Raw genomic sequence first — 43,837 nt, 5'->3', positions numbered from 1 at the left:
GCTTGTCGGCTGTGCGTCGGCAGCCCCGCGAACGGTCACTGCCCCAGATGCGCCACGTGCGCTCACCGGTGAGAGCCCGGTGCAGGTGACCTGGACCGATCCGGCCCAGTTCACCGAAATCCGCAACAGCCCCAACCGATTTGAGGCTCAAAGCGGCAACTGGGTCTACCAGCTGGCGTCGTATCTGCGCAGCAGCGCGGCCAAACGGCTGGCGCCGGGCCAGACCCTGGAGGTGAAGATCACCGACATCAAGCGCGCGGGCGACTTCGAGCCGCAGCATGGCCCGCGCACCAGTGACATCCGGATCATGCGTAACATCTACCCGCCGCGGATCACCCTCAGCTTCGTGCTGCGCGACGCCAGTGGCGGCGTGATCAGGGAGAGCAGCGAGGAGAAGCTGATCGACATGGGCTACCTGAGCAACACCGGCCTGTTGAGCAACAACGATCCGCTCCGGTATGAGAAGCGGATGCTGGACGACTGGCTGCGCCGCCTGCTGCCGTCTACTGCCCGCTGACCTCACGCGCCACCCGCTTCACCGCGCAGGGCAGCTGGTAGGCACTCACGTTGCACAGCGGGGCCAGCACGTCCAGGCGGGGCGCATCGCCCCACAGCGTCACGGTGCTGCCCACGCCTGCCTGCGGCAGGTCGGTGAGGTCCACGGTGAGCATGTCCATCGACACCCGGCCGATCAGATGGCCGGGTTGGCCATCAATCTGCACCGGGGTGCCGTTGGGGGCGAACTGCGGGTAGCCATCGGCATACCCCAGCGCCACCACGCCCACCCGGGTAGGCCGCTCCGCCACGAAGCGGGCGCCGTAGCCGACCGGTTCGCCGGCGGCGATCTCGCGGGTGGCGAAGATCTTCGACTGCATCGTCATCACCGGGCGCAGGCGCTCGGTGAAGGCGTTGTGCGCCTGCAACGGGTTCGCCCCGTACAGCATCAGGCCCGGGCGTACCCAGTCGCTGCGCACGTCCGGCCAGCCCAGCAGGGCGGGCGAATTGCACAGGCTGGTTTCGCCGGCCAGCCCCTCGATGGCGCTGGCAAACGTGGCGGCCTGCTCGCGGGTACGCGGGCTGTCCAGCTCGTCGGCACGGGCCATGTGGCTCATCAACACCATCGGCGCCACCTGCGGCAGCGCGGACAGGCGCGCATGCGCGGCGCGGAAATCGGCCGGGGCCAGGCCCAGCCGGTGCATGCCGCTGTCCAGCTTCAGCCAGATCTGCAGCGTGGCCTCGGTCTGGAAGGCCTCCACGGCGTCCACCTGCCACGGGGCGGCCACCGCGAACCACAGATCGTGCTGCACGATCAGCGGCAGTTCGGCGGCGTCGAAGAAGCCTTCCAGCAGCAGGATCGGCGTGCTGATGCCGGCCTGGCGCAGTTCCAGCGCTTCTTCAATGCAGGCCACGCCGAACGCGTCGGCCTCGCCCTCCAGCGCGCGCGCGCAGACCACTGCGCCGTGGCCGTAGGCATCGGCTTTTACGGCGGCCAGGGTCTTGCGGCCGCCACCGAGTTCACGGGCCAGGCGGAAGTTGGAGCGCAACGCATCCAGGTCGATCAACGCGCGGGCTGGACGCATGGGGCAGGTTCACTGTGTTGGACGGAGGCGGCGTGGTGGCCGCCGTAACGGAAGATATCCAGGCCTTCGGTGCTGATCTGCGGCTGGCGCGCGTTCATCAGGTCGGCGAGGTAGCGGCCCGAGCCGCAGGCCATGGTCCAGCCCAGCGTGCCGTGGCCGGTGTTGAGGAACAGGTTGCGGTACGGGGTGGCACCCACCACCGGCGTGCCGTCCGGGGTGGCCGGGCGCAGCCCGGTCCAGAACTCGGCGCGCGAGAGGTCGCCGCCCTCGGGGTACAGGTCGCGCACCACCTTCTCCAGCGTGGCACGGCGGCGCGGCGACAGCGACAGGTCGAACCCGCCCACTTCGGCCATGCCGCCCACGCGGATGCGGTCGTCGAAGCGGGTCACGGCCACCTTGTAGCTTTCGTCCAGGATGGTCGAGGTCGGTGCCATCGCCGGGTTGGTGATCGGCAGCGTCAGCGAATAGCCCTTCAGCGGGTACACCGGCAGCTGCATGCCCAGTGGCGCCACCAGCGACGGCGAGTAGCTGCCCAGCGCGACCACGTAGCGGTCGGCGGTTTCCAGCTTGCCGTCGATGCGCACGCCGGTGATGCGGTCGCCGTCGGTTTCCAGGCCCGCGATGTCCTGGTCGAAGCGGAACTCGACCCCGGCATCGATCGCCATCTGCGCCAGGCGGCGGGTGAACAGCTGGCAGTCGCCGGTCTGGTCGCGCGGCAGGCGCAGCGCGCCCACCAGGGTGTCGGCCACGCCGGCCAGCGCCGGCTCGTGGGCGATGATGCCGGCGCGGTCCAGCACCTCATACGGCACGCCGTATTGGGCCAGCACCTCGATGTCCTGCGCGGAGGCGTCGAGCTGCTGCTGGGTGCGGAACAGCTGGGTGGTGCCCAGATCGCGGCCTTCGAATTCGATCCCGGTCTCCGCGCGCAGCTCGTTCAGGCAGTCGCGGCTGTATTCGGACATGCGCACCATGCGCGCCTTGTTGATCGCATAGCGCTCATGGGTGCAGTTGCGCAGCATCTGCGCCAGCCAGCGGTACTGGTGCCAATCCAGGCCCGGGCGGATCGCCAGCGGGGCGTGCTCGGAGAACAACCACTTCACCGCTTTCAGCGGGACCCCGGGGGCGGCCCACGGCGAGGTGTAGCCGAACGAGAGCTGGCCCGCGTTGGCGAAGCTGGTTTCCAGCGCCGGACCGGGCTGGCGGTCCACCACCGTGACTTCAAACCCGGCCTGCCGCAGGTACCAGGCACTGGTCGTGCCGATCACCCCACTGCCAAGGACTAGAACGCGCATCTCACCTCTCCGACCGGATCATTCCCTGCACTGGAGCGTGCCGGGACCATAATTGAGGAAGTATATGCGGCCCAAACCAATCGTTTTTCCTGTTTTTTGAAGCACAGGCAGGGTATTGTCCCGGCAACATCCCCGACAGGTTGACGCGAATGGCCGTGAAAGCCCGCGAGCTGGACAAGATCGACCGCAAGATCCTGCGCATCCTGCAGGACGAAGGGCGCATCTCCTTCACCGAACTGGGCGAGCGCGTGGGCCTGTCCACCACCCCGTGCACCGAACGCGTGCGGCGGCTGGAACGCGATGGCGCGATCACCGGCTACTACGCCCGGCTGGACCCGCACTACCTCAAGGCCAGCCTGCTGGTGTTCGTCGAAATCAGCCTGGCCTACAAGTCCGGCGACATCTTCGAGGAGTTCCGCCGCGCCGCACTGAAGCTGCCCAACGTATTGGAATGCCATCTGGTCTCGGGCGATTTCGACTACCTGCTGAAGGCGCGCATCAGTGAGATGGCTTCGTACCGCAAGCTGCTCGGCAGCACACTGCTGACGTTGCCGCATGTGCGCGAATCCAAGAGCTACATCGTGATGGAAGAGGTCAAGGAAACCTTGACGCTGCCCATTCCGGATTAAGGCGCCCAAATGCAAAAGGCGGCGCGCTTGCGCGCACCGCCCGTGTAGCTGCCGACCAGCCGCATCAACGCTGCTGTTTCTGGTCCTGGTGGCGCTGGTCCTGCTGTTTGCCACCCTTCTGGTTCTGCTGATCCCATTGCTGCTGGTTCTGCTGGCCCGGCTTCTGGTTCTGCTGGCCCTGCTGTTCCTGCGGCATCTTGCCGGGATTGCCCTTTTGCTGATTAGACATGACTACACCTTCTTAGCTTGGGGATGCGCGGTGTTGCGGCGCACGTACAGCGTCTCGCGAATCCGGTTAATCGCAGGCGAAATAGAAGTGAGCTGTGGCGTTGACACTCATGACTGCGGGCGTTGGTTGTGAAACGTTCATGCATCAGGGTTTGATGCGTTGCCCATCGCCACTTGGCACCGCGTCGTAGTAGCGGCCCGTGCGCGTGTCGAGCACGCGGTTCGGACCGGCCTGCTGCATACCCGGCACGATCCGGCCGTTGCGGTCGTAGACCTTCGGCGGCGCGGTGGTGGCGGGCGGCGTGGGCGGCACCACCTGCGCCGGCCCCTGGCTCTGGATCGGGTGGGTGCGCAGTTGCTGCGTGGTCTGCGCCGGCGTGGGTACCGGCGTCGGGGTCGCGGTCGGCACGGGGCTGGTCACCGGGCTGGGCACCGGCCTGGTATCAGTGGGATTGCGTGGCGCTGCAATCTGCGCGGCCGCGCCCAGCGGCAGCAGCACCAGCAGCGACAGGCCAAGCCAGGGAAGGCGGTTCATGGCGGCAGGCTCACGACGGGACAGGCATTCACCCTGCGCCAGCGCGCGTGTCAGCACCATGAACGCCCCTGCCGCTTGCCCCCATCGCCGGCCGCCCCCATTTCTCCGCTACCCCTACGAGGACTGCCCATGACCGCCTTCGACCTCTCCCCGCCCAGCGACGCCCAGCGCCAGGCGCTGATCGCCGGGCTCAGCGCCGACGAACAGCGGGTGCTGCTGCACCACGGCACCGAGGCCCCGTTCTGCGGGGTGTTCCTGGACAACAAGCAGGACGGCGTCTACGGCTGCCGGCTGTGCGGCCTGCCGCTGTTCCGCTCCAGCACCAAATTCGACTCCGGCACCGGCTGGCCGAGCTTCTTCGCGCCCTTCGACGCGGCCCATGTCCACGAAATCCGTGATGTCAGTCATGGCATGGTGAGAACTGAAATCGTTTGCGCCCGCTGTGATAGCCATCTCGGCCATGTGTTCCCGGATGGCCCGCCGCCCACCTTCGAGCGCCACTGCCTCAATTCGGTCTCGCTGTCGTTCACTCCGAACGGCCAGCCGTATCCGGATCCGCTGCAGCGCGGCGGGGCCGAGGCCCAGCCGGCGGGCTGATCAAAAGTGTGACGTCCGACTAACGCCCCCTTCAGAATGTACGCGCCAGGCCGACATGGAGATATCCCCCTCTACCGTGTCGGCCCCATGCTCATCCTTGTTGGCTTCGTCATCGTCATCGTCAGCGTGCTCGGCGGCTATCTCGGCGCGCACGGCAAGCTGGGCGCCCTGTGGCAGCCTTACGAGCTGGTCATCATCGGTGGTGCGGCGCTGGGCGCGTTCCTGGTCGGCACCCCGATCAAGACCGTCAAGCAGACCCTGCAGGCCTCGGTGGGCGTGTTCAAGGGCCCGCGCTACAAGCAGCAGGACTACATCGATGTCCTGAGCCTGCTCTACGAACTGCTCAACAAGGCCCGCCGCGAGGGCTTCATGGCGCTGGAAGACCACGTCGAACGCCCCGGCGACAGCGCCATCTTCGCCAACTACCCCAAGGTCCAGGCCGACCACCACCTGGTGGACTTCATGACCGACTGCCTGCGCCTGATGATCGGCAGCAACATCGAACCGCACGAGCTGGAACCGCTGCTGGAAATGGAGCTGGAAAAGCACCACGCCGAGGCGATGCAGCCCTCGGCCGCCCTCAACAAGGTCTCCGACGGCCTGCCCGGCTTCGGCATCGTGGCCGCGGTGCTGGGCATCGTGATCACCATGGGCTCGATCGGCGGTGCCATCGAGGAAGTGGGTGCACACGTGGCAGGCGCCCTGGTCGGCACCTTCCTGGGCATTCTGCTCGCCTACGGCTTCGTCAGCCCGCTGGCCGCCGCCGTGGAAGCGCGCGCCGAGCAGGACAGCCGCATCTATGAGTCGGTGAAGACCGCCCTGCTGGCCTGCCTGCGCGGCTACAACCCGAAGATCGCGCTGGAATTCGCCCGCAAGACGTTGCCGTCGCACGTCCGCCCGGGCTTCAGCGAATTCGAAGCGCACCTGAAGACGGTCAAGTAAGGCACCGCCATGGCCGAGAACAAACCCACCGTCATCGTCCGCCGGGTCAAGAAGGGCGGCCACGCCGCCCATCATGGTGGTGCGTGGAAAGTGGCGTATGCCGACTTCGTGACCGCCATGATGGCGTTCTTCCTGGTGCTGTGGCTGATGGCGGCCACCACCAAGCCCGAGCGCGCGGCCATTTCCGAGTACTTCCGCAACCCCAGCCCGTTGTCCGGGCAGAGCTCGACCCCGGCCCCCGGCATGGCCGGCCCGGGCGGTGCCAGCACCTCGATGATCAAGCTGGGCGGCGCCACCGATGTCTCGCGCGGCAACAGCAACGACCCCTTCCAGAATCAGCAGGCCGAGCGCCCGGTGCCGCAGCAGGACGAGCGTGAGCGCGAGAAGAAGCAGCTGGAAGTGCTCAAGCAGGAGCTGGAAGAGGCGATCAGCAAGAGCCAGGCGCTGGAGCCGTTCAAGGACCAGCTGCTGCTGGACCTGACCCCGGAAGGCCTGCGCATCCAGATCGTGGACAAGCAGAATCGGCCGATGTTCGACATGGGCAGCGCGGCGCTCAAGCCGTACACGCGCGAGATCCTGCGCGAGCTGTCGCAGTTCATCAACCACGTGCCCAACCGGATCAGCATCACCGGCCACACCGACACCACCGCCTACAACGCCGCCCACGGCTACAGCAACTGGGAGCTCAGCGCCGACCGCGCCAATGCCGCCCGGCGCGCCCTGCTCGATGGCGGCATGAGCGACGACAAGGTCACCCGCGTGGTGGGCCTGTCGTCCTCGGTGCTGTTCGACAAGACCCAGCCGGACAACCCGATCAACCGCCGCATCAGCATCGTGGTGATGACCAAGGCCGCCGAGGCCGCCGCGCTGGCCGGTTCCGGCCAGCAGGTGGCGCTGTCGCCGGCCGTGCAGGACCCGGACATCCACGCCAGCCAGGCCGCGCCGGCCGTGCCGGTGCCGGTACCCGTGCTGGCCCCGGCCGCCGCGCCCGCCGCCGCCTCGCCCTGAGGCGGTCGGCGGGCGGGACGGCCATGCCGGCGTGACGACCAACGGTCGTTACCTACCGGGGTCACGCCATGCCGCTGCGCCCCGGTAGGGTCGCGCCCCAGCCGACTGCCGATACCGCTGCAACGCTCGATGTCGGCATGAAAACGCCCTGAAACAGCGCCTTCACTGGCCGCACGGCCGGCGCTCCCCAGCATCCCTCCCCGGCCGGCACTACAATGGCGGTCTTTCCCCTCAAGACAGACCGAGTCCATGTCCAAGCAGTCCAAGGCCAAGCGCGACAAGCGCAAGAAGCTCCAGCCCAAGCGCCCGATCAACCGCCTCAACGCCCAGCAGTCGGTGCAGAACCATGCCGTGCTGACCAACGAAGAAGGCCAGGTGGTCGCTGCTATCGGCCTGCAGGGCAACGAATGGCTGCTGGCCATCGGCGGCCAGACCATGGGCAACGCCGACAACCCGGTGCCGATGCTGGCCATGCTCAAGCACCTCTCCAACGTGCAGGAGAAGGAAGGCCGCAAGGTCACCCTGGAATACTCGACCCAGCTGCAGCAGCTGATCGACGACCTGGCCGCTGACGAAGGCACCACCGCCGACGAGTACCTGACCAAGCTGGTTTCCGAGTTCGAAGGCGTGGAAGGTGAGGAAGGCGACGAGGCCGACGACGCCGACAGCACCGCCGAAGACGCTCCGGTTGCCGACGACGCCGCTGCCGCAGAGGGCGACGCTGCCCCGGCCGCCAGCGACGACAAGCCGCAGGCCTGAGCCACGGCCACCCGGTGACGGTCTATATCGACGATGCGGTACACCCCTGGCGCGGCGAGCGCTGGGCGCATCTGATGGCCGACACCCTGCCCGAGCTGCACGCCATGGCGGCGCAGCTCGGCATTCCCCGGCGGGCGTTCCAGAACCGCCGCAGCGGCGCCCACTACGACGTGCCCGCCCCGCTGCGCCTGCAGGCCATCGCGCTGGGCGCGACGGCGATTTCCAGGCATACCGACCGGGCCCTGGTAAAAGCGGTCATCGCCAACGCAAGGACGCAGTACGACGGGTAGCCCCGGCCGTTGGCCGGACACCGCGCGCAGCGCGGCACAAACATCCGGAACCGATGCGTTGCAGCGCCGAACATCCAACCGGCGTTTAGACCCCGGCGGAACCGCGTGTCAGGCGTTCATGGTGGATCAGAACGGGTCCGACCCCGGCCGCACTTCCACGCCCAGCAGCGAGCACAGCGCCAGCATGGCGTCGTCGTCGCGCTGCAGCGCCATCCAGCCGGCCAGGCCACCGTTGCCGGTGTCCACGCTCCACAGCGAGTAGTTGTTCTCGCGCAGGCGGTCGTAGGCGGTGCCCATCAGCCGGGGCGCGTCCACGGCGGCGGCGAAGTCCTCATCATCCAGATCGCCGCCCCAGTCCAGCTGCAGGTTCCAGCGCGCGGCCAGCTCGTTGACGGCAGACATCAACGCATCGGCATCCTCGCGGTCCACCTCGAACCCGGACTGCCAGGCAATGGCGGCCATCAACGGCGGCAGCCAGTCGGCCTCTTCGTCGATCTCCTCGCCGCTTTCCAGCAGCGCCTCGCGCCAGCGGTTGAACTGCTGCAGCCCCAGCTCTTCATCACCGGGATTGATCAGCACGAACAGGTTCCAGATCCGCGCCTCGAAATCGTCTTCGTCGAAGTCGCGCTCGTCTTCCTCGAAGTCGAAATAATCGCTGTTGTCGGGCATGGCCGGTATTCCTGGAGACAGGCAGGCATTCTGCCGTGCGCGGGCGTTGGCAGGAAGCGAAATTCGGCCGTGGCACCGCTACGGTTTATCCTGTGCGCCTGAAGACGGCCGTGGTGGCCGTCAGCATCCGGCACCCATGAGCGATACCCCTCCCGATCACCTGGCGATCAACCCGGCCAGCCCCTTCCACGATGCCGCTGCGCTGGAGCGCGGCGTGGGCATCCGTTTCAACGATGTCGAGCGCGACAACGTCGAGGAATACTCGGTCAGCGAAGGCTGGGTCCGCGTGCAGGCCGGCAAGGCCCGCGACCGCCGCGGCAACCCGATGACCATCAAGGTCAAGGGCACTGTGGTGGCGTATTACCTGGATCAGAAGCCCGAGGCCTGATTTCGGGCCGAGGGCGTAGAGCCACCCCATGGGTGGCTGTTCTTCGTTCCGGCACCGCGCAGCCACCCATGGGGTGGCTCTACAGTCACTCCCGTTGCCGCGTTTCCAGCAGGTCCAGGTTGCGGATCAGCCGGCGCGCGATCTCGTCGGAGATCCGCCCGCGCCGGGTCAGCCGGAACAGCTCCTCGCGCTCGGCGGTGAGCCCCGCGGTGCGCAGCTGGCGGTAGCCCTGCTCCATGCGCCGCACCTTCTCCGGGTCGCTGTCGGGGCCCTGCTCCTTCTCCAGGTTGCGCTGGTACAGCAGGCTCACCCGCGACGCCGCGTCGTTGTAGAGCTGCACGTTGTCGGTGGTCTGGTTCTGCACCAGCTGCTGGCGCATGCGCTCCACCCCGGCCAGCGCCGCCTTGGACGCCAGCCGCCGGGCCAGGTCCTCTTCCTTGCGCTCGCCCGAATCGGCCGGCAGTTCCAGCCCCTTGAGCAGGCGCGGCAGCGCCACGCTGGCGCCCACCAGCGACACCAGGATCACCGCCGCCGCCAGGAAGATCACCAGGTCACGTGCCGGGAAGGCACTGCCGTCCGGCAGGAACAGCGGCAGGGTCAGCACGCCGGCGAGCGTGATCGCACCGCGCACACCGGCCAGCGAGGTGGCCACCACGATCCGCCAGGAGGTGCCGGGGCGTGCCTCGCCGCGATGGCGCGCGCGCAGCACGCTCCAGCGCAGCGACAGCCACACCCAGGCCAGGCGCAGCAGCACCAGCGCCAGGTTGATCACCACCACGTACACCAGCAGCCACCACGCGCTGTGGTGGCCGCTTTCGCTCACGGTGGTGATGGCGCGGTCCACGATGCCGGGCAGCTGCTCGCCGAGCAGCACGAACATGATGCCGTTGAAGCTGAACTGCAGCATGTTCCACACCGCCGTGCGCTGCACCCGCATGCTGCCCGAGACGCGGCCGGTGAGCTCCACATAGCTCATGGTGATGCCCGCCGCCACGGCGGCCAGGATGCCCGAGGCATTGGCCTCTTCGGCCAGCAGGTAGGCGGCGAACGGAATCAGCAGGTTCACCAGCAGCGCCGCGCCGGGCTCTTCGCCGAAGCGCCGCCACAGCCAGCGCTGGAAGGTGGACACGCCCAACGTGACCGCCACGCCGATCACCAGCCCCGCCACCGCCACCCACAGGAAGGTGAGCGAGGCGGTGGCCAGCGAGAATGTGCCGGTCATCACCGCGGCCACCGCGAAGCGGAAGCAGACCAGGCCGGAGGCATCGTTCAACAGCGACTCGCCTTCCAGGATGTGCATCAGCCGCTTGGGAATGGGCGCGCGCGAGGCGATCGAACTGACCGCCACCGGATCGGTCGGCGAGATGATCGCCGCCAGCGCGAACGCCACCGCCAGCGGCATCACCGGAATCATCCAGTGGATGAGCAGGCCCGCGCCGATCACGGTGAACACCACCAGCCCGAACGCCAGCTCCAGGATCACGCCCTTGTCGCGGAACAGGCCTTGTTTTGGAATGCGCCAGCCGTCCAGGAACAGCAGCGGCGGCAGGAACAGCAGGAAGAACATCTCCGGTTCCAGCGCGTGGCCGCGGTTGAATACACCGGAAATGACGGCGCCAAGGCCGATCTGCACCAACGGCAGCGGCAGCGACAACGGCAGTACGCGGACCAGGTAGCCGCTGGCGACTACCGCCACCAGCATCGCCAGGACGACTTCAATCGTATGCATGCATTTTCCAGAGAGCCTGGAAAAAAATTACCACACCCACCCCGAACCGCGTACGACAGCGGTCGCCGCCGCTCAGTGTGCGGGCAGCAGGTGTGCCGCCGCCCAGGCGTGGAAATCGGCCTGCATCGGTGCGGTCAGCGCGTGGTCGACGGCATAGCCCTGCAGTTGATGCGCTACGCCGAGCGCCTGCAAGCGTGCCGATGCGGCGGTGGCCAGCGCGAAGGGCAGCTTGCTGTCGTGGTGGCCATGCAGGATCAGCCCCTGCACATCGCGCTGCGCGATATCGGCCGGAACCTGCGGTGCGATCTCCGGCAGGATGCGCCCGGACAGCACCGCGAAACGTGCGGCAACCTGCGGCGCGGTCAACGCCACACTGGCACTCATGATCCCGCCCTGGCTGAAACCGGCCACCAGCGTCTGCCGCGCGGCCAGCCCAAGCGCGGTCTGCTGCGCGCGCACGAAGTCCAGCAGCAGCAGCCGGCTGGCCTCGGCCTGGGCCGGGTCGATCACCGGCCCCTGCGCGCCGAACTGCACGGTGAACCAGCCAAAGGCATCGGGCCCGAACGCCAGCGGTCCGCGTGGCAGCACCACGTGCAGGCGCGGATCCAGCCCGTGCGCCAGCGGCAGCAGCGAGCGCTCGTTGCTGCCCACGCCGTGCATCAGCACCACCAGCCCCTGCGCGGGGCCGGTGGCCGGGCGCAGCACCGTGTGCAACGCGCTCATGCCGCCGCCTCGCCGTCGAAGCGGTAGATGTCCATCGCCAGCATGCCCGCGTCGATACCGGCGTCGATGCGCTGCGCGCCCAACACCTCGCTGCCTGCCGCACCCAGCGCGAAATGCAGCGGCTGGAAATGCTCGTCGGTGGGGTGCGCACGTTCGGCATGCGGCGCCTGGCGGCGGTAGTCGAGCAGTGCGGCGGTATCGTCGGCCTGCAGGCGCTGCTCCACCCATTCGATGAAGGGCCGCACGTACGGCGCCTCGCCCCCGCTCTGGTACTCGCGGAAGTCATGCAGGTTGTGGGTGATGCTGCCCGAACCGACCAGCAGCACGCCCTGCTCGCGCAGCGGCGCCAGCGCGCGACCCAGCGCGAACTGGTGGGCCGGGCCCTGCAGCGGCTGCAGCGCCAGCGGCACCACCGGAATGTCGGCCTCCGGGTAGAGCAGGCGCAGCGGCACCCAGGCGCCGTGGTCGAGGCCACGGGTCGGGTCCACGGCGGGCGCCAGCCCGGCGGCGGCCAGCCGCCGCGCGACCTCGGCGGCCAGTTCCGGGTCGCCCGGCGCCGGGTACTGCAGGTCGAACAGCGCCTGCGGGAAGCCGCCGAAATCGTGGATGGTGGGCGGCTTCGGGTGCGCACCCACCACCGGCTGGCGGGTCAGCCAGTGTGCCGAGGCCATCACGATCGCGCGTGGACGCGGCAGCTGCGCGGCCAGCTCGGCCAGCCGCACGCCCACCAGCCCCGGGTGCAGGGCGGTCATCGGCGAACCGTGGGAGATGTACAGCGAGGGCAGACGGGTCATGGCGGTGCTCCAGTGGGGACACGGCAACGGGCGGGGCCCGATGCCAGACCGCCAGCGTATTGCGTCCACCAGAGCGGATAAATACGATGATCCGACGCTGTTCATTACAGGATTCGCAACAATGGACACTCTCGAGGCGATGCGCGTGTTCGTGGCGGTGGTCGAGCGCAACGGCTTCAGCGCCGCCGCCCAGGCGCTGGAGATGTCCACCGCGGGCGTCACCCGCCAGATCGCCGCGCTGGAAAAGCGCCTGTCCGCGCGCCTGCTCAACCGCACCACGCGGCGGGTGAGCCCCACCAGCACGGGCGCTGCGTACTACGAGCAATGCGTGCAGCTGCTGGCGCAGTTCGATGCGCTGGAGGCGGGCATTGGCGCGCAGGCACTGGAGCCGTCGGGGCTGCTGCGCATCAATGCGCCGGTGAGCTACGGCATCGCCCGGCTGGGGCCGCTGCTGGCCGGCTATCGCCAGCGGTACCCGCAGGTGCAGCTGGATCTTTCGCTCTCCGACCGGCTGGTGGACATGGTGGAGGAAGGCTACGACCTGGCCATCCGCATCACCCGCCAACCCGGGCCGTCGCTGATCGCGCGCAAGCTGGCCGAAACCCGCATCAGCCTGTGCGCGGCGCCGGCCTACCTGGCTGCGCATGGTCACCCGCAACAGCCGGAAGACTTGGCCGCGCACGAATGCCTGGGCTACAGCTATTGGGGCGGCGGTGATGCGTGGCAGCTGCGTGGGCCGCGTGACGAGGTCGCGGTTGCGGTGCACGGCGGCGTGCGCGCCAACAATGGCGATGTGCTGCGCGAGGCGGCGATTGCCGGGCTGGGCATCATCGTGCAGCCGGACTTCCTGGTCGCCGACGCGTTGGCCGATGGCCGCCTGCAGCGGGTGCTGCCCGAATGGGACGTGCCTGCCATTGGCATCTATGCGGTGTACACCAGCCGCAGCCATCTGGCGCCGAAGGTGCGCAGCTTCATCGATTACCTGGTGGAGGCGTTGGCGGAACCGACGGGGTAACCCGATCGGGGGGCACCTACCGGGGCGGCGCCGACTGGGTTGCGCCGACTGGGTTGCGCCGACTGGGTCGCGCCGACTGGGTTGCGCCGACTGGGTTGCGCCGACTGGGTAGAGCCGACTGTTAGTCGGCTGCTCCCGCCGGCACACGTAAACCGCGCGCTTCGCGCGCAGCCGACTAACAGTCGGCTCTACCCAGTCGGCTCTACCCCGCCGGCTCTGCCTGCGTTGCGGTGGTCTCCAACCGCGCGATGACATCCACCAACGGTGCCGGCCGGCCGAGCAGATAGCCCTGCACCTGGTCGCAGCCGTGTGCGGCCAGCCACTGGTGCTGGCCCGGCGTTTCCACGCCTTCGGCGATGATGGTCAGCCCCATGCTGTGCCCCAGCGACAACAGCGCGCGGCAGATCGAGGCGTTGCGCGGGTTGGTTTCCACGTCCGCCACGAAGCTGCGGTCGATCTTCAGGATGTCCAGCGGCAGGTGCTGCAGGTAGGACATGTTCGAATAGCCGGTGCCGAAGTCATCCAGCGAAATGCAGATGCCCTGCTCGTGCATGCGCTGCATGGTCTGCTTGGCCTGGCCGGGTTTGCGCATCAGGCTGCTCTCGGTCAGCTCCACGTGCAGCGCGCCGCGGGCCAGCCCGAACTCCTGGCTGGCACGGCTGAACTCGGCCACCAGGTCGCTGTTGAAGAACTGCACGGCGGACACATTCACCGCAATCGGCAGGTCCCAGCCGGCGTCCACCAGCTGCCGCTGCGCCCGCGCGGCCTCGCGGATCACCCAGCGCCCGAGCGCCAGGATCAGCCCGGTGTCTTCGCACAGCTGGATGAACTCGCCCGGCGGAATGAAGCTGCCGTCGGACTGCGGCCAGCGCAGCAGCGCTTCCAGCGACGCCGGCGTGCCGTCGGTGGCGTGGCAGATCGGCTGGAAGTACAGCGCGAATTCGGCATCGATCGCGCTGTGGATGCGCCCCGCCAGGCGCAGCCGGTCGGCCAGCCGCGCACTCACCGCGCTGTCGAACCAGGCGATCACACTGCCTTCGTCGCGCGCGGCGTGGGCGGCCTGCGCGGCCATGCTGATGACCTGTTCGGCGCTGACCACATCGCCGTCGTACTTCACCGCCACGCCGATCCGCGGCTCGAACTGGTGCAGCCAGTCCTGCCCACGCACCGGCTCGGACACCGTCTGCACCAGCGTGTCCAGCGCGGTCTGGCGTTCGTGGTCGTCGCGGATGGCAAAGATGAAATCCTCCGCCGGCTGGAACGCCAGCAGCCCATAGCGCACGCCCAAGCCACCCAGGCGCTTGGCCATGGCCTGCAGCACCACCTCGCCGACCTCCCGGCCCAGTGTGTCGGCCACCAGCTGCAACCCGCGGAACTGCACGTAGGCGATGGTGTAGCTGCCGCCCTCCTCGTCCAGCTGCGCGGCCAGCGCGCGCGTGTTGAGCAGGCCCGTGGCCGGGTTGTGGGTGGCGTGGTAGGCCAGGTCGCGCTCGTAGGCCATGCGGTCGCTAATGTCCTCGGCCAGCACCAGGCACGCCTCGCGCCCGTCGAAATCCAGCCGGGAAAGGTGCGCGCGCACCTCGAACAGGGTGCCGTCCTTGCGCCGGTGCAGCCGCACCTTGGCATCCTGCAGCTCGCCGTTGGTGGCACTGGCGATGGCCACGCGGATTTCTTCCCAGCCTTCGCGCGGGCGGATGTCCAGGATGCTCATCGCCAGGAACTCGTCGCGGCTGTAGCCGTACTGGCGCACGGCCGCCTCGTTGACCTCCAGGAAGCGCAGCGTGTCCGGGTCGAATACCCAGAACGGCGCCGGGTTGCGGTCGAACAGCAGGCGGAACTGGCGCTCGGCCTGCTGCGCGCGCGCCAGCGCCTGCACCCGCTCGCTCACGTCGGTAAGCGCGCCGATCATGCGCCGCTCGCGGTCGGTCGCGCCGACCTGCTGCCCGCGTGCGGACACCCAGCGAATGTGCCCGCCGGGCAACACGATGCGGAACATCTCATCGAGCACGCCGTTGTTGGCGAAGGCATGGTCGAACGCCGCCTGCAGGCGCTGCGCGTCTTCGCGGTGCACGCGCTTGAAGAAGTCGGCCACCGGCAGCGCGTCGGCCTCGATCCCGAAGATCTCGCGCGCCAGCGGCGACCAGCGCAGCACCGCCGCGTCTTCGTCCACCGTCCACGTGCAGATCTTGCCGACCTGGTGGGCCATGTGCAGCTCGGCATGGCCGGTGCGCAGCTCCTCGCTCATCGCATCCTGGCGGCGGGTCGCGCGGCGAAGGCTGGTATAGACCAGCGCGAACGCGCCCCAATACAGCAGGAACAGGCCCACCGACGCCTGCACGTACGGCCACCATGGCGCCAGCACGTCCTGCCGACCCAGCCCGGCGTAGACCGCCAGCGGGTACTGGCCCAGCGTGGTCAGGGTGGAAATGCGCTCCACGTGATCGATCGGGCTGGTCTCGATGCCCAGCGGCGTCACCGCGTCGCGGCGCAGCATCTCGCGCCGCTGCAGGTCGAAGCGCTGCCCGGTGAGGCCTTCCTGATCGGGGCTGCGCGCCAGCACATGGCCGCCGGCATCGCTGATCGAGATGACCCCGTTGCGGCCGGTGTCCAGGCCGCTGATGATCGACTGCAGCTCGCTGGTATGCAGCCGGCTCAGCAGCCAGCGGTTCTCGCCCATGTGCAGGGCAAGCGGCAGCACCCAGCGCCGGCCGTCCAGCGGCTGCGGCGGGCCGAGGTAGAGGTAACTTTCCGCGCCACGGTGCGCGTCCACGGCCCACAGCGGCAGGTTCAGGTCGCCGCTGCCACTGGTCAGCGCGCGCCCGTGTTCGTCCACCACCACGATGCTGTCCAGTTCGGCATGCCGCTGCAGGACCCCGCCGATGGCGTCATCGAGCAGGTCAGGGGCCTGTTCCGGCACCCGTTCGAACAGCAGCGCACCATCGGCGGCAATGCCGCGCATGGCCCGTTCCAGGTTGCGCAGCTCCAGCCGCAGCAGCCGCTGCGAGCCGGCCGCCAGGGCCGAGCTCTGCCGCTGTGCCGCTTCCTGCCGGCGCTGGAAGTCGTTCACCAGCATGAGCACCAGGCCCACGCCCAGCAGCACGCCCAGGCCGATGCCCAGCGACACGATCGCCCGCAACGGCCGCGCCATGGCGTGGTTCATCGCAGGCATCGGGCATCTCTTCCGCAGTCACGGACTGGCTTCATCTGTAAACGATTCCTGGATTCCCCAAACCTGAGCGGCCGATGTCGCAATTTCTTGACGTCTGTTTTGCCGGTTTCCCCACCGGCAACGCCTTGCGCCAGCGCTCGTGGCCCAGCATGCACCAGCCCGCTCGGCGCGGGAAGCAGAATAACCGCCGTCACAGGTTGGCCGGCTGCATGAATAGCGGCGGGCGCCGGCGCCTTCGGTAATTGAACCTGTCTGGGGGTGCGGCGGGCGCCCTCTCCCGCGGCCGGCGGGAGATTAGACTTGGGGTTTTCCCGTTGCCTGAGAAGTCCATGCCCAAGCTGCGCCGCCCCACCCTGATGCTTGCCATCGCCGCCAGCCTGTCGCTGGGCCTGGCCGCCTGCGACCGCGAGCCGGCCGCCCCCGCCGCCACGCCCGCCGCCGACAGTGCTGCCACCCCGCCCGCCGCACCCAAGCCGCAGCTGGGCAGTTTCGGCTTCGACGCCACCGGCATGGACCGCAGCGTCGCCGCCGGCGACGACTTCTTCGGTTTCGCCAACGGCACCTGGGTCAAGAACACCGAAATTCCGGCGGACCGCTCCAGCTACGGCAGCTTCAACGTCATTTCCGAGAAGACCCTGGCCGACACCCGCGCCATCCTCGAAGGCGCCGCGGGCGACACCAAGGCCAGCGGCGAGACCAAGCTGATCGGCGACTACTACGCCGCGTTCATGGACGAGGCCGGCATCGAATCGCGCGGCATCGGGGCGATCAAGCCCGAGCTGGACGCCATCGGCGGCATCGCCGACAAGGCCGCGCTGGCCACCGCCCTGGGCGGCACGCTGCGCGCCGACGTGGACCTGCTCAACGCCACCAACTTCTACACCGACCGCCTGTTCGGCACCTGGGTGTCGGTGGATCTGCTGCAGCCCGACCGCAACGCCCCCTACCTGGTGCAGGGTGGCCTGGGCCTGCCGGACCGCGACTTCTACCTGCAGGGCGGCCGCATGGCCGAGCTGCGCAAGCAGTACCAGGCCTATATCGCCCAGGTGCTGCAGCTGGCCGGCGTCGCCGACCCGGCCGCCAAGGCGCAGCGCATCCTCGCGCTGGAAACCAAGATCGCCCAGGCGCACGCCACCCAGGAAGAAACCAACGACGTCGCCAAGGGCGCCAACGCGTGGAAGCAGGCCGACCTGAACGCCAAGGCGCCGGGCATGGACTGGACCGCCTTCCTGGCCGCCGCCGGCCTGGACAAGCAGGACGACTTCATCGTGTGGCAGCCCAAGGCCGTGGCCGGCATCTCGCGCCTGGTCGCCACCGAGCCGCTGGACGTGTGGAAGGACTACCTGGCCTTCCATGCGCTGGACCGCGCCGCGCCGTACCTGCCCAAGGCCATCGCTGACGCCCGCTTCGCCTTCCACGGCACCACCCTCAACGGCACCCCGCAGCAGAGCGAGCGCTGGAAGCGTGCGGTGGATGAAAGCAACAGCGCCGTCGGCGAAGCCATCGGCAAGCTGTACGTCGAACGCCACTTCGACCCGGCCACCAAGGCGCGCGCCGACGAGATGGCCAAGAACATCATCGCCGCGTTCGCCAAGCGCATCGACGCGCTGGAGTGGATGTCGCCGCAGACCAAGGCGCACGCCAAGGCCAAGGTCGAAGGCCTCACCGTGAGCATGGGCTACCCGGACAAGTGGCGCGATTACAGCGGCCTGGAAGTGAAGCGCGACGACGCGCTGGGCAACGCCGAGCGCGCCAGCCTGTTCGAGTACCGCCGCAACCTGGCCAAGCTGGGCCAGCCGGTCGACCACAGCGAGTGGGCGATGCTGCCGCAGACCATCAACGCCATGAACGTGCCGCTGGAAAACCGCCTGGTGTTCCCGGCCGCGATCCTGCAGCCGCCGTTCTTCGACGGTGCGGCGGACGATGCGGTGAACTACGGCGCGATTGGCGCGGTGATCGGCCACGAGATCAGCCACGGCTTCGACAACGCCGGCGCGCTGTTCGACGAGACCGGCAAGCTGCACAACTGGTGGACGGCCGACGACCTGAAGAAGTTCAACGCCGCAGGCGATGCGCTGGCCGCGCAGTTCAGCAGCTACCAGCCGTTCCCGGGCGTGTCGGTGAATGGTCGCCTCACCTTGGGCGAGAACATCGCCGACGTGGCCGGCCTGGCCACCGCCTACGATGCCTACCAGCTTTCGCTGCAGGGCAAGCCGGGCCAGACCCTGGAAGGCTTCACGCCGGACCAGCGCTTCTTCCTGGGCTTCGCGCAGGCGTGGCGCAGCAAGGCGCGTGAGCAGGCCCTGCGCAATTCGCTGCTGACCAACGTGCACGCACCGGGCCAGTTCCGCGCGCTCACCGTGCGCAACCTGGACGCGTGGTACCCGGCATTCGACGTCAAGGAAGGCCAGAAGCTGTACCTGGCCCCGGACAAGCGGGTCAAGGTGTGGTGACAAAAACGGGCGCTTCGGCGCCCGTTTTTTTTGGGATGCCTACCAACAACGCACGCATCAGCGCATCGCCGGTAGGGTCGGTTCCCAAACGACTGCCGATAACAATGATCGGCACGGTGACGCATGACGTTGAACGGAGAGACGCCTTCGTTTCAGGTCATGCGCAAATGAAATCACGCACGTTATCGGCAGTCGTTCGGAAACCGACCCTACCAATGCGTCGAACAGTGCGGCGTCACCAGACATCGAACAGCGCGGCGTCATGAATGCATCGAACAATGCGGCGCCACCAATGCAGCGCACAGTGCCGCATCACCAATGCGTCAACGTGCTGATCGGCACGTCCACCCGTGCGCACGCACGGGCGGCTACACCGTCCTGCAGCGCGCGGCGGAACAGCGGCGACATGCCCTGCAGCAACCGCGCCGACGCACGGGCTTGGGTGCGCTGCAGCGGCGTGCGTTCGAGCATCGTTGTGGCCCACTCCGGCAGCAGCGCCGCGCCGGCGCCCAGGAACAACTCGCGCGACAACCCCGCCATCGGCACCGGCAGGCGGATGCTGGACAGCACCGCCAGCACTTCGTGCGAGCGCGCATCGAAACGCAGCACCGATTGCTGTTGCGCAAAGTACGCCGCTACCGCCGCTTCCGAGGCGGGCACCTCGGTGGCGCCCAATGCTTCGGCCACGCGCCGGTACTCGTCGTAGTAGCGGTCGGCCATCGCCTCCGGCACCTCGCGGCAGTAACGCCGGTAGCCCTGCAGGAAGCCGTACGCCTCGGTCACATGCACCCAGGTCAGCAGCGCCGGATCGTCGGCCGAATACGCCTGCCCTTCCGGGGTCTGCCCGCGCACCTGCGCGTGGATGCGCTTCACCTTCGCCACCAGCGCATCCACTTCCTGCGTGGCGGCGTAGCTGGTGCACGCCACGAACGCCGTCGTGCGGCGCAGCCGCCCCACCAGGTCGTCGCGGAAGTTGGAATGGTCGTACACCCCGGCCAAGGCCAGCGGGTGCAGGGTCTGAAGCATCAGCGCGCATAACCCGCCCGACAGCATCCCGGGGAAATCGGCGTGCACGCGCCAGGTCGCGCTGTCCGGCCCGAACCAGCCGGGTTCGCCCAGCGGGTGGTCGTAATCGATACCGCTCTGGCCGCGGGGGAAGGCGCTCAGTACCCAGCGGCGGATCGGCGTGGTGGCGGGGCTCGACAAGCGGTGCAGCAACGACGGCATCAGGCGGTCCAGAACGGGGAGCGGAGGCCGCCAAGCTGCGCGGTTGCGTCAATTCTGCGTGATCTCCGACACCCCGGCCACGTTGAGAACCTCAATTTCCCGTCGATTGTGCATTTGCAGCAAATAGAGGGGCGGTTTTTGGACTTTTGCCAGCGGTTTTCAATGTCGCATCGCACAAATTTTCTCGGCCCTCGCCTATTCAGCTGAGGCCCCTGCGGCGATTTGTCGCACTGCCCATTGCCAACCGCAACCAAAGTGCTAGAACTGAACCCGCCTCACCGTCCGTCCAAATGCGCCGCTGCACGTTCCCGAAGGAGCCCGTGATGATCGCTTTGTTCAAAGGTTTAGGTTTACTGCTCCAGGACAACGAGCTCTACGGCAGCCCGTTCGAAAAGCAGGTCGCGCATTGGCGCAACAAGAGTGAGCAGCAGATCCGCGAGGAAGTGGCCACCCTGGCCAAGGCCAAGGGTCAATGGCTCATGGCGTCCATCGTGGGCTGGCAGGCGGCCTCGCTGCTGATCCTGGGCCTGATCGCCAATTACCTGTGGAAGGACGACTTCCATATCACCTTCACCCGCGTGGTGATCATCTTCGGTTCGTGGGTCTCGATCCTGTTCGTGATCTGGTTCATGGCCAACATGTTCGACCACACCGCCGGCTTCGAGCGTTGGATGAAGGCCTTCAACAGTCGCGCCCGCATCACCTCCGACGCCGACAGCATCGAGTGCGTGGCCGAAGCGCTGGACATGGCCCAGCACTACCCGGAAGTGCTGGACTACAAGCAGGTGGTCAGCGCCAGACGCGAGCTGCGCCACGAAGACATCCGCATCATGCGCGAGATGGGCCGCATGAAGCAGCACTCCGAACTGGTGGGCCAGCTCAACCATGTCGGCGAGCAGGACAACGGCCACAACCTGCATTTGCAGCCCGCTTTCTGACCACGCCATGCAGCGGGGCAGAGCCCCGCTCTACGGCAAGGTTCAAGGGGGGTCCCAATGCCACCGTGAGCGATCACGGTGGCATTGTCTTTTGCACGCCTTGGATCACATGCCCCGGAACAGGCTCATGAACGGCTGGCTCACGCTGATCAGTTCGGGACGCTGCTTCAAGCGCAGCTGGCCGCGCCCGGTGTCGTCGCGGGTCACCGCCGCCACCGCCGTCATGTTGACGATGGTGGAGCGATGCACCTGGCGGAAGCGCTGCGGGTCCAGCACTTCCAGCAGCTCACGCAGCGGCGTGCGCAGCAGGCTTTCGCCGGCTTCGGTCACCACCGTGGTGTACTTGCTGTCGGCGCGGAAGTAGACCACGTCCTCCAGCATGATCAGCTGCGTGTCGCGCCCGTTGCTGGCGGTGATCCAGGCCAGCGGCGGTGCGCTGGAACGCGCGCCCGGCTGCTGGCCAAGGCGCTGCAGCAGCTGCTCGAGCATCGCGCTGTCCGGCCGGCCCATCTGCATGCGCGCCAGGATGCGCTCGCGCGTGGCCAGCAGGCGCTCGTCGCTGACCGGCTTGAGCAGGTAATCGATGGCCCCGTGCTCGAACGCGTCGATGGCGTACTGGTCGTACGCGGTCACGAACACCACCTGCGTGCGCGGGCTGATCTCCGGTAGCGCGCGCGCCACCTCGATACCGCTGATGCCGGGCATGCGGATGTCGAGCAGTGCCAGGTCCGGCTTCAGCTCGGCCAGGCGTTCCAGCGCGCTGGCACCGTCCTCGCATTCGGCCACCAGCCGCAGTTCCGGCCACAACCGTTGCAACTGGGCCACCAGCGACTGGCGCAGCAGGTCTTCGTCTTCGGCAATAAGGGCATCAAGCTGCATGGATCGCCTCGCGTGCGTCGCGCGGCAGGGTGATCGTTGCCGCCACGCCGCTGGGGAAGTTGGATACGATCGCCACGCCCGCGCGATCACCACAGGTCAGGCGCAGGCGCTCACGCAGGTTCTTCAGGCCGATGCCGGTGCCGCTGCTGCCCTGACCGAAGCCCAGCCCGTCGTCGGCGACGGTGAGGGTGACGTGGTCGTCGAAGGCGCGCGCGATGATCCACACCGTGCCGCCGCCGGGCTTGGGTTCCAGCCCGTGCTTGATCGCGTTTTCCACCAGCGTCTGCAGCGCCATCGACGGCAGCGGCAGCGATTCCAGCGCCGGCGGTACATCCACCTGCAGCGCCAGCCGCGCGCCCATGCGGATTTTGAGGATTTCCAGGTAGGCCTTGGTGCGATCGAGTTCCACGCCGAGGGTGGACATCGACTCGTCCACGCTCGGCAGCGAACTGCGCAGGTACTGGATCAGGTGCCCCAGCATCTGGTCGGCGCGCGGCGGGTCGGTGCGGGTCAGCACCTGTGCGTTGGCCAGCGTGTTGTAGAGGAAGTGCGGTTCGACCTGCGCGTGCAGCAGGTTGAGGCGGGCTACCGACAGTTCCTTTTCGGTGGCGGTCTGTTCTGCAGCGGCCTGTTCGTCGCGGCGCTGTTCGGACACGCGGCGGGTGATGGCGCGGCCGACCGCTTCGGCGTTCTCGTAGTTGCTGCCTTCGTCCACCGCCAGCAGGTCGGCCCATACGCCGGCATCGGGTTCGAACAGCAGGGTCACGCTGCTGGTGCCCTGCCCCGGGGTGACCGTGGCCAGCACGCTGTTGCGCTTGATCGCCCACCGTGCCGGCAGGTTCCAGCGCGACGGCGGCCGGCCGTTGTAGGGGTCCACGCGGCGCACATAGGCGCGCACCTGCAGGCTGCCGGCGGCGCTTTCGATGTCTTCCACGCGCGGCAGTTCCTTGACCGCCTGTTCGACCAGGCTGAAGGCCGCGCCGGCATCCATCGGCAGCTCGATCTGGCGGCGCTGGCGGCTGGACACGGTGGCCGCATCCAGGTGCCCGGCCAGGGTCGAGACCCGGCGCAGGTGGGTGATGCAGCTGCCCAGCGCGGTGATCATCAGGAACAGGGCCAGCAGCCCGAACACCCAGCCGGGGCCTTCGTCCATGCCGTGGAAGAAGCCGCTCCACACGAACCCGGCCACGACGATCGCCGCGGCCCAGGCCACCAGAATACGGAGAATCAGGGAAAGGCTGGCAAACACGGCGGCGTCTTCACGATGGGATGGTGTGAGGATAGCCCTGCCGCTCGAGGGAACAAGCGGGATGCGACGAAAGCGGGGTTTGACGCGACGAAGGCGCGTAGAGCCACCCCATGGGTGGCTGCTCTCCGTTCCGGCACCGCGAAACCACGCATGGCGTGGCTCTACGTTGGGGGTCCGGGGCCGCGAAGCCACGCATGGCGTGGCTCTACGTCGGGGGTCTGGGGCCGCGAAGCCACGCATGGCGTGGCTCTACGTCGGGGGTCTGGGGCCGCGCAGCCACGCATGGCGTGGCTCTACGTGCGGTCCGGCCGGCGGGTGCCGGCCGGCGCATTCTTACTTGCGGTCGGCGGCGCTGGCGTCACGCGGGCCGCGGAACTGGGAGTCATCGCTCCAGTTCGGCCAGGCGCGGGAATTGGCCAGCTGGTTGCCCAGCGTGTACAGCACTTCCAGGTCGCGCGAGGCACCGGCGAAGGTCCAGTCCGGCTGCCACTCGTCGCCCTGCTGGTGGTAACGCTTGGCGGTGTACTCGTCCGAGGCCTGCTTGCCTGCGGCCACGCCACCGTCCACCCAGTCCTGGCCCGCCGAGTACGACACCGCCGGCACGCTACGCTTGGCGAACGGGAAGTGGTCGGAACGGAAGAACAGGCCCGCTTCCGGCTTCGGGTCCGGCGTGTAGCGGATGTCCCAGCCCTTGGCCACGTCCTTCAGCTGGTCCAGCAGCTCCAGCTTCGCCGAGCCGTAGATGCCGAAGTCGCGCGACGGACCGAACGGCGCCATGCCGTCCATGTTGATCACCGCCACCGTCTTGGCCAGCGGATACAGCGGGTGGCTGGCGTAGTACTCCGAGCCCAGCAGGCCCTTCTCCTCGGCAGTCACCGCCAGGAACAGCACCGAACGCTCCGGGCGCTTGCCCTTGGCAAAGCCACGCGCCAGCTCCACCAGCGAAGCGGTGCCGCTGGCGTTGTCCAGCGCGCCGTTGAAGATGGTGTCGCCGTTGGCGTCCGGCTTGCCCACGCCGATGTGGTCCCAGTGCGCGCTGTACACCACGGTCTCGTCCGGGTGCTTGCTGCCTTCCAGGCGTGCGGCCACGTTGTGCGAGGTGATTACCTCGCTCTTCACCGCGTACTTGGCCGACAGGGTCTCACCCTTCAGCTCCACCGGCTTGAAATCGCGGCTCTGCGCCTGGCGCTTGAGCGTGTCGAAGTCCTGGCCGGCGCGCTTGAACAGCTCCACCGCCAGATCACGCTGGATCCAGCCTTCCAGCAGTGGGTGCGCCTCGGCCGGGTTGTCGCGGACCACGTCGAACATGGTGTTGGTGTTGGACCCGGCCACCGTGGCCCAGCCGTACGACGCGGGCGCGGTCTCGTGCACGATCAGCACGCCCAGCGCACCCTGGCGGGCACCCTCTTCGTACTTGTAGGTCCAACGGCCGTAGTAGGTCATGCCCTTGCCGTCGAAGTCGCCTTCGCCGGTTTCGAAGTCCGGGTCGTTGATCAGCACCACGGCGATCTTGCCCTTCAGGTCCACGTCCTTGAAGTCGTTCCAGTTGCGCTCCGGCGCGTTCACGCCGTAGCCCAGGAACACCAGCGGTGCGTTCTGGATATCGACCTCGGTGGCGCCGTTCATGGCGGCGCGCACGGCGATTTCCTTGCCCTGTGTGAGCGACTGCGGCTTGCCCTTGCTGGACAGCGCGAGGCTCGGGGTGCCGACGATGTCGCCCTTGCGCAGCGGCACGGCCTGGGTCCACAGGCGCTTGCCGTCCTTCAGGTCGCCGCCGGGCTGCAGGCCGGCAGCGGCGAACTGCTTGCTCAGGAAGGCGATGGTCTTCTCTTCACCGGCCGTGGCGGGTGAGCGGCCTTCGTAGGCGTCGGAGGCCAGTTCCTTGACGTCCGCGGAGATCCGCGCGCCATCGAATTTCGGCGTCGCCGCCATCAGGGCGCTGGACACCGACAGTGCCAGCACGCTCAATACCACTCGCTTCATCGTTCTCTCCGCTGTTGGGACAACCCCACCATCAACGGATCATAACCGTCCCGCGCGCGCCATGAACCACAAGAGCCGGCCAACGGCCGGCGCTACCGCTTTCGGTTGATTGATCCCGATCCCAACCACCACGTAACGGTTCGTAGCCCCGGCCGTTGGCCGGACACCGCGCGCAGCGCGGCACAACCATCCGAAGCCGAAAACAAAAACGCCGGCTGCACTGCAACCGGCGTTCAAACCCACCGAAGCCGCCCATCAGGCGCCGACAAACATCACCAGTTCGGATCTTCCGCAGGCGCGGCGGGCTTGGCCGCTGCACGCGCCGGCTTCGGCTTGGCAGCGCCACCACCGCTCGACGCGGTCGCCGCCGCCGGCTTCACCGCACCGGCCAGCTGGCGCAGCTCGATCGCGCCGGGCTTGAAGTTCGCGCCGCCCAGGTCCGCGCCGCCTTCGATGGTGCCGTAGGAGGTCTGCGCCGCCACACGGTCCACCCGGATCGTGCAGCACGGGGTTTCATTGCGGCCCAGCGAGCGGCCGGTCTGCGGGTCCTTCAACGCCTCGCCCAGCATCACGGCCTGCCAGCGCTGCCCGGCCTTGAGCGTTTCACCGCCCTGGCTCAGCACCACCTGGTCGCCGGTCATCGCCACCACCGACACCGGGAAGATCTCGGTGATGATCGCCGTGCCGATCTGGCCCGACAGCGAATCCATCATCGCCGCCGCCATGCCTTTTCCATCCACCGTGCGCGGCAGCGTGCTCGGGCCGGTCGAGGCCAACTGGTGATCGAAGCTGTCGGACATCACCACCTCACCGGTGGCCGCGTTGATCAGGCGCAGGGTGATGCGCCCGCCGCCCGAATACGAGGTCACCTGGCGGTCGGACATGCGCAGGTTGCGCACGCTGCGCGGGTACTCGAAGCGTTCGATGGTCGGAATCAGGATCAGGTCGGTGGCCAGCTGCTGGCCCAGCCGCGCGGTGTCCTGCAGGCGCACATTGCCGCTGTTGATGTGGTCGATCTCGGCCTGCATTTCCTCGCCGAACTCGCGGTCCAGCACGATGAAGCGCTTGGTCTGGGTCAGCGTGTCGTTCAGGCGCGCGCGGATCGCCGCGGCCACTTCGTCGCTGGCCACCCGGCCGTCGCCAACCGCGTAGGTGCCACTGCGCACGTGCGGCTGGGCCACCACGATCTTCGGCCGGCCCTGCTCGTCCGGGGCGCGGTACTTGGCGATCTCGGCGCGCACGCGCACCTTCCAGTAGCTGCGCATCGTGCGGCGGTTGACGTCGGATTCAAACGACTGCGCGCCGCGCTTGGCGTCCACGCTGGCGTGTTCCTTGTAGCTTTCCTTGATGCTGGCAGAGGCCGAACCGCCGCCGCCACTGGCTTCTGCCTGCGCCTGCGCCGAGCCACTGGCCGAGGCAGACGCCGAATAACTGTAGCCGGCGTCGCTGGCGCGCACGCGGGCAATGACTTCTTCATCCAGCTGGCTGACTTCTTCCTGCGAGAGGATCTCGTAGCCCACCACCGCGCCCTGCGAGGCGGCAATCATCCGCTGGGCGAACGCGTCGGCGCGGATATCGCCGACGTGTTCCCCGTCTACATCCACATGCAGGCCTGCACGCAGGCTCTGCATCTGGCTCGCCACGCGCACGCCATTGACCTGTGCCACCGCCGACTGCAGCGCGGCCAGCACCGCCAGCTCCGGCGTGCTGCCGATGCCCTCGGCTTCGCGCGCCACCTGGGTGGTGCCGCCGAAATCCGGTGCATCGCGCAGCGGCTTTTCAGCCGGTGCTTCCAGCTTGGATTCGGCCTTCGGTGCCGTGGTCTCCACCGGTGCCTCCTGCTTGCCGCAGGCGGCAAGCAGGGTAGCGGTGAGGGTCAGGCTCAACAGTCGGAATGAGGTCTGCATGCGTGGCGTTTCCTTGTATTACAGGCTGTCGAGCATCGACTCGGCGTTGCCCGGCACCTTGATCTTGCTGGCGCGGGCGAAGGTCAGTGCGGCCTTCGAGGACGAGTACAGGCCCTTCAGGTAGCCCGGCGATTCCTTGGCAACCCACGCGCCGGCGGCCAGCTTGCGGCCGGCGGTGACCAGCTGGGTGCCGCTCAGGCTCTTCATGCCATTGGCGAAGTTGCTGGCTTCACCGCTCAGCTTCTGGCCTTCGGCCGCCGAGGCGACCAGGGCCACCAGGCCGGTGGTGTAGTGCTGCTTGGATTCGGCGCTCAGCTCCGGCTTGGCAGCCACGCGCTCATCGATCGCAGCCTGGGCGGCTTCGCTGACCGACACCGACTTCTTCATCTGGTCCACGTTGACCGAACCCGACGACAGTGCCTGGCGCTCGGCTTCCAGCAGCTGCACCTGCTCGGCCAGGCCGAAGGCCTTGGCGAAGGAGGTCTGCGCGTCGAGCGAGTGCGACTGCGAGGACACGAAACGACGCACCAGCGCTTCCTGCGCGGCTTCGTCCGGGGCGCCGGCCGAGGCGGCCGAGGCGCTGTTGCCGCCGCCAGCCAGGTCCTTCAGCTTGCCGAACTGCGCATTGGCCGGGGCAACGAAGGTGGCCGCGATGGCCAGTGCGATGAGGGTCTTGCGGATCATGGTGTAGTTCCTTGATGGAAGAATGCAATTCGGTGGGTACCGACCATCTACTGACGGTATGCGGCCAGTACGCGATCGGGTCGTGCGCTCAGCGCACGGCCTTGACGTTCAATTCGTTGATCATCTGCTGCGCGCCCTTTTCAGAGGCGATCTGCAGTGCGTTGGTGCGCGCCACGGTCTCGTTCGGGCCGGTGCCGGAGAACTGCACCGGACCCACCGACGACACCGTCTTCGGGAAGCGGCCGCTCACGTCCAGCACCTTGCCGGTCACGGTCACGAACACGCGGGTGTTGCCGCTGACCGGGTCGCGGTCGCGCATGCCCACGTCCAGCGTGCCCACGGCCAGGTACGGAATGTTGGCGGCCTTGATGCCGTTGGCGGTGTCGCGCAGGGTGGCGGGCGACAGGTCGTTGCCGGTGCTGAAGTCCTTGCGGATGCGCTCGATGCTGAGCAGGCCGCGGCTTTCGCCTTCCACGTATTCCGCTTCCACCACTTCATAGCCGGCCGCGCTGAACGCGCCGGTCATGGCGGTGTTGATCTCGTTGGCGTTGGCGACCTTCCAGCTGACGTTGTCGCTGCGCGCGGTGGTGCTGCCACCGGAGGTGACCGACACCGACCCGTTCTGGTTGATGCTGCCGTTGGTGCTCACCGAATTGCCACGGAAGCTGTCGCCTTCGCGGGTCTTCTCGTCATAGCTGGCGCTGGCGTCGACGCGGCGGTATTCCTTGTCCTGGAACGACTGCACGCTGTCCTGCGAGCGCGCCATGAACAGGAAGGTCAGCAGCGAGCGCTGGTTGCTGCGCGCACCGGCGGTGGCCGAACCGGCGTCCAGCTTGGTCTGCAGCAGCGTGGTGTTGATCTCGGCGCGGACACTGACGGTGTAGGTCTTGGCCTTCTTGTCTTCGGTGTCCGACAGCGGCACGGCCGACAGCACGTAGCGGTCGATTTCACCGATGAACTCGGCGCGGCGGTCTTCGAACAGGCGCAGCTTGGCCGCACCGGATTCGGCGATGTACGCCTCCAGTGCATTGACCTTGGCCTTGTTCAGGGCCTGGGCGCGGGTGTCGGCACTCAGGCGCAGGCCATAGCTGGCCGAACCGGTACCACGGGAACTGGCGGTCTGCGCCGCAACCGGCGCGGCAACCATCAGTGCAATGAGAATCAGCAGTACGGCACGAATCAACGGCATGACTTGATCAACTCCTGGAGGGCTTGGGTCTGTTGCTGCAGCGGCTTGCCGCCGGGCTTCTGTTCGTCCAGCCAGGCCTTCGAATCCGCGCGCTTGGCGGCGGCGCCGGCGAAGGCGTCCAGGCCGGCAAGGGCGGTTTCGTAGCTGGCCGACCACTGGTCCACATGCCACTGGGTCGCCGGCACCACCTTGGTGGCGCCCTTGCGCAGCGGCTGGTCGAAGAACACCTTGCCCGAGAACGGCTCCACCACCGAGGCCTGGAAGAACGCGCCGAACAGCATCGTCTTCATCGCCGGGGTTTCATTGAGCACGCCGTTCTTCAGGCCATCCAGGCGCAGCTTCACCACGTAGTCCGGCTCGGGAATCTTCAGCTGGTACACCTTGCCGTCGGCAAAGCGCGCGGCCATCGCCCCGCCGATCGCCTGGCCGGTGGCCGGCGGCAGCAGGCCGATGCCGGTGTTGGCCGACAGCGTCTTGGACAGCTCGTGGGCCAGCGTGGCGCGCAGCACCTTCTCGTCCACCGTATCGGGCAGCTTGGCGCGCACCGCATCGGAGAGGGTTACCTCGCCCACCTGCAGGCGGCGCGTGGATGCGGCCGGCAGCTGCGCCTTGACCAGCGTGTCGGCCAGCACCTGCGGCAGGCCGGTGGCGGCCTTGCCGTACAGCAGGTCGGCAACGATCGCGTCGATGTCGTCGTCGTCCGGCAGGTACTCCATCACGTCGATGCGCTGCAGCGTGATCGGATAGGAGGCCACCACCTGGCGCTCGCGGAAGTCGAAGAACAGCGCCTGCAGCGCCACTTCCACCAGCACCTTGTACTGGCCGCCGATCGGCTCGATGGAGACCAGCTCGCGGTCCAGCGCGGTGGCCAGCACCGTAGCGCTGGTGGTGCCATCGAGCATCGCCAGCGGTTGATCGATCAATTGCAGGCTGGCCGGCGGCTGCGCCTTCAGGCGCGCCCACAGGGCCTGGTTGAGCGGGGCCAGCCCGCGCGCCTTCAGCACGGCGGCCGCGCGCGGGGTGCTTGCCTCGACGGCACTCTGGTCGGCGGTGTAGGCAAAGCCGGCCCAATAGGCCTGCTGCGACTTGTCGGCGGCCTGGGCAGCACCGGCGAACGCAGCGGTGCCAACACATACAAGGCCGCACAACAGCAGCCACGCGCTACGCGCGCGCGTACGCTTCTTCCCTGAAAACATCGTCCCGCGTTCCTTATCGGCTGGACCTGGCGGTCGCCGGGTCACTTTTGTGAGGCGCCACCATAGACCCTGTTCATAAAACCGGCAAGTAAGATTTCTCTCAGCGGCGTGACGCCGCGTCGGCCCGTGCCTGCAGCAAGGCGCGCTCGCGGGCGTTGGGGGTAAGCCGGGCGGCGCGCGCGAAGGCTTCGGCCGCTTCGGTATGACGCGCCAATTGCGACAAAAGGTCACCCTGCACGGCGGCCAGCGGCGCGTAGTCCTGCAGCCGTGGGTCTTCCGCCAGCTGCTCCACCAGCGGCCAGGCCGCCGCCGCGCCCTGCGCGCGCGACACCGCCACCGCGCGGTTGAGCTCCACCACCGGCGAGGGCTGCACCAGCGCCAGCCGTGCATACAGCCCGGCCATGCGGTCCCAGTCGGTGTCTTCCGCGCGCCGCGCACTGGCGTGGCAGTCGGCAATGGCGGCCTGGAGCACGTAGCCCTCGTCGGCCCCGCCCAGCGCCAGCGCCTGCTGCAGCGCCGCCTGCCCGCGCGCCACCTGCAGGTGGTCCCAGCGCGTGCGGTCCTGGTCGGGCAGCAGGATGGGGTTGCCGTGGGCATCCACCCGCGCGGCCGCGCGCGAGGCCTGCAGTTCCATCAACGCCAGCAACCCGTGCACCTGCGGCCACACCGGCAGGCGCTGCTGCAGCACCCGCCCCAGCCGCAGGGCCTCCTCGCACAACGCCGGGCGCATCCAGTCATCGCCACTGCTGGCGGCATAGCCCTCGTTGAAGATCAGGTACACCACCGCCAGCACCGAGCCCAGCCGTTCCGGCAGCGCCGCCTGGCGCGGCACCTCGAATGGCACCTGCTTGGCCGCCAGCGTGCGCTTGGCCCGCACGATGCGCTGGGCGATGGTCGGCTCCGGCTGCAGGAATGCACGGGCGATCTCGTCGGTGGTCAGCCCGCCGAGCAGGCGCAGGGTCAGTGCCACCCGCGCGTCGGCCGACAGCACCGGGTGGCAGGCCACGAACATCAGCCGCAGCAGGTCATCGCCGATATCGTCCTGCAGCGCATCGCTGTCGTCGGGCAGCGGCAGGGGCTGCGGTTCCAGCTCGGCGCCCCACTGCGCATGCTGGCCGGCCACGCGCTGGTGCTGGCGCAGCACGTCGATGGCGCGATTGCGTGCGGTGGTCATCAGCCACGCTCCCGGATTGTCCGGAACACCCTGCGTGGGCCAGCGCTCCAGCGCGGCCAACCAGGTGTCCTGGGCCAGTTCTTCGGCACGCCCGATGTCGCCGCCCAGCATCCGCGCCAGGCGTGCGATCAGGACCGGCGACTCCATGCGCCAGAGGGTGTCCAGGCGTTGTGTCAGCGCGGCATCCATGCGGCGAATCAGAGCATTCCCCTCCGCGCCGCACAAGGTGCGGCGCGGCGGTTGGCCTCAGCCGGGCTCGCCATCCATATGCGCCACTTCCCACAGATGGCCGTCAGGATCCTCGAAGCTGCGCTGGTACATGAAGCCGTAGTCGCGCGCCGGGGTCGGCTCGCGGCCGCCCGCGGCCAGCACCTTGTCCAGCGTCTCATCCACGGCCGCGCGGCTGGGCGAGGACAACGCGAGAATCACCTGCGCCTGCGTGCGCGCATCGCCGATGGGCCGGTCGATGAAGGTGGCGAAGAACGGCTCCAGCAGCAGCATCAGCATGATGGTCTCGCTGATGTTGAAGGACGCCGCCTTGTCGTCGGTGTAGGTCAGGTTGGGCGTGAAGCCGAACGCGGTGAAGAACGCCTTGCTCCTGTCCAGGTCACGGACGGGCAGGTTCACGAAGATCATCTGGGGTGTGTCGGTCATGGAAAGGTCCTTCGGAACGGTTGGCGTCATGCCGGCCAACGGCCGGCGCTACCGGAGGGTGTGGTGGGAACGCTCAATATGGCTTCATGCAGTTGACCATCCACGGCTTGCCGTAGCGGTCTTCGAGCATGCCCCAGCGCTTGGCCCAGAACGTTTCGCCGATCGGGAACGTCACCTTTCCGCCTTCGGACAACGCCTTGAACACACGCTCGGCTTCCTCCTCGGTCTCCACGTCGATGTTGATCGTGGTGGTGCCCGCGCCCGACGAAGGCGGGCCGTCGGCCGCCATCAGGATCGCGCTGCCTACTTCCAGCTGGCTGTGCGCGATCAGGTTCGGATCCGCCGGGCCGGGGTTGTCGCCGCAGCCGTCCATGTTGTCGCTGGCCGGCATGTCGCTGTACTTCATTTCCGAGGTCACCTTGCCGCCAAGGACCTGCGCGTAGAACGCCATCGCTTCGTGGGTCTGGCCACTGAAGCCAAGGAAGGGAATCAGTTTCATGGGAATCTCCAAAGGCACGGGTGGGTGGGTCAATCGGCCTGGCCGATCTGCTCGCGCAGACGCTGTTCCTGCGCACGTAATTCCTGGGTGAAGGCCGCGCCGAAATCGTCCTCGGTCATGAACGGGCGGATCTCCACCACGTCGCCGGGCTTGAAGGGCGCGCGCGTGAGCCATTCGGTGGCTTCGTCCACCGAGCGCACCTGCCACAGCCAGAACCCGGCCACCAGCTCGCGGGTTTCGGCGAACGGCCCGTCGATCACCTGCGGCGCCGCGCCGGTGTACGCCACCCGCCGGGCATGCCGGGTGGGCCGCAGGCCATCGCCGGCCAGCATGATGCCGGCCTTGACCAACTCCTCGTTGAAGGCGCCCATCGCCTGGATCTCCGCGACGGTGGGCAGCTGCCCGGCCTCGGTGGCCTCGGTCGCCTTCACGATCACCATGACTTTCATCGGTCTGTCCTCGTTGTCGGCCCGGTTGGCGGGCCCTTCACTGGTTACGACGCCCCAGTGGAACCGAAATCGACACGACTGCCAAAAATAATTCCCCTCCCGCCACCCGGTGACGATCCCGGCCTGAACGGGCGGACGGCGCTGCACTGCAACAGCCCGGTAGCGCCCGCTGGGGCATCATGTTCCCCCCGCCCCGCGCTGGATCGGCCATGCAATTCCTGCTCCTGATCTATATCGATGAAGGCCTGCTCCAGGCCCTGCCCGCCGACGAATACGACACCCTCATGCGCGGCTGCCTGCGGCACGCCGACGAACTGCAGGCGCAGGGCACCCTCGTGCTCGCCCAGCAGCTGGAACCGGTGAGCCAGGCGCGCACCTTGCGCACGCGCCAGGCGCAGGCGCGCATCACCGACGGCCCGTTCGCCGAAACCCGCGAACTGCTCGCCGGCTTCAATCTCATCAACGCCGCCGACCACGACGAAGCGATGCGCATCGCCCAGGGCTTCCCGTGGTCGCGTTACGGCAGCATCGAAGTCCGCCCGCTGGCCAACATGGACGCAGAGCGCCAGCGTGTAGGGTTGGCTGTTACGGCAACAACGTAAACTTCAACTCGCGCGGCCCCACCGCCTCATTCCCGCTGTAATCGCGGGCACTGGCGCGAAGGATGTAATCGCCGGCCGGCAACGCGTCCGGCTGCCAGCGCCCGGTTTCCACCAAGCCATCGCGCACGGTGTTGGTCACCAGGTAGCGGAACCGCGTCACCGCACTGCCATGCACCGTGATGCCACTGTCCGGCGCATACGCCACCACCGTGGCGCTGTTCTCGCGCGGCATGCGGTTGAACACGATGTTGAAGCGCGGCTGCTCATAGCCCGGCAACGGCGTACCGCCCGCATCCAGTACCTGGTAGCCCACCTGGTAGGCACCGAGACGGCGGCGCGGCAGGTTGTTGTCCACCTGGTCCCACGCTTCCACCACGATCTGCACGCCGGGCCCCTGTCGCGGCACCGGTACGCGCCCATTCGCCGCGGCCTTGATCGGCTGGTCCCCGTCATCCAGCAATGCCACCTCGGTGATGCGCGGCGCGAAGCGGTCGGCGTACCCGACAAACCCCAGCGCCACCGCATTGCGCTGGAAGCCGCTGGCACCCACGCTGAGGTGCACGTGTGCCATGCGATTGATGCTGCCCAGCGGTTCGCCCGCCTTGAAGCGCGTACCGCGCCGCACCCGCACGCGTTCCAGCTTGCCATCCAGGTCGCGCAACTGCGGCCAGCGCGCGTCGAACGGCTGGTCGCGCGCATCGCGGCCCACCTTCATGTGGATGTAGCGCAGCCGGTCCAGCGACAGGCCTTCGGCCTGCCCGCCCAGCGACCAGCTCGGCAACGGGCTGCTGATCTTTCCATCGGCAATCGCCAGCACCGTCTGGCCGACGTCGCCGCGGATATCGAAGCCATCGTGCAGGTGGTGGCGGCTCTCGCCACTGAAGTTGCCGCGCACCTCGCCCAGCGTGCCCACCACCTCGTGCCAGCCCAGCTGTGGCGCCAACGGCCAGCGCCCGCCGGTGTCAGGCAGGGGAGCGTCTGCGGCTGGGCCAACCAGTGCCGGCGCCGGCGTGGCACCGGCGGCCAGCGCGCGCAGGCGGTGCACGCGGTAGGACGCCGCATCGGACAGGAACAGACCGCCGTCGGCATCCAGCGCCAATCCGCTCGGCCGCGAGAAGCGCGGTTGCCCTGCCACGCCGGTGAGATCCAACACATGCCCCTGCGCGGACAGCTGCACCACCTTGCCTTCGAAGTCGCTTACGTAGATCACATCGTCGTGGGTCACCGCCAGCGCCAGCGGCCCGTTGAGTAGGCTGCCGTTGCCCAGCAGCGTGTCCACCGTGCCGTTCGGCGCCAGGCGACGTACCGCACTGTTGAACAGATCGGCAATCAGCAGGTTGCCATGCGCATCCAGCACCAGCGCCACCGGCGTGTCGAACCGTGCACCTACGCCCGCGCCGTCCACGTTGCCCGGTGCATCACCGCCGGCCAGCGTGCGTACCTGCCCATCGGGCTCGATCACGCGGATGCGATCGTTCCAGGTATCGGCCACGAACACGCGGCCGCCGGCGTCCACGGCCACGCCCATGGGTCCATTGAAGCGCGCCTGCGCGGCCGGGCCGTCCACGTAACCGGCCGTGCCATCGCCGGCGATGGTGCTGACGTTGCCGTCGGCGCCAATCCGGCGGATCACATGATTGCCGGTGTCGGCCACGAACACATTGCCGGCCGCGTCGATGGTGATCGCCGAGGGCGTGTTGAACTGCGCCTGCAGCGCCGGGCCGTCGCGCCAGCCCTCACCCTGCCCGGCCAGCGTGTCCACGCGTCCGTCCGGATACACGCGGCGAATGCGGTTGTTGTCCCCGGCGTCGGCCACGTACAGCACGCCGTGCGCGTCCACTGCCAGCCCATACGGGTCGGCGAAGCGTGCCTGCGTGCCGGCGCCATCGCGCAGCCCGCCCACGCCATCGCCGGCCAGCAGGGTGATATCCGGGGTCCAGCCCAGTGCGGTGGCTGCCGGGCCTGGCGGCGGTTCTGGCGCGGCCGGGGCACGCAGGAAGGTCCAGGCCAATGCTGCCGCCATCAGTACGGCGACCAGCACCGCCATTGCCCATCGTCCGCGCGTCATCGCTGTCCTTGCCGGTTCCTGTTCGGGTGACGACCTTAGCCGCTTGCCGCGCGCGTGCAAACCCCGCTTGTAGCCGGCCGACTTGTGTGGATGCCGCGTTCCGGTTTCAATCGGGGCTGACGCCAAGGAAGGAAGCACCGCATGACCTGCCGTACCGGCACCACCCTCGTCCTGTTGCTCTCGTTGTGTGCGGCGCCGGTTGCCGGCGCCACCGCCGCCGTCAGTGGTGCCAGCGTGGATGCCACCGACGCGGCGCCGACAGCCAACGACGCGTTCCTGGCCGAGGTCGGCGCCGCCCTGCAGCAGGCCGACGGTGGAGACAGCCTCGGTGCGGCCATCGTGCTGGATCGCCTGCTGGCCGATCCACGCATGGCGAAACTGGATGCAGCCGAGCGCAGTGATGTCCTGACCTCGGCGGCCATGGTGGCCGGTGCGCAGAAGCAGGACGACCTCGCGCTCCAGCGCCTGCAGCAGGCAGTTGCGATCAATCCGCACAACGCCAACGCGCGGCTGCGGCTGGCCTGGACCCAGATGGTCGACGAACAGCCCGATGCCGCCGCCGACAACGTCATTCTCGCCCTGGCCGACAGTGACGGCGAACCGGCCATGTCCGTCGAGATGGTCGGGCACCTCGACCTGTTGTTGAAGGACCAGCCGGCGAAGCGGCTGGCCGTGTTGCAGGGGTTGTTCGATCACCACTGGAAGATCGACGGCGTCGAGCCCGTGGAAGTCTGGACCGAGTTCGCCATCCTCCAGGTGGAAGCGGGCCAGCGCGACAAGGTGGCCGCCACGCTGGAGCGCATCGACGCGCCGGCTCCGTTGATGCGCCTGCGCGCCGACAAGCGTTTCGACCGTTATCTGCGCCGCGACGATCCTCGCTACGACCCGGTTGCCGCTTCACGCCGCCATATCGACCGGCTTCGGGTGGATGCCATGCTGTCGCCCGGCTTGAATGAAACCGCCGTTGAACTGAGCGCGGCGCTGATGGTGGCGGGCGACCTGGAGGAAGTGGTGGGCATGACCGCACGGCTTGCCGACGCGTCCAGGGAAGCGACCTCGCCACCGCCGGAGCTTTCGCGCCCTATCGGCTGGATGCTGGACACCCGCAGCCGCGCGTTCCGCCGCCTGGGCAAGACCGACGAGGCCGTGGACGCGCAGCTGCTCGCCGTCCGCATGACCGACCCGGAGGGCGACACGGTCAGCCATCGTCTCAATCTGGCCGGCCTGTACGCGGCCCTGCACCGCCCGTTGATGGCGCGCGGGGCGATGAAGGGCCTGGGTGACCTGAGCGCGTATGGGAAGAGCGGCCGCGCCCTGATCGAACTTCAGATCGCCCTTCAGCTCAACGATGCGGCTGCGGCAACGCGCGCACGCGAGCAGCTGTTCGCCAGCCGCGTCGACACGCCCGGCCACTACCGCGACGGGCTGCTGCTGGAGAACCGGATGGACGACGCCGCCGCCGGCCTGATCGCGCAGCTGGCCGACCCGATGGAGCGCAGTTTCGCCCTGCTCGAGCTGCAGGACACGCGCGAAGCGCCACCACTGCCGGAGGAAGTCCTGCTGACGGCGCGCTGGAAGCAGCTCAAGCAGCGCCCCGACGTGCAGGCGGCGGTGCGCCGCGTTGGTCGCATCGAATCCTATCCATTGTTCTCCTACTGAGCGCCGGTCAGCGCGCCGGCGTCTCCACCTTGAATCCCATCGCCTCGCGGTAGCGCGTGTACAGCACGCTCACCTTCTCCACGTAGGCCAGCGTTTCGGCATACGGCGGCACGCCCTTGTAGCGCGTCACCGCCCCGATGCCGGCGTTGTAGGCGGCCGTGGCCAGCGTGCGGTCGCCCTTGTAGCGCTTCAGCAAGGCCTGCAGGTAGCGTGCGCCGCCGTTGATCGACTGTTCGGCCGACAACGGGTCGGACACGCCCAGTTCGGTGGCCGTATCGGGCATCAGCTGCATCACGCCCTGCGCGCCCTTGGGCGATACCGCGCCCGCGTTGAAGCCGCTCTCGGCATGGGCGATCGCGCGCAGCCAGGCATCGTCCACCCCGGTCGCACGCGCGGCGGCCTTGAACTGTTTCGCGTGGCGGTTGAGCTGCGGCGCGCCGATCTTGCCCAGCCCCTCATGCGCCGGCTCACCGGGCGGCGTGGACACGGTGAATTTCAGGAACACCCGCGAGCCCGGCAGGTTGCGGGTGGAATACACCAGCGTTCCGTCCTGCTCGCGCTCGTACAGCGTGCCGCTGAACACGCCCATGTTGCCCCACAGGTTCGGCGCCTGCACCGCGTTGTCGTCCACCTGCTGCGGCGTGCACTTCGAGCCCGGCTCCGGCGCCGTGGCCAGGCTGACCGTATTGCCCTGCACGCAGCGGTACACCGTGCGCGCCGCCGCCGTGCCGGGCAACAGCAACGGCAACAGGGCCAGCAGCGCAGGCAGGAAGGGCTTCATGGCTCCGGGGCCGCAGGGCGCGGCCAGATCGTGGGGTGGCGCGATCATCCGGCGCGGGGCGCGAACCGCAGGTGAATCCCGCGGGGGCCGGGCGGTGGCGGCCGGGTGGGCCGCCACCGGGGTGGATCAGGCGCGGGGTGCGGTTGCCTTGCGCACCGCGTAGCCCGCGCCCAGCAGCAGGAACCACACCGGGCTGATCAGCAGTGCCTGCAGCGTATCCGGCTGCAGCGTCAGCAGCACCAGCACGAAGGCGAAGAACAGCAGGCAGACCAGGCACATGGCGATGCCGCCGGGCATCTTGAACTTCGACGCGGCGTGCAGCTGCGGGCGTTTGCGCCGATACACGATGTACGAGCACAGGATCAGCGACCACACGAACATGAACAACACCGCCGCCAGCGTGGTGACCAGGGTGAAGGCGGTGACCAGGTTGGGGATCAGATAAATCAGCATCGCGCCCAGCAGCAGGCAGATGCACGAGAACAGCAACCCGCGTGCCGGTACCGCCGCGCGCGACAGGCGCCTGAAGAACCCCGGCGCGTGTCCCTCCTCCGCCAAGCCGTAGACCATGCGGCTGGTGGAGAAGATGCCGCTGTTGGCCGACGACGTGGCCGAGGTGAGCACCACGAAGTTGATCAGGCTCGCCGCCGCCGGAATACCGGCCAGCACGAACAGTTCCACGAACGGGCTCTTGCCCGGCACCACTTCGCGCCACGGCGTAACGGCCATGATCGCGATCAGCGCCAGCACGTAGAAGATGATGATGCGCACCGGAATGGAATTGATCGCCTTGGGCAGATTGCGCTCGGGATCGGCGGTCTCCGCCGCGGTGGTGCCGACCAGTTCGATGCCGACGAAGGCGAACACCGCGATCTGGAAGCCGGCGAAGAACCCGGCCAGCCCCATCGGGAACACGCCGCCGTCGTTCCACAGATTCGCCAGCGACGCCACGTGCCCCGACGGCGCCTTGAAGCCCCACGCCACCAGGCCCAGGCCGGTGATGATCAGCGCGCAGATCGCGATGATCTTGATCAGCGCGAACCAGAATTCCATCTCGCCGAACAGCTTCACCGTCACCAGGTTCAGGCTGAGCAGCAGCACCACGCACATCACTGCCGGTATCCACGGTGCCAGTTCGGGGAACCAGAACTGCGCGTAGGCGGCAATCGCGATCACATCGGCGATGGCTGTGATGATCCAGCAGAACCAGTACGTCCATCCGCAGAAGAAGCCGGCCCAGGGACCGAGCAGGTCGGTGGAGAAGTCGATGAAGGACTTGTACTCCAGGTTGGACAGCAGCAGCTCGCCCATCGCGCGCATCACGAAGAACAGCATCGCGCCGATGATCAAGTACACCAGCACGATCGACGGACCGGCCAAGCTGATGGTCTTGCCCGAACCCATGAACAGGCCGGTACCGATGGCACCGCCGATGGCGATCAGCTGCAGGTGGCGGTTGGACAGGCTGCGCCGGAGGTGTTCCGGTTGGGCGGAGGATTCGGACATGGGCGGGGCCGGCAGGGACGAAAGACCGTGACCATAGAAGACGCGAGGGTGTTTGACTACACCCGATAGGCAGGTTCGAATGGACCCCGTCCGCGTCGGCTTCACCTTGCCAATGCGACCTGATGCCGACACTGGGGAAAACCCGACAGGAATCTACGTGAACTCCTGTTCCCATTGGCCGGTCCAGATGGTGATATAGCGCTCACCCCACGGGAATCGAGGTCAGCTTGAAGCGCGCCCGCACCATCGCTGCCATCGCGCTTGCCGCCCTGCTGGGGGCCGCCCTGCCCATCCTCGTGGTGGTCTATTTCACCTGGAGCCGCAGCCAGGACGCCGACCAGCAGCGCCTGCACCAGACCGCCGAACGCACCCTGCAGCGCGCCAACCGCGCCTACGAGGCGGGCCTGCTGGCGCTGCGCAAGCTCAACCAGGCCCCCGTGTCGGGCTGTTCGCCGGAGCACCTTCGGCTCATGCGCGGCCTGGCCCTGACCACCCATTCGGCCGAACAGGTCGGCTACTTCGAGGACGGCCGGCTGCGCTGCACCTCCTGGGGCATGACCGAGGACGTCATCCCCGAGCCCACTCCGGACCACGTGACCGCCGACGGCGCCACCCTCACCCTGGGCGTCCGCCCGGTGGCCGGCGACAACGCGACCCTGCTGGCGCTGCAGCTCGGCCGCCACGACATCCTGATGGACCCCAACCGCTTCGTCGACGTCATCACCGACCCCAACGTGCGTCTGGCGGTGGCCACCCCCGACGGGCGGCTCATCGCGCAGCAGGCGCTGCCCGACCAGGACCTCCTGCACCACCTGCTGCGCGAGCCGCACGACGGCAGTACCGCGCGCACGCTTTATGCCACCGCGCAGGACCAGGAGTGGCTGGCCATCGCGGTCGCGCCGCGTACCGGCCTGCTGACCAGCTTCCGCCAGAACGCGCTGCGGCTGCTGCCGCTGGGCGTGGTGGGCGCGGTGCTGGCCATCGCGGCGGCCATCTGGCTGTCGCGCCGGCGGCTGACGCTGCGCAACGAACTGGCCAGCGCGGTGCGCCGCCGCGAGTTCCGCATGGATTACCAGCCCATCATCGAACTGGACACCGGCATCTGCGTGGGTGCCGAGGCCCTGGTGCGCTGGTCACGGGCCGACGGCACCCAGGTCCGCCCGGACCTCTTCATTCCCGTGGCGGAGGAAACCGGCCTGATCGAGGCCCTGACCGACCACGTGATGGATCTGGTGCTCAACGACATGCGCGAGCTGCTCATCCACGACCGCAGCGCGCACATCGCCATCAACCTCTCGGCGGGGGATGTCAGCAGCGGGCGGGCACTCAAGGTCCTGTCCGGCAAGCTGATCGGCACCGGCATCCATCCGCAGCAGATCTGGCTGGAAGCCACCGAGCGCGGCTTCCTGGACATCCAGGGCGCGCGTACCTCGCTCGCCGCCGCACGCCGTGCAGGGCACTGCGTGGCCATCGACGATTTCGGTGTGGGCTACTCCAGCCTGCAGTACCTGCAGCAGCTGCCGCTGGATGCGTTGAAGATCGACAAGTCCTTCATCGATTCCATCGGCACCCACAGCGCCACCAGCCCGGTCACCTCGCACATCATCGACATGGCCAAGACCCTCGGGCTGTTCACCGTCGCCGAGGGCATCGAGACCTCCGCCCAGCTGGCGTACCTGCAGTCGCGTCAGGTCGAATTCGGCCAGGGCTGGCTGTTCTCCCGCCCACTGCCGGCGCCGGAGTTCATCGCCTACCACGAGCAGCGCCGCCGCCAATACGGCAAGGCCCCGGAAGACATGCGCAACCCCAACAGCATAGAAGAGTAGAGCCACCCCATGGGTGTCTGCTCACTGTCAGACATCGCACACCGGCCATCGGCACAGCCACCCATGGGGTGGCTCTCCGCCCTATACTCTGCGCGCGGCACCCAGCCGCCCCCGTAATGAGGTATGCCTACATGCGCCATTGATGCCGCCGTCGTCTGACGGCCAGTCTCCTTCCCGCCCTGTCCGCAGGGGGAGTCCTTGGCATCCCTGGAGGTCGCATGACCGCATTTTCCCTCACGCTCGACCGCGTGACGTTCACCCTGCCCGACGGCCGGGTGTTGTTCTCCGATCTTTCCGCCGCATTCGACACCACCCCCACCGGCCTGGTCGGCCGCAACGGCGTGGGCAAGAGCATGCTCGCCCGCCTGCTTGCCGGGCAGCTCGCGCCTACCGCCGGCCAGCTGCAACGGCACGGCCACGTGCACCTGCTGGCCCAGCACATCGGCGTCATTCCCGGCCGCATTGCCGACCTGGCCGGCGTAGCCCCGCAGCTGGATGCACTGGCCCGGATTGAAGCCGGCAGCCTGGACCCGAACGACTTCACCCTCGTCGGCGATCGCTGGACCCTGCGCGAGCAGCTGCAGGCGCAGTGGCAACGGCTCGGCCTTCCCGCGCTGGACCCGGCCCAGCCGGCGGCCCGCCTCAGCGGCGGCCAGGCCATGCAGGTGGCGCTGGCCGGCGCCCTGCTGTCCAACGCCGATGCCCTGGTGCTGGACGAGCCCAGCAACCACCTCGACAGCGCCCACCGGCAGCGCCTGATCGACGCCTTGGCGCAGTGGCGCGGCGGCCTGATCGTCATCAGCCATGACCGTGCGTTGCTGCGCGGCATGCAGCGCATCGTCGAGCTCACCCCGTCAGGGTTGCGCAGCTACGGCGGCAACTACGACCGGTATGCCGAGCAGAAGCAGGCCGAACAGGCCGCGGCCGAAGCCCAGCTGGCCCTGCGCAAACGCGAGCGGCGCCAGGAACAGACGGCGTTGCGCGAACAACGCGAGCGACAGGAGCACCGCCAGTCCCGTGCGCAACGCGACGCACGTACCGCCAACCAGGCGCCGATCCTGCTCGGCGGCATGAAGAACCGCGCCGAACACAGCGCCGGACGCTTGCAGGCGCAACAGGCCGAGCGGCGTGCCGCTGCAGACAGCCGCGTACGCGATGCCGCTGCCGGCATCGACGAGGTCACGCAGATCGCCATGCTCGGCCCACGCCTGGCTACGCCGGGCCCACAGCAGGTAGCGGCGTTGATCGGCGTGCAATTGCCGTGGGTGAGCCCGCCGTGGCGGGATGTCGATCTCCACATCCAGCGTGGCGACCGCATTGGCGTGCGCGGCAGCAACGGCAGTGGCAAGTCCACCCTGCTGCGCGTGCTGGCCGGCGAACGTGCACCGTTGGCCGGTGAGGTGAAGCGCGCAGCGACCACCGCCCTGCTCGACCAGACCTTGTCATCGCTGCCCGCACAGGACTCCGCACTGCAGCTGTTGCAGCGCGCGAACCCGCAGGCGGACGACGCCACGCTGCGCACCCAACTGGCCCTGCTGGGGCTGGACGCCGAACGCAGCCTGCGGCCGCTGGCCACCCTCAGCGGTGGCGAGCGGGTCAAGGCCGCACTGGGCGCCGTGCTGTATGCGCAGACCCCACCGCAGCTGCTGTTGCTCGACGAGCCCGGCAACCACCTGGACCTGGCTTCGCTTACCGCACTGGAGCAGATGCTCAACCAGTACCGTGGCAGCGTGGTGATCGTCTCCCACGACCAGGCGTTGCTGGACGCCGTGCAGTTGACCCATCTGCTCGATGCGGGCGAGGGGGGCTGGCAGTTGCACCGCCTGTGATCGCGCCATAGAACCCAGCAGCGCGCGCCCGACCCCGCAGGGGAACGGGGTCTCGCCGCGCGAAGTGCAGGAAGCGCTTGGCCCCTACAGGAAGCGTCCGCCCTGCAGCTGACGACACAGATGCGCGTCCAGTCAGGAGCGCGATAGGTTCGGCGCCCATCAAATGTTACTACGTAACACTCGATGTCGCAGAACCATTCCGCCATGAAGCCAACCTCCGCCCTCCTCGACGCCGGTGCCATCGCCCTTTCCAGCCTGTGCCTGCTGCACTGCCTGGCCCTGCCACTGCTCGCGGCGGCGTTGCCGCTGATGGGCGTATGGGCGCAGGCCGAGTGGGTCCACGTGGTGTTCGTCGCCATCGCCGCGCCCACCACCGGCTTCGCGCTGTGGCGGGCGCACCGCCAGCACCCGCTGCCCGCGCTGGCGATGGCCAGTGCGGCTACCGGCCTGCTGTTGCTCCTCGCCGGCGCCGCAGGCTGGCCCAACCACGAAGCAGAAACCCCGATGACCGTAGCGGGCAGCCTGATGCTGGCCAGCACCCACATCTGGAACGCCTGGCGCCGCCACCGCCACTAAAAACGGGCGCGGCGCGCAGGACCTGCGCGGCGGCGCAATCCCCACCCGGTAGAGCCACGCCATGCGTGGCTGCGAAATCCCAACCAGGTAGAGCCACGCCCTGCGTGGCTACCCAACCGCCGACGGGAAATCCCCGTAGCGCCGGGCTCTGCCCGGCCGGCC

The 43,837-nt window shown here is 68.2% G+C and carries 40 protein-coding genes; 16 read left to right on the top strand and 24 right to left on the bottom strand.

Going from position 1 to position 43,837, the window contains the following annotated elements; translation table 11 throughout:
• The coding region (locus ACREPD_RS10240) for a DUF3016 domain-containing protein (RefSeq protein ID WP_431599232.1) at nucleotides 1-517 on the top strand (517 nt) is incomplete at its 5' end.
• On the opposite strand, the gene alr is transcribed toward ACREPD_RS10240, so the two are convergent.
• On the bottom strand, nucleotides 504-1,580 hold the full coding sequence (alr, locus tag ACREPD_RS10235; protein ID WP_431599231.1) for an alanine racemase: 1,077 nt from the start codon (nucleotides 1,578-1,580) through the stop codon (nucleotides 504-506). The genes ACREPD_RS10240 and alr overlap by 14 nt on opposite strands.
• On the bottom strand, nucleotides 1,559-2,872 hold the full coding sequence (locus ACREPD_RS10230; protein WP_421569078.1) for a D-amino acid dehydrogenase: 1,314 nt from the start codon (nucleotides 2,870-2,872) through the stop codon (nucleotides 1,559-1,561). Before ACREPD_RS10230 ends, alr begins: the two co-directional genes overlap by 22 nt.
• A 149-nt stretch (nucleotides 2,873-3,021) precedes the next feature.
• On the opposite strand from ACREPD_RS10230, the gene ACREPD_RS10225 reads away from it, so the two are divergent.
• Nucleotides 3,022-3,501 (top strand): Lrp/AsnC ligand binding domain-containing protein, encoded by a 480-nt coding sequence (locus ACREPD_RS10225; RefSeq protein WP_421569077.1) that lies wholly within the window; start codon nucleotides 3,022-3,024, stop codon nucleotides 3,499-3,501.
• Nucleotides 3,502-3,565: 64 nt separating this feature from the next.
• On the opposite strand, the gene ACREPD_RS10220 is transcribed toward ACREPD_RS10225, so the two are convergent.
• The gene (locus tag ACREPD_RS10220; RefSeq protein ID WP_421569076.1) at nucleotides 3,566-3,730 is read right to left on the bottom strand and encodes a hypothetical protein; all 165 of its coding nucleotides are present in this window, start codon (nucleotides 3,728-3,730) and stop codon (nucleotides 3,566-3,568) included.
• Between the two features lie 144 nt (nucleotides 3,731-3,874).
• Nucleotides 3,875-4,264 carry a classical arabinogalactan protein 4 gene (locus ACREPD_RS10215; RefSeq protein ID WP_431599233.1) on the bottom strand — a complete coding sequence of 130 codons (390 nt, stop codon included), beginning with the start codon at nucleotides 4,262-4,264 and terminating at the stop codon, nucleotides 3,875-3,877.
• 129 nt (nucleotides 4,265-4,393) lie between these two features.
• On the opposite strand from ACREPD_RS10215, the gene msrB reads away from it, so the two are divergent.
• The 5 genes from msrB (at nucleotide 4,394) to ACREPD_RS10190 (ending at nucleotide 7,860) form a co-directional block, all read left to right on the top strand.
• Nucleotides 4,394-4,861, top strand: a complete 468-nt coding sequence (gene msrB / locus ACREPD_RS10210) for a peptide-methionine (R)-S-oxide reductase MsrB (protein WP_431599230.1) — start codon at nucleotides 4,394-4,396, stop codon at nucleotides 4,859-4,861.
• Between the two features lie 87 nt (nucleotides 4,862-4,948).
• The gene (gene motA, locus ACREPD_RS10205) at nucleotides 4,949-5,803 is read left to right on the top strand and encodes a flagellar motor stator protein MotA (RefSeq protein WP_431599229.1); all 855 of its coding nucleotides are present in this window, start codon (nucleotides 4,949-4,951) and stop codon (nucleotides 5,801-5,803) included.
• Between the two features lie 9 nt (nucleotides 5,804-5,812).
• Nucleotides 5,813-6,811, top strand: a complete 999-nt coding sequence (gene motB / locus ACREPD_RS10200) for a flagellar motor protein MotB (RefSeq protein ID WP_431599228.1) — start codon at nucleotides 5,813-5,815, stop codon at nucleotides 6,809-6,811.
• A 249-nt stretch (nucleotides 6,812-7,060) separates the two neighbouring features.
• Complete coding sequence (locus ACREPD_RS10195; RefSeq protein WP_431599227.1) at nucleotides 7,061-7,570, top strand: hypothetical protein; 510 nt, start codon at nucleotides 7,061-7,063, stop codon at nucleotides 7,568-7,570.
• Nucleotides 7,571-7,584: 14 nt separating this feature from the next.
• The gene (locus tag ACREPD_RS10190; protein ID WP_431599226.1) at nucleotides 7,585-7,860 is read left to right on the top strand and encodes a DUF4031 domain-containing protein; all 276 of its coding nucleotides are present in this window, start codon (nucleotides 7,585-7,587) and stop codon (nucleotides 7,858-7,860) included.
• A 126-nt stretch (nucleotides 7,861-7,986) separates the two neighbouring features.
• Here ACREPD_RS10190 and ACREPD_RS10185 read toward each other — a convergent pair whose 3' ends face one another.
• Complete coding sequence (locus ACREPD_RS10185) at nucleotides 7,987-8,529, bottom strand: DUF6630 family protein (protein WP_431599225.1); 543 nt, start codon at nucleotides 8,527-8,529, stop codon at nucleotides 7,987-7,989.
• Between the two features lie 136 nt (nucleotides 8,530-8,665).
• Between ACREPD_RS10185 and ACREPD_RS10180 the strand changes: the two genes are divergently transcribed.
• Entirely contained in the window at nucleotides 8,666-8,917 is a 252-nt protein-coding gene (locus ACREPD_RS10180) for a DUF3297 family protein (RefSeq protein ID WP_421569068.1), read from the top strand.
• Nucleotides 8,918-9,002: 85 nt separating this feature from the next.
• Here ACREPD_RS10180 and ACREPD_RS10175 read toward each other — a convergent pair whose 3' ends face one another.
• From ACREPD_RS10175 to ACREPD_RS10165, 3 genes are all read right to left on the bottom strand, one after another.
• Nucleotides 9,003-10,646, bottom strand: coding sequence for a Na+/H+ antiporter (locus ACREPD_RS10175; protein ID WP_431599224.1), 1,644 nt, complete (start codon nucleotides 10,644-10,646; stop codon nucleotides 9,003-9,005).
• A gap of 72 nt (nucleotides 10,647-10,718) precedes the next feature.
• Nucleotides 10,719-11,369, bottom strand: coding sequence for an alpha/beta hydrolase (locus ACREPD_RS10170; RefSeq protein WP_431599223.1), 651 nt, complete (start codon nucleotides 11,367-11,369; stop codon nucleotides 10,719-10,721).
• On the bottom strand, nucleotides 11,366-12,163 hold the full coding sequence (locus ACREPD_RS10165; RefSeq protein WP_431599222.1) for a dioxygenase family protein: 798 nt from the start codon (nucleotides 12,161-12,163) through the stop codon (nucleotides 11,366-11,368). The genes ACREPD_RS10170 and ACREPD_RS10165 overlap by 4 nt, the downstream gene beginning before the upstream one ends.
• A gap of 121 nt (nucleotides 12,164-12,284) precedes the next feature.
• Between ACREPD_RS10165 and ACREPD_RS10160 the strand changes: the two genes are divergently transcribed.
• Nucleotides 12,285-13,178, top strand: coding sequence for a LysR family transcriptional regulator (locus ACREPD_RS10160; RefSeq protein WP_431599221.1), 894 nt, complete (start codon nucleotides 12,285-12,287; stop codon nucleotides 13,176-13,178).
• A 202-nt stretch (nucleotides 13,179-13,380) separates the two neighbouring features.
• On the opposite strand, the gene ACREPD_RS10155 is transcribed toward ACREPD_RS10160, so the two are convergent.
• Nucleotides 13,381-16,347, bottom strand: coding sequence for a bifunctional diguanylate cyclase/phosphodiesterase (locus ACREPD_RS10155; protein ID WP_431599220.1), 2,967 nt, complete (start codon nucleotides 16,345-16,347; stop codon nucleotides 13,381-13,383).
• A 329-nt stretch (nucleotides 16,348-16,676) separates the two neighbouring features.
• On the opposite strand from ACREPD_RS10155, the gene ACREPD_RS10150 reads away from it, so the two are divergent.
• Nucleotides 16,677-18,800, top strand: a complete 2,124-nt coding sequence (locus ACREPD_RS10150; RefSeq protein WP_431599219.1) for a M13 family metallopeptidase — start codon at nucleotides 16,677-16,679, stop codon at nucleotides 18,798-18,800.
• A 312-nt stretch (nucleotides 18,801-19,112) separates the two neighbouring features.
• Here the strand turns inward: ACREPD_RS10150 and ACREPD_RS10145 are convergent, their stop codons facing one another.
• Nucleotides 19,113-20,027 carry an oxygenase MpaB family protein gene (locus tag ACREPD_RS10145; RefSeq protein ID WP_431599218.1) on the bottom strand — a complete coding sequence of 305 codons (915 nt, stop codon included), beginning with the start codon at nucleotides 20,025-20,027 and terminating at the stop codon, nucleotides 19,113-19,115.
• Nucleotides 20,028-20,350: 323 nt separating this feature from the next.
• On the opposite strand from ACREPD_RS10145, the gene ACREPD_RS10140 reads away from it, so the two are divergent.
• Nucleotides 20,351-20,965 (top strand): hypothetical protein, encoded by a 615-nt coding sequence (locus tag ACREPD_RS10140; protein ID WP_431599217.1) that lies wholly within the window; start codon nucleotides 20,351-20,353, stop codon nucleotides 20,963-20,965.
• 105 nt (nucleotides 20,966-21,070) lie between these two features.
• Here the strand turns inward: ACREPD_RS10140 and ACREPD_RS10135 are convergent, their stop codons facing one another.
• The 11 genes from ACREPD_RS10135 to ACREPD_RS10085 form a co-directional block, all read right to left on the bottom strand.
• Nucleotides 21,071-21,844: a LytR/AlgR family response regulator transcription factor gene (locus tag ACREPD_RS10135; RefSeq protein WP_421569060.1), complete on the bottom strand. Its 774-nt coding sequence runs from the start codon at nucleotides 21,842-21,844 to the stop codon at nucleotides 21,071-21,073.
• Complete coding sequence (locus ACREPD_RS10130; protein ID WP_431599216.1) at nucleotides 21,834-23,093, bottom strand: sensor histidine kinase; 1,260 nt, start codon at nucleotides 23,091-23,093, stop codon at nucleotides 21,834-21,836. The genes ACREPD_RS10135 and ACREPD_RS10130 overlap by 11 nt, the downstream gene beginning before the upstream one ends.
• Before the next feature lie 333 nt (nucleotides 23,094-23,426).
• Nucleotides 23,427-25,076 (bottom strand): M28 family metallopeptidase, encoded by a 1,650-nt coding sequence (locus ACREPD_RS10125; RefSeq protein ID WP_431599215.1) that lies wholly within the window; start codon nucleotides 25,074-25,076, stop codon nucleotides 23,427-23,429.
• A gap of 272 nt (nucleotides 25,077-25,348) precedes the next feature.
• On the bottom strand, nucleotides 25,349-26,983 hold the full coding sequence (locus ACREPD_RS10120; protein WP_431599214.1) for a CsgG/HfaB family protein: 1,635 nt from the start codon (nucleotides 26,981-26,983) through the stop codon (nucleotides 25,349-25,351).
• 18 nt (nucleotides 26,984-27,001) lie between these two features.
• Nucleotides 27,002-27,667, bottom strand: coding sequence for a hypothetical protein (locus ACREPD_RS10115; protein WP_421569056.1), 666 nt, complete (start codon nucleotides 27,665-27,667; stop codon nucleotides 27,002-27,004).
• An 88-nt stretch (nucleotides 27,668-27,755) separates the two neighbouring features.
• Entirely contained in the window at nucleotides 27,756-28,856 is a 1,101-nt protein-coding gene (locus ACREPD_RS10110) for a hypothetical protein (protein WP_431599213.1), read from the bottom strand.
• Nucleotides 28,847-30,052: a hypothetical protein gene (locus ACREPD_RS10105; RefSeq protein WP_431599212.1), complete on the bottom strand. Its 1,206-nt coding sequence runs from the start codon at nucleotides 30,050-30,052 to the stop codon at nucleotides 28,847-28,849. The genes ACREPD_RS10110 and ACREPD_RS10105 overlap by 10 nt, the downstream gene beginning before the upstream one ends.
• A gap of 100 nt (nucleotides 30,053-30,152) precedes the next feature.
• Nucleotides 30,153-31,415 (bottom strand): RNA polymerase sigma factor, encoded by a 1,263-nt coding sequence (locus tag ACREPD_RS10100; RefSeq protein ID WP_431599211.1) that lies wholly within the window; start codon nucleotides 31,413-31,415, stop codon nucleotides 30,153-30,155.
• Nucleotides 31,416-31,472: 57 nt separating this feature from the next.
• Complete coding sequence (locus tag ACREPD_RS10095) at nucleotides 31,473-31,880, bottom strand: VOC family protein (RefSeq protein ID WP_431599210.1); 408 nt, start codon at nucleotides 31,878-31,880, stop codon at nucleotides 31,473-31,475.
• Between the two features lie 73 nt (nucleotides 31,881-31,953).
• The gene (locus ACREPD_RS10090; protein ID WP_431599209.1) at nucleotides 31,954-32,379 is read right to left on the bottom strand and encodes a VOC family protein; all 426 of its coding nucleotides are present in this window, start codon (nucleotides 32,377-32,379) and stop codon (nucleotides 31,954-31,956) included.
• Between the two features lie 29 nt (nucleotides 32,380-32,408).
• Nucleotides 32,409-32,828 carry a YciI family protein gene (locus ACREPD_RS10085; RefSeq protein ID WP_431599208.1) on the bottom strand — a complete coding sequence of 140 codons (420 nt, stop codon included), beginning with the start codon at nucleotides 32,826-32,828 and terminating at the stop codon, nucleotides 32,409-32,411.
• Nucleotides 32,829-33,037: 209 nt separating this feature from the next.
• Here ACREPD_RS10085 and ACREPD_RS10080 point away from each other — a divergent pair, with 209 nt between their 5' ends.
• Nucleotides 33,038-33,430 carry a YciI family protein gene (locus ACREPD_RS10080; protein ID WP_431599207.1) on the top strand — a complete coding sequence of 131 codons (393 nt, stop codon included), beginning with the start codon at nucleotides 33,038-33,040 and terminating at the stop codon, nucleotides 33,428-33,430.
• Here the strand turns inward: ACREPD_RS10080 and ACREPD_RS10075 are convergent.
• Nucleotides 33,414-35,498 (bottom strand): gluconolaconase, encoded by a 2,085-nt coding sequence (locus ACREPD_RS10075; RefSeq protein ID WP_431599206.1) that lies wholly within the window; start codon nucleotides 35,496-35,498, stop codon nucleotides 33,414-33,416. The genes ACREPD_RS10080 and ACREPD_RS10075 overlap by 17 nt on opposite strands.
• A gap of 141 nt (nucleotides 35,499-35,639) precedes the next feature.
• Between ACREPD_RS10075 and ACREPD_RS10070 the strand changes: the two genes are divergently transcribed.
• Nucleotides 35,640-37,157, top strand: a complete 1,518-nt coding sequence (locus tag ACREPD_RS10070; RefSeq protein ID WP_431599205.1) for a hypothetical protein — start codon at nucleotides 35,640-35,642, stop codon at nucleotides 37,155-37,157.
• Nucleotides 37,158-37,164: 7 nt separating this feature from the next.
• On the opposite strand, the gene ACREPD_RS10065 is transcribed toward ACREPD_RS10070, so the two are convergent.
• Both ACREPD_RS10065 and cycA read right to left on the bottom strand, forming a co-directional pair.
• Complete coding sequence (locus tag ACREPD_RS10065) at nucleotides 37,165-37,938, bottom strand: lytic transglycosylase domain-containing protein (protein WP_431599204.1); 774 nt, start codon at nucleotides 37,936-37,938, stop codon at nucleotides 37,165-37,167.
• A gap of 126 nt (nucleotides 37,939-38,064) precedes the next feature.
• Nucleotides 38,065-39,444, bottom strand: a complete 1,380-nt coding sequence (gene cycA, locus ACREPD_RS10060; protein ID WP_431599203.1) for a D-serine/D-alanine/glycine transporter — start codon at nucleotides 39,442-39,444, stop codon at nucleotides 38,065-38,067.
• Nucleotides 39,445-39,671: 227 nt separating this feature from the next.
• On the opposite strand from cycA, the gene ACREPD_RS10055 reads away from it, so the two are divergent.
• The 3 genes from ACREPD_RS10055 to ACREPD_RS10045 all read left to right on the top strand — a co-directional run bounded on the left by ACREPD_RS10055 (nucleotide 39,672) and on the right by ACREPD_RS10045 (nucleotide 43,675).
• Complete coding sequence (locus tag ACREPD_RS10055) at nucleotides 39,672-41,270, top strand: EAL domain-containing protein (RefSeq protein WP_431599202.1); 1,599 nt, start codon at nucleotides 39,672-39,674, stop codon at nucleotides 41,268-41,270.
• A 218-nt stretch (nucleotides 41,271-41,488) separates the two neighbouring features.
• Nucleotides 41,489-43,099 (top strand): ABC-F family ATP-binding cassette domain-containing protein, encoded by a 1,611-nt coding sequence (locus ACREPD_RS10050; protein ID WP_431599201.1) that lies wholly within the window; start codon nucleotides 41,489-41,491, stop codon nucleotides 43,097-43,099.
• Nucleotides 43,100-43,303: 204 nt separating this feature from the next.
• Complete coding sequence (locus ACREPD_RS10045; RefSeq protein ID WP_431599200.1) at nucleotides 43,304-43,675, top strand: MerC domain-containing protein; 372 nt, start codon at nucleotides 43,304-43,306, stop codon at nucleotides 43,673-43,675.
• Nucleotides 43,676-43,837: the final 162 nt, after the last annotated feature.

Origin of the sequence: Stenotrophomonas sp. (genome assembly GCF_050737075.1) — a bacterium.
Lineage (GTDB): Bacteria > Pseudomonadota > Gammaproteobacteria > Xanthomonadales > Xanthomonadaceae > Stenotrophomonas.
This window is presented reverse-complemented; position numbering and strand designations above follow the sequence as displayed.

Coding starts and splice junctions, on each gene's coding strand:
- ACREPD_RS10220 (WP_421569076.1), bottom strand. CDS start 3,730: ATGTCTAATCAGCAAAAGGGCAATCCCGGCAAGATGCCGCAGGAACAG.
- motA (WP_431599229.1), top strand. CDS start 4,949: ATGCTCATCCTTGTTGGCTTCGTCATCGTCATCGTCAGCGTGCTCGGC.
- ACREPD_RS10100 (WP_431599211.1), bottom strand. CDS start 31,415: ATGGATGCCGCGCTGACACAACGCCTGGACACCCTCTGGCGCATGGAG.
- ACREPD_RS10230 (WP_421569078.1), bottom strand. CDS start 2,872: ATGCGCGTTCTAGTCCTTGGCAGTGGGGTGATCGGCACGACCAGTGCC.
- ACREPD_RS10180 (WP_421569068.1), top strand. CDS start 8,666: ATGAGCGATACCCCTCCCGATCACCTGGCGATCAACCCGGCCAGCCCC.
- ACREPD_RS10085 (WP_431599208.1), bottom strand. CDS start 32,828: ATGAAAGTCATGGTGATCGTGAAGGCGACCGAGGCCACCGAGGCCGGG.
- ACREPD_RS10140 (WP_431599217.1), top strand. CDS start 20,351: ATGATCGCTTTGTTCAAAGGTTTAGGTTTACTGCTCCAGGACAACGAG.
- ACREPD_RS10110 (WP_431599213.1), bottom strand. CDS start 28,856: ATGCCGTTGATTCGTGCCGTACTGCTGATTCTCATTGCACTGATGGTT.
- cycA (WP_431599203.1), bottom strand. CDS start 39,444: ATGTCCGAATCCTCCGCCCAACCGGAACACCTCCGGCGCAGCCTGTCC.
- ACREPD_RS10050 (WP_431599201.1), top strand. CDS start 41,489: ATGACCGCATTTTCCCTCACGCTCGACCGCGTGACGTTCACCCTGCCC.
- msrB (WP_431599230.1), top strand. CDS start 4,394: ATGACCGCCTTCGACCTCTCCCCGCCCAGCGACGCCCAGCGCCAGGCG.
- ACREPD_RS10065 (WP_431599204.1), bottom strand. CDS start 37,938: ATGAAGCCCTTCCTGCCTGCGCTGCTGGCCCTGTTGCCGTTGCTGTTG.
- ACREPD_RS10185 (WP_431599225.1), bottom strand. CDS start 8,529: ATGCCCGACAACAGCGATTATTTCGACTTCGAGGAAGACGAGCGCGAC.
- ACREPD_RS10090 (WP_431599209.1), bottom strand. CDS start 32,379: ATGAAACTGATTCCCTTCCTTGGCTTCAGTGGCCAGACCCACGAAGCG.
- ACREPD_RS10120 (WP_431599214.1), bottom strand. CDS start 26,983: ATGCAGACCTCATTCCGACTGTTGAGCCTGACCCTCACCGCTACCCTG.
- ACREPD_RS10165 (WP_431599222.1), bottom strand. CDS start 12,163: ATGACCCGTCTGCCCTCGCTGTACATCTCCCACGGTTCGCCGATGACC.
- ACREPD_RS10195 (WP_431599227.1), top strand. CDS start 7,061: ATGTCCAAGCAGTCCAAGGCCAAGCGCGACAAGCGCAAGAAGCTCCAG.
- ACREPD_RS10075 (WP_431599206.1), bottom strand. CDS start 35,498: ATGACGCGCGGACGATGGGCAATGGCGGTGCTGGTCGCCGTACTGATG.
- ACREPD_RS10145 (WP_431599218.1), bottom strand. CDS start 20,027: ATGCCGTCGTTGCTGCACCGCTTGTCGAGCCCCGCCACCACGCCGATC.
- ACREPD_RS10115 (WP_421569056.1), bottom strand. CDS start 27,667: ATGATCCGCAAGACCCTCATCGCACTGGCCATCGCGGCCACCTTCGTT.
- ACREPD_RS10175 (WP_431599224.1), bottom strand. CDS start 10,646: ATGCATACGATTGAAGTCGTCCTGGCGATGCTGGTGGCGGTAGTCGCC.
- ACREPD_RS10135 (WP_421569060.1), bottom strand. CDS start 21,844: ATGCAGCTTGATGCCCTTATTGCCGAAGACGAAGACCTGCTGCGCCAG.
- ACREPD_RS10225 (WP_421569077.1), top strand. CDS start 3,022: ATGGCCGTGAAAGCCCGCGAGCTGGACAAGATCGACCGCAAGATCCTG.
- alr (WP_431599231.1), bottom strand. CDS start 1,580: ATGCGTCCAGCCCGCGCGTTGATCGACCTGGATGCGTTGCGCTCCAAC.
- ACREPD_RS10215 (WP_431599233.1), bottom strand. CDS start 4,264: ATGAACCGCCTTCCCTGGCTTGGCCTGTCGCTGCTGGTGCTGCTGCCG.
- ACREPD_RS10080 (WP_431599207.1), top strand. CDS start 33,038: ATGCAATTCCTGCTCCTGATCTATATCGATGAAGGCCTGCTCCAGGCC.
- ACREPD_RS10125 (WP_431599215.1), bottom strand. CDS start 25,076: ATGAAGCGAGTGGTATTGAGCGTGCTGGCACTGTCGGTGTCCAGCGCC.
- ACREPD_RS10160 (WP_431599221.1), top strand. CDS start 12,285: ATGGACACTCTCGAGGCGATGCGCGTGTTCGTGGCGGTGGTCGAGCGC.
- ACREPD_RS10070 (WP_431599205.1), top strand. CDS start 35,640: ATGACCTGCCGTACCGGCACCACCCTCGTCCTGTTGCTCTCGTTGTGT.
- ACREPD_RS10170 (WP_431599223.1), bottom strand. CDS start 11,369: ATGAGCGCGTTGCACACGGTGCTGCGCCCGGCCACCGGCCCCGCGCAG.
- ACREPD_RS10095 (WP_431599210.1), bottom strand. CDS start 31,880: ATGACCGACACACCCCAGATGATCTTCGTGAACCTGCCCGTCCGTGAC.
- ACREPD_RS10155 (WP_431599220.1), bottom strand. CDS start 16,347: ATGCCTGCGATGAACCACGCCATGGCGCGGCCGTTGCGGGCGATCGTG.
- ACREPD_RS10045 (WP_431599200.1), top strand. CDS start 43,304: ATGAAGCCAACCTCCGCCCTCCTCGACGCCGGTGCCATCGCCCTTTCC.
- ACREPD_RS10150 (WP_431599219.1), top strand. CDS start 16,677: ATGCCCAAGCTGCGCCGCCCCACCCTGATGCTTGCCATCGCCGCCAGC.
- ACREPD_RS10105 (WP_431599212.1), bottom strand. CDS start 30,052: ATGTTTTCAGGGAAGAAGCGTACGCGCGCGCGTAGCGCGTGGCTGCTG.
- motB (WP_431599228.1), top strand. CDS start 5,813: ATGGCCGAGAACAAACCCACCGTCATCGTCCGCCGGGTCAAGAAGGGC.